Origin of the sequence: Ancylomarina euxina (genome assembly GCF_003863355.1) — a bacterium.
GTDB lineage: Bacteria > Bacteroidota > Bacteroidia > Bacteroidales > Marinifilaceae > Ancylomarina > Ancylomarina euxinus.
In genome coordinates, this window is the sequence record NZ_QQWG01000008.1 from 115,344 (window position 1) to 173,014 (window position 57,671).

General features: G+C 35.3%; 53 protein-coding genes and 1 tRNA gene (2 of these 54 cut by a window edge). 11 read left to right on the forward strand and 43 right to left on the reverse strand.

Annotation, left to right across the window (positions count from 1 at the left end; translation table 11 throughout):
• From DWB61_RS09735 to DWB61_RS09755, 5 genes are all read right to left on the reverse strand, one after another.
• Positions 1–881, reverse strand: partial view of a nucleotide exchange factor GrpE gene (locus tag DWB61_RS09735; RefSeq protein ID WP_125030718.1) — the 5' portion only. It extends 100 nt beyond the left edge of the window; 881 of the gene's 981 nt are visible here — the first part of the coding sequence; it begins with the start codon at positions 879–881; its stop codon lies beyond the left edge, outside the window.
• Between the two features lie 66 nt (positions 882–947).
• On the reverse strand, positions 948–2,150 hold the full coding sequence (locus tag DWB61_RS09740; protein WP_125030719.1) for a site-specific integrase: 1,203 nt from the start codon (positions 2,148–2,150) through the stop codon (positions 948–950).
• Positions 2,151–2,366: 216 nt separating this feature from the next.
• Entirely contained in the window at positions 2,367–3,113 is a 747-nt protein-coding gene (rnc, locus tag DWB61_RS09745) for a ribonuclease III (protein ID WP_125030720.1), read from the reverse strand.
• 3 nt (positions 3,114–3,116) lie between these two features.
• A complete protein-coding gene (fabF, locus tag DWB61_RS09750; protein ID WP_125030721.1) occupies positions 3,117–4,370 on the reverse strand; it encodes a beta-ketoacyl-ACP synthase II in 1,254 nt (417 codons plus the stop codon).
• A 22-nt stretch (positions 4,371–4,392) separates the two neighbouring features.
• Positions 4,393–4,629, reverse strand: coding sequence for an acyl carrier protein (locus DWB61_RS09755; RefSeq protein WP_125030722.1), 237 nt, complete (start codon positions 4,627–4,629; stop codon positions 4,393–4,395).
• A gap of 382 nt (positions 4,630–5,011) precedes the next feature.
• Between DWB61_RS09755 and purN the strand changes: the two genes are divergently transcribed.
• A complete protein-coding gene (gene purN / locus DWB61_RS09760; protein ID WP_125030723.1) occupies positions 5,012–5,587 on the forward strand; it encodes a phosphoribosylglycinamide formyltransferase in 576 nt (191 codons plus the stop codon).
• 79 nt (positions 5,588–5,666) lie between these two features.
• On the opposite strand, the gene DWB61_RS09765 is transcribed toward purN, so the two are convergent.
• The 4 genes from DWB61_RS09765 to leuS form a co-directional block, all read right to left on the reverse strand.
• A complete protein-coding gene (locus tag DWB61_RS09765) occupies positions 5,667–6,971 on the reverse strand; it encodes a M23 family metallopeptidase (RefSeq protein WP_125030724.1) in 1,305 nt (434 codons plus the stop codon).
• A gap of 211 nt (positions 6,972–7,182) precedes the next feature.
• Positions 7,183–8,043: a YitT family protein gene (locus DWB61_RS09770; RefSeq protein ID WP_125030725.1), complete on the reverse strand. Its 861-nt coding sequence runs from the start codon at positions 8,041–8,043 to the stop codon at positions 7,183–7,185.
• 69 nt (positions 8,044–8,112) lie between these two features.
• On the reverse strand, positions 8,113–8,973 hold the full coding sequence (locus DWB61_RS09775) for a YitT family protein (RefSeq protein ID WP_125030726.1): 861 nt from the start codon (positions 8,971–8,973) through the stop codon (positions 8,113–8,115).
• A 117-nt stretch (positions 8,974–9,090) separates the two neighbouring features.
• Positions 9,091–11,853: a leucine--tRNA ligase gene (gene leuS, locus DWB61_RS09780; protein WP_125030727.1), complete on the reverse strand. Its 2,763-nt coding sequence runs from the start codon at positions 11,851–11,853 to the stop codon at positions 9,091–9,093.
• Between the two features lie 349 nt (positions 11,854–12,202).
• Between leuS and DWB61_RS09785 the strand changes: the two genes are divergently transcribed.
• Positions 12,203–12,276, forward strand: a tRNA-Arg gene (locus tag DWB61_RS09785).
• Positions 12,277–12,394: 118 nt separating this feature from the next.
• On the opposite strand, the gene DWB61_RS09790 is transcribed toward DWB61_RS09785, so the two are convergent.
• The 10 genes from DWB61_RS09790 to DWB61_RS09835 all read right to left on the reverse strand — a co-directional run bounded on the left by DWB61_RS09790 (position 12,395) and on the right by DWB61_RS09835 (position 20,773).
• On the reverse strand, positions 12,395–12,862 hold the full coding sequence (locus tag DWB61_RS09790) for an ExbD/TolR family protein (RefSeq protein ID WP_125030728.1): 468 nt from the start codon (positions 12,860–12,862) through the stop codon (positions 12,395–12,397).
• Positions 12,862–13,437, reverse strand: a complete 576-nt coding sequence (locus tag DWB61_RS09795; protein WP_125030729.1) for an ExbD/TolR family protein — start codon at positions 13,435–13,437, stop codon at positions 12,862–12,864. The genes DWB61_RS09790 and DWB61_RS09795 overlap by 1 nt, the downstream gene beginning before the upstream one ends.
• 48 nt (positions 13,438–13,485) lie before the next feature.
• Complete coding sequence (locus DWB61_RS09800) at positions 13,486–13,890, reverse strand: hypothetical protein (protein ID WP_225423375.1); 405 nt, start codon at positions 13,888–13,890, stop codon at positions 13,486–13,488.
• Between the two features lie 54 nt (positions 13,891–13,944).
• On the reverse strand, positions 13,945–14,778 hold the full coding sequence (locus DWB61_RS09805) for a MotA/TolQ/ExbB proton channel family protein (protein WP_125030731.1): 834 nt from the start codon (positions 14,776–14,778) through the stop codon (positions 13,945–13,947).
• Between the two features lie 213 nt (positions 14,779–14,991).
• Positions 14,992–16,017, reverse strand: a complete 1,026-nt coding sequence (locus tag DWB61_RS09810) for an asparaginase (RefSeq protein WP_125030732.1) — start codon at positions 16,015–16,017, stop codon at positions 14,992–14,994.
• A gap of 132 nt (positions 16,018–16,149) precedes the next feature.
• Positions 16,150–16,917: a TatD family hydrolase gene (locus DWB61_RS09815; RefSeq protein ID WP_125030733.1), complete on the reverse strand. Its 768-nt coding sequence runs from the start codon at positions 16,915–16,917 to the stop codon at positions 16,150–16,152.
• Between the two features lie 104 nt (positions 16,918–17,021).
• Positions 17,022–18,356 carry an NADP-specific glutamate dehydrogenase gene (gdhA, locus tag DWB61_RS09820; protein ID WP_125030734.1) on the reverse strand — a complete coding sequence of 445 codons (1,335 nt, stop codon included), beginning with the start codon at positions 18,354–18,356 and terminating at the stop codon, positions 17,022–17,024.
• Positions 18,357–18,561: 205 nt separating this feature from the next.
• Positions 18,562–19,665, reverse strand: coding sequence for a DNA-processing protein DprA (gene dprA, locus DWB61_RS09825; RefSeq protein ID WP_125030735.1), 1,104 nt, complete (start codon positions 19,663–19,665; stop codon positions 18,562–18,564).
• 62 nt (positions 19,666–19,727) lie between these two features.
• Positions 19,728–20,294, reverse strand: coding sequence for an outer membrane beta-barrel protein (locus DWB61_RS09830; RefSeq protein ID WP_125030736.1), 567 nt, complete (start codon positions 20,292–20,294; stop codon positions 19,728–19,730).
• A gap of 20 nt (positions 20,295–20,314) precedes the next feature.
• Entirely contained in the window at positions 20,315–20,773 is a 459-nt protein-coding gene (locus DWB61_RS09835; RefSeq protein WP_125030737.1) for a hypothetical protein, read from the reverse strand.
• A gap of 140 nt (positions 20,774–20,913) precedes the next feature.
• Here DWB61_RS09835 and aroB point away from each other — a divergent pair, with 140 nt between their 5' ends.
• From aroB to aroA, 3 genes are all read left to right on the forward strand, one after another.
• Complete coding sequence (gene aroB, locus DWB61_RS09840) at positions 20,914–21,975, forward strand: 3-dehydroquinate synthase (protein ID WP_125030738.1); 1,062 nt, start codon at positions 20,914–20,916, stop codon at positions 21,973–21,975.
• Positions 21,959–22,507: an adenine phosphoribosyltransferase gene (locus DWB61_RS09845; protein WP_225423376.1), complete on the forward strand. Its 549-nt coding sequence runs from the start codon at positions 21,959–21,961 to the stop codon at positions 22,505–22,507. The genes aroB and DWB61_RS09845 overlap by 17 nt, the downstream gene beginning before the upstream one ends.
• Positions 22,508–22,701: 194 nt before the next feature.
• Positions 22,702–23,928, forward strand: coding sequence for a 3-phosphoshikimate 1-carboxyvinyltransferase (gene aroA / locus DWB61_RS09850; RefSeq protein WP_125030739.1), 1,227 nt, complete (start codon positions 22,702–22,704; stop codon positions 23,926–23,928).
• Positions 23,929–24,224: 296 nt separating this feature from the next.
• Here aroA and DWB61_RS09855 read toward each other — a convergent pair whose 3' ends face one another.
• From DWB61_RS09855 to DWB61_RS09905, 11 genes are all read right to left on the reverse strand, one after another.
• Positions 24,225–25,091, reverse strand: coding sequence for a protoheme IX farnesyltransferase (locus DWB61_RS09855; RefSeq protein WP_125030740.1), 867 nt, complete (start codon positions 25,089–25,091; stop codon positions 24,225–24,227).
• 966 nt (positions 25,092–26,057) lie between these two features.
• Positions 26,058–26,282, reverse strand: a complete 225-nt coding sequence (locus tag DWB61_RS09860; RefSeq protein WP_125030741.1) for a hypothetical protein — start codon at positions 26,280–26,282, stop codon at positions 26,058–26,060.
• A 13-nt stretch (positions 26,283–26,295) separates the two neighbouring features.
• Positions 26,296–27,309: an Ig-like domain-containing domain gene (locus DWB61_RS09865; RefSeq protein ID WP_125030742.1), complete on the reverse strand. Its 1,014-nt coding sequence runs from the start codon at positions 27,307–27,309 to the stop codon at positions 26,296–26,298.
• A gap of 75 nt (positions 27,310–27,384) precedes the next feature.
• Positions 27,385–27,630 (reverse strand): hypothetical protein, encoded by a 246-nt coding sequence (locus tag DWB61_RS09870; protein ID WP_125030743.1) that lies wholly within the window; start codon positions 27,628–27,630, stop codon positions 27,385–27,387.
• Between the two features lie 166 nt (positions 27,631–27,796).
• On the reverse strand, positions 27,797–29,104 hold the full coding sequence (locus tag DWB61_RS09875) for a DUF4302 domain-containing protein (protein ID WP_125030744.1): 1,308 nt from the start codon (positions 29,102–29,104) through the stop codon (positions 27,797–27,799).
• 131 nt (positions 29,105–29,235) lie between these two features.
• The gene (locus DWB61_RS09880; RefSeq protein WP_125030745.1) at positions 29,236–30,147 is read right to left on the reverse strand and encodes a zinc-binding metallopeptidase; all 912 of its coding nucleotides are present in this window, start codon (positions 30,145–30,147) and stop codon (positions 29,236–29,238) included.
• A gap of 105 nt (positions 30,148–30,252) precedes the next feature.
• Positions 30,253–31,761, reverse strand: coding sequence for a RagB/SusD family nutrient uptake outer membrane protein (locus DWB61_RS09885; RefSeq protein ID WP_125030746.1), 1,509 nt, complete (start codon positions 31,759–31,761; stop codon positions 30,253–30,255).
• A 116-nt stretch (positions 31,762–31,877) separates the two neighbouring features.
• On the reverse strand, positions 31,878–35,474 hold the full coding sequence (locus DWB61_RS09890) for a SusC/RagA family TonB-linked outer membrane protein (protein WP_125030747.1): 3,597 nt from the start codon (positions 35,472–35,474) through the stop codon (positions 31,878–31,880).
• Positions 35,475–35,621: 147 nt separating this feature from the next.
• Positions 35,622–36,815 (reverse strand): FecR family protein, encoded by a 1,194-nt coding sequence (locus DWB61_RS09895; RefSeq protein WP_158614391.1) that lies wholly within the window; start codon positions 36,813–36,815, stop codon positions 35,622–35,624.
• Positions 36,816–37,006: 191 nt separating this feature from the next.
• Positions 37,007–37,522: a sigma-70 family RNA polymerase sigma factor gene (locus DWB61_RS09900; RefSeq protein WP_156190212.1), complete on the reverse strand. Its 516-nt coding sequence runs from the start codon at positions 37,520–37,522 to the stop codon at positions 37,007–37,009.
• A 567-nt stretch (positions 37,523–38,089) separates the two neighbouring features.
• Positions 38,090–39,952 (reverse strand): tetratricopeptide repeat protein, encoded by a 1,863-nt coding sequence (locus tag DWB61_RS09905; RefSeq protein WP_125030750.1) that lies wholly within the window; start codon positions 39,950–39,952, stop codon positions 38,090–38,092.
• Positions 39,953–40,161: 209 nt separating this feature from the next.
• Between DWB61_RS09905 and DWB61_RS09910 the strand changes: the two genes are divergently transcribed.
• From DWB61_RS09910 to DWB61_RS09925, 4 genes are all read left to right on the forward strand, one after another.
• Positions 40,162–42,321 carry a TonB-dependent receptor gene (locus DWB61_RS09910; RefSeq protein ID WP_158614392.1) on the forward strand — a complete coding sequence of 720 codons (2,160 nt, stop codon included), beginning with the start codon at positions 40,162–40,164 and terminating at the stop codon, positions 42,319–42,321.
• A 157-nt stretch (positions 42,322–42,478) separates the two neighbouring features.
• Positions 42,479–43,111 (forward strand): tetratricopeptide repeat protein, encoded by a 633-nt coding sequence (locus tag DWB61_RS09915; protein WP_125030752.1) that lies wholly within the window; start codon positions 42,479–42,481, stop codon positions 43,109–43,111.
• An 82-nt stretch (positions 43,112–43,193) separates the two neighbouring features.
• Positions 43,194–44,141: a sensor histidine kinase gene (locus tag DWB61_RS09920; protein ID WP_158614393.1), complete on the forward strand. Its 948-nt coding sequence runs from the start codon at positions 43,194–43,196 to the stop codon at positions 44,139–44,141.
• A gap of 2 nt (positions 44,142–44,143) precedes the next feature.
• Complete coding sequence (locus DWB61_RS09925) at positions 44,144–44,902, forward strand: LytR/AlgR family response regulator transcription factor (protein WP_125030754.1); 759 nt, start codon at positions 44,144–44,146, stop codon at positions 44,900–44,902.
• Positions 44,903–44,979: 77 nt separating this feature from the next.
• Here the strand turns inward: DWB61_RS09925 and deoD are convergent, their stop codons facing one another.
• Positions 44,980–45,696 (reverse strand): purine-nucleoside phosphorylase, encoded by a 717-nt coding sequence (gene deoD, locus DWB61_RS09930; RefSeq protein ID WP_125030755.1) that lies wholly within the window; start codon positions 45,694–45,696, stop codon positions 44,980–44,982.
• A 279-nt stretch (positions 45,697–45,975) separates the two neighbouring features.
• A complete protein-coding gene (locus DWB61_RS09935; RefSeq protein WP_125030756.1) occupies positions 45,976–46,428 on the reverse strand; it encodes a nucleoside deaminase in 453 nt (150 codons plus the stop codon).
• A gap of 175 nt (positions 46,429–46,603) precedes the next feature.
• On the opposite strand from DWB61_RS09935, the gene aspS reads away from it, so the two are divergent.
• The gene (gene aspS / locus DWB61_RS09940) at positions 46,604–48,364 is read left to right on the forward strand and encodes an aspartate--tRNA ligase (protein WP_125030757.1); all 1,761 of its coding nucleotides are present in this window, start codon (positions 46,604–46,606) and stop codon (positions 48,362–48,364) included.
• 139 nt (positions 48,365–48,503) lie between these two features.
• On the opposite strand, the gene DWB61_RS09945 is transcribed toward aspS, so the two are convergent.
• From DWB61_RS09945 to DWB61_RS09960, 5 genes are all read right to left on the reverse strand, one after another.
• Positions 48,504–48,785, reverse strand: coding sequence for a hypothetical protein (locus DWB61_RS09945; protein ID WP_125030758.1), 282 nt, complete (start codon positions 48,783–48,785; stop codon positions 48,504–48,506).
• A gap of 36 nt (positions 48,786–48,821) precedes the next feature.
• Positions 48,822–48,998, reverse strand: a complete 177-nt coding sequence (locus DWB61_RS17675) for a hypothetical protein (RefSeq protein WP_156190213.1) — start codon at positions 48,996–48,998, stop codon at positions 48,822–48,824.
• A 68-nt stretch (positions 48,999–49,066) separates the two neighbouring features.
• Positions 49,067–50,233 carry a 1-acyl-sn-glycerol-3-phosphate acyltransferase gene (locus DWB61_RS09950; protein WP_125030759.1) on the reverse strand — a complete coding sequence of 389 codons (1,167 nt, stop codon included), beginning with the start codon at positions 50,231–50,233 and terminating at the stop codon, positions 49,067–49,069.
• A gap of 189 nt (positions 50,234–50,422) precedes the next feature.
• The gene (locus DWB61_RS09955; protein WP_125030760.1) at positions 50,423–51,769 is read right to left on the reverse strand and encodes a M23/M56 family metallopeptidase; all 1,347 of its coding nucleotides are present in this window, start codon (positions 51,767–51,769) and stop codon (positions 50,423–50,425) included.
• The gene (locus tag DWB61_RS09960; RefSeq protein WP_125030761.1) at positions 51,762–52,148 is read right to left on the reverse strand and encodes a BlaI/MecI/CopY family transcriptional regulator; all 387 of its coding nucleotides are present in this window, start codon (positions 52,146–52,148) and stop codon (positions 51,762–51,764) included. Before DWB61_RS09960 ends, DWB61_RS09955 begins: the two co-directional genes overlap by 8 nt.
• A gap of 133 nt (positions 52,149–52,281) precedes the next feature.
• Here DWB61_RS09960 and DWB61_RS09965 point away from each other — a divergent pair, with 133 nt between their 5' ends.
• Positions 52,282–52,923, forward strand: coding sequence for a hypothetical protein (locus tag DWB61_RS09965; RefSeq protein WP_125030762.1), 642 nt, complete (start codon positions 52,282–52,284; stop codon positions 52,921–52,923).
• A 63-nt stretch (positions 52,924–52,986) separates the two neighbouring features.
• Here DWB61_RS09965 and groL read toward each other — a convergent pair whose 3' ends face one another.
• The 6 genes from groL to DWB61_RS09995 form a co-directional block, all read right to left on the reverse strand.
• The gene (gene groL, locus DWB61_RS09970) at positions 52,987–54,618 is read right to left on the reverse strand and encodes a chaperonin GroEL (RefSeq protein WP_125030763.1); all 1,632 of its coding nucleotides are present in this window, start codon (positions 54,616–54,618) and stop codon (positions 52,987–52,989) included.
• 35 nt (positions 54,619–54,653) lie between these two features.
• Positions 54,654–54,935: a co-chaperone GroES gene (locus DWB61_RS09975; protein WP_125030764.1), complete on the reverse strand. Its 282-nt coding sequence runs from the start codon at positions 54,933–54,935 to the stop codon at positions 54,654–54,656.
• Between the two features lie 360 nt (positions 54,936–55,295).
• On the reverse strand, positions 55,296–55,643 hold the full coding sequence (gene secG / locus DWB61_RS09980; RefSeq protein WP_125030765.1) for a preprotein translocase subunit SecG: 348 nt from the start codon (positions 55,641–55,643) through the stop codon (positions 55,296–55,298).
• 2 nt (positions 55,644–55,645) lie between these two features.
• Positions 55,646–56,695, reverse strand: coding sequence for a hypothetical protein (locus DWB61_RS09985; RefSeq protein ID WP_125030766.1), 1,050 nt, complete (start codon positions 56,693–56,695; stop codon positions 55,646–55,648).
• 119 nt (positions 56,696–56,814) lie between these two features.
• Positions 56,815–57,327: an LptE family protein gene (locus tag DWB61_RS09990; protein WP_125030767.1), complete on the reverse strand. Its 513-nt coding sequence runs from the start codon at positions 57,325–57,327 to the stop codon at positions 56,815–56,817.
• A gap of 72 nt (positions 57,328–57,399) precedes the next feature.
• Positions 57,400–57,671, reverse strand: partial view of a sigma-54 interaction domain-containing protein gene (locus tag DWB61_RS09995; protein WP_125030768.1) — the 3' portion only. The gene runs 970 nt beyond the window's last position; only the last 272 of its 1,242 coding nucleotides appear in the window; its start codon lies off the right edge, out of view; it ends in the stop codon at positions 57,400–57,402.

The following is a 57,671-nucleotide window of genomic DNA, read 5'->3' on the forward strand; positions in this document are numbered from 1 at the left end:
TCTGTTTCGGAGATCTTCCCCATATTGAAAAATTGGGATAATTGATTGATAAACTCTTTTCTGGGCATTTCTTTACCGTCTAGCTTTTGAATGCTCCCGGACTGAGAAATAGCAAGAGCCATTTCTAGAAAATCAGTTACACTAGCCTTCCACTTTATATTTGAGTGGGTGTTTTCAGATATCAAGGGTGAGTGTAATAAATCTTTAAGACAATCCAATCGAGCTTCAAAATACAAGTTCAAAGGAGATCCGTAAAAATCCATATTTTTCTTACTGAATTCAGCAGCAATTTCTTTTCTGGACTTCTTCAGATATATAATTCTACCTTGTCTAGTATTAATATTACTCATTTCATCTTTAAAGCGCATGAAAAAAGGATAGAATTCACGAAGCTCATCTTTCCAGGAATCACTATAGAATTTTTCTCTTTTAGACCTATCTGTAAATTTATGTCGGCAACGTTTAATCAGTTTGATTGACTTCAGAATTGTATCCTTCTGATGATTGAAATAATTTATCAAATCAAAAATGTCGGAATTCTTAATCGTGATATATTTGGAATCAGAATCCTCTTTGGATTCTTCAAGGGGAAATGAATTAATAAAATTCGGATTCTCCCCTATCATTTCTTCTAATGCTACAAATATCTGAAGGACATACTCTAAATGAACTTCCCGATCATCAGTAGATTTCAACTTAGACAAAGTCAATCTCAAAGCATTAGAGAAGGCATCATACAAATTATCTAAGCTCTTTTTAAATTCATTTGAATCCGCATAATCATTAAAAAACAGTTTAGATAAACCATTCTTATTTTGAAAAGTAATATTAGCCTTAGACAATTCATTCTCCAAGGCCATTAAGCTTGAATCTTTGATCATATAAATGGTTGTTAGCTAATCAATTTAACAAAAATTTATACATTATCAAAAATACCAGACAGCCTATCAGAGTGTTATCAATCGATTGGCGGAGTCTAAGACTTCATTTTCGAAGCTATCCAGATAGATTTGAGTGGTTCTTTCAGTGGTGTGGCCTAAGCCTTCAGAAATAACTGCAGTAGGTATTCCTGATCGCTTTGCTATAGTTGCCCATGAATGCCTAGCGACATATGGCGTGAGTGTAATGGGTAAATCTAAGATCTTGCCAACCTGTTTCAGTTTTGTACGATTCCGAGTCGCTCTTTTTGCATATAGTTTATGCATTTCAGCATGATTGTGTGTCAATAAAGGAAAGACATATTCGTTATGATTTTTCAAATTAGAGTATTTTAGTATAATCTCTAAAGCAGGTTCCACTAATGCGATCGTGTATTTTTGAGAGGTTTTTTGTCTTGAATAGTTTATACGTTCATTTAGAATATTCTCAACCTTTAAATGAGCTATATCAACGAATGATATACCCATACAATAGAAACTAAACATGAACAGATCTCGAGCTTGTTCATGACCAGGATCCGAACTCAGATCTATATCTCTAATTTGTTTGATCTTATCTTTGGTGAGAGCTCGCTTTTGAGTTTTCTCATATTTGACTTTATAATGTAAGAATGGATAATTCTCTCTTTTTGCGAATCCCTCTTTTATGGCTCTATTGTAAATAGCTCGGATGGTACGCATATAACATGAGATTCCATTCGTTTTCATTCCGCTGGAAATCATGTGGGTTTCAAACTTTTTAATCAGAGCGAAGTCAATTTCTTCAAAGCTGATCGTTTTATTATCCATAAACCGAATAAGTGCCAAGGATGCACTTCGATAGGCACTGGCATTTCCCATCTTATTTATACTCTCAAGCTCTTGTATTAAATTTCCAGAATAAGCATTGAAGTCAAGTCCAATTCTGCCACTATATCGCTTTTCTATATCATCAATTGTATACAAATGATTCGAAGAATCTAAATCATTCACAATCCCCATTAGCTTGAGTTGGCATTTACGAATCTCGAAATTTTTACGTTTGTAGACTTGTGAAAAATTCTTGATTTTTACATTTAAGAGATCTTCCTTTTCATCCCAGTGATCTTTGGGAACTGAAATTTTCATTGAAAAATATTTCAATTTTCTCCTATGAGAAACTCGAATCATTACAGGATAAGTTTCGTCCTTATATTGCCTCGATGTGAAAAGTAATACTTTGATTCTTGCCATATCATTTCGCTTTAAATACACGAAAGTTTAAACATAGTTTAATCTTTTCACTCATAAAGCTACATTATTTTACTTTTATATGCAAGAACAATAAAGCAAGCAAAAGCACGGAACACCCAGTAATAAAGGGGCACAGGATCTATAAAACCCAAAAGAGGATGATAGCTAACTATCATCCTCTTTTGCTCTGCGAGCAGAATAAATTATTAACTACAATTATGCTGTAGCTACCAAAGGTTCCTCAAGCTGCATTAAAGCTTCTTTTGCAGCCATTTGTTGAGCCTCCTTCTTAGATGCACCAATACCTTTCCCCAGCATGCTTTTCTCAACTTCAACTTCTGAAATGAAAACTGGCAGTTTCATCACCTGATCCAAACCATCTTCACGAGTATCAAAAACAACATCTTTCTTATTTTTCTGAGCCCACTCAATGAGTTTACTCTTAAAATTTGTTTCCACATTAACAACTTCTTCAATATTAATGTAGTTACGGAAGATCTTGTCTTCGATAAAAGTTTTAGTTACAGAATATCCCTGATCAAGATAAATAGCTCCAATCAAAGCTTCGAAAGCATCACCATAAATATGTTTATTATTATTCAGGTTAACATTCGACATCACTTGCTTATCCAATCCAATCGCAAGAGCCAGTTTATTTAAAGATTCACGGCTAACAATTTTAGAACGGATTTGAGTGAGAAATCCCTCACTCTTATTGGGAAAGTATTTATAAAGAATATCAGCCGTTATAGATCCTAAAATAGCATCTCCTAAATATTCAAGACGCTCATTATTCATAGGAACTCCATCCTTACAAGGAATGGAAGCTGATTTATGCACAAGCGCTTGCTCGTACAAATCTAATTTATTAGGCGTAAAGCCTAAAAGATCAAAAGACAATCCATAAAACTCCCTCTTAGGTAAGAATCGAAGTTTTATGGATTGAATAATAGATTTAATCACAAATTATTCAGTAAAAGATTTGAAAATTACTGAAGCATTGTGTCCACCAAAACCAAACGTATTGCTTAAAGCTGCTCTGATAGGGCGCTCTTGAGCATTGTGAAGAGTAAGGTTTAATTTAGGATCAATTTCAGGATCTTGTTCTCTGTGATTGATAGTTGGCGGTACAGTAGAATTTTTAATTGCCAAAATACTAGCAATTGCTTCAACTGAACCGGCAGCTCCCAAAAGGTGACCTGTCATTGATTTTGTGGAACTAATGTTCACATTGTATGCATGCTCGCCTAAAACAGCTTTAACTGCTCTCAATTCCGGAATATCTCCTACTGGAGTCGATGTTCCATGAACGTTGATATAGTCTAAATCTTCAGGCTGCATATTAGCGTCGCTAATTGCCATTTTCATAGCATTAATCGCACCACGTCCTTCAGGATGTGTTGCCGTCAAGTGATAAGCATCACCAGACATCCCACCACCAACAATTTCAGCATAAATTTTAGCACCACGGGCTTTAGCGTGTTCATATTCCTCAAGAATAAGAGCGCCTGCGCCTTCTCCCATTACAAAACCATCACGGGTTTTACAAAATGGACGAGATGCTTCTTTGTACTCATCATTGTTAGTTGAAAGGGCCTGCATCGAGTTAAATCCTCCTAATCCCGCTTCATTAATAGAAGCTTCTGAACCACCTGATATAAAAATATCAGCTTTACCCAAACGGATATAGTTCATTGCATCAATCATAGCGTGCGTAGAAGAAGCACATGCAGATACTGTACCGTAGTTCGGTCCCTGGAAACCATATTTCATAGAAATATGACCGGCTGCAATATCAGAAATCATCTTAGGAATAAAGAAAGGAGAGAAACGAGGAGTTCCGTCCCCGTTTGCATATCCTGTTACTTCATCTAAGAAAGTCTTAATTCCGCCAATTCCAGAACCCCAAATTACTCCGGCTCTTGTTAAATCTTCAGCCTCCAAATCGAAACCTGCATCCTCGATTGCTTCATTTGCAGCAATTAAAGCATACTGTGCATAAAGATCGAGTTTACGAACTTCTTTGCGATCGAAATGCGCATTAGGGTCGAAGTTTTTAACCTCGCAAGCGAACTGTGTCTTGAATTTTGAAGCATCGAACTGGCGAATCTTATCAGATCCACTCACTCCGTTCTTCAAACTCTCCCAATACTCGGCAATATTATTACCGATAGGGTTAATGGTTCCAAGACCAGTTACTACTACTCTTTTAAGTTCCATAAAAAGGTTCTGGGTTAATTAATTACTTAGCGTTTTCTTCGATATAAGAAATAGCGGCACCAACAGTCCCGATGTTTTCAGCTTGATCGTCTGGAATAGCGATGTTAAATTCTTTTTCGAATTCCATGATTAACTCAACGGTATCCAATGAATCAGCTCCTAGGTCGTTAGTGAAGCTAGCTTCAATAGCAACTTCTGTTTCATCAACACCCAATTTGTCAACAATGATTGCTTTTACTCTAGATGCAATATCAGACATAACTTTAAATTTTAGATTAATATTTAAATAATTGTTTTTCAACTCTGCAAAGAAATAAATTTAGTGATTAAAATCAAACTTATTTCCACATAGTTGGTCGCAAAGATAATCCTTTTTCTCTCTCAAGTGAAAGAATTTTCTATTAAATTCAACCCACACAACGCTTTCTTCCTGATAATCTGACAAATACAAAACCAAACTAATCATCACAGTTGAAATTTGAGTTTATATTATTAAGGCTTAGATCAAAAACTCCTGAATAATAAAATAAAACAACTTGAAAATAAGATGATAACTCATAAAGTTAAAAATGATAATAATCAGAGGAGTATAAATTCATTTATTAATTAACTTTGCGGAGATTAAATATGAAAAAACAACCATGAAAAGAATTGCCATTTTTGCTTCTGGATCAGGAAGTAACGCTGAGAATATTGCTCATTATTTCAAATCAAATCCTGAGGTTGAAATCTCAATTATTCTTAGCAACAAAAAAGATGCTTTTGTTCTCGAAAGAGCAAACAAGCTCAATATCCCAAGCCAATCTTTCACTCGAAATGATTTTTACGAGTCAAACACTATCGTTGATTTATTAAAAAACAAGAAAATAGATCTAATTGTATTAGCAGGATTCCTATGGCTAGTGCCAGATTCTCTAATAAAAGCCTTTCCTAATGCCATTGTTAATATTCACCCTGCTCTTCTTCCTAACTATGGTGGTAAAGGCATGTATGGCATGAATGTTCACAATGCTGTTATTACCAATAAGGATAAAGAAAGTGGTATAACCATCCATATTGTGAATGAAAAATACGACGATGGAGAAACCATTCTTCAGGCAAAATGCCAAATCGAAGAGAATGATACAGCTGAAGATCTTGCCAATAAAATACATGATCTAGAATATGAGCATTTCCCACGTGCCGTTGAAACTTACTTGAACAAGATTAAAAAATAGACTTATTAAAGAATAGAAAAAATGGGAGATAGCTTAATAAGCTGTCTCCCATTTTTATTTAATGTCTTTTTAGATCTAATTATAAACTCATAATACTTGAATCAAGTGCGACCTCATTTTCAGCAATATTTTCCTCAACACCTAATTCAATCAAAAGCTGATTCTTAATCATATTATAAGCTACAACATTCTGTGCTGAGACAGGTGCTACAGGAGGCGATTTCATTTTAAGAGGATTAATTGCAGTTCCATTCTTATGAACTCTGAAATCTAAATGTGGGCCAGTAGCCAATCCACTTGCTCCAACGTAACCAATTACTTGACCTTGCTTAACCCGCGCACCAACTCCAACATTTTTGCCAAATCGAGAGAAGTGCATATAAGTTGTAGAGTAAATTGAGTTATGCTTTATCGTTAGGTAGCGTCCTCCTCCTTGGCTCTGATTTCCTTTTTTAACCACAATACCATCACCAATAGTCATAACAGGTGTTCCAGTTGGAGCGGCATAATCGATACCATGATGTGGACGATAACGCTTAAGTACAGGATGAAATCTATTATTTGAAAATTTAGAACTAATACGTGAGAAACGCAGAGGTGCTTTCAGAAAGGCTTTCTGTAAACTCTTACCCTCTTCATCGAAATAACCTTTTTTATCTCCATCATCAAATGCAAATGCATAATTGTTTGATTTATGATGAACAAAATTGGCAGCAATTACTTTAATCTGATGGATAGATTTTCCATCAATCATTTCTTCATCGTAGATAACATTGAATTCGTCTCCTTTACCAATACCAAAGAAATCAATCGTCCAAGCATAGATGTCAGACAATTCCATCGAAAGAACTGGATCTGCACCAACCTCAACCATTGCATTCCACAAGGAAGATTCTATTGTACCTTTAACTTGTTTACGAACTGTCGTAATCTCCTTTTGTCCTTTATAAACTTGAATAGTGTCCGTTAAATCAAAAACGATATATTCCTTAGGGGTATTCTCGTAAATAAAGTATTCAGCCGTCCTCAAGCTATCCTTAGTAAAAAGCATGGCATACTTCTTGCCCGATCGAATTTTGCGGACATTGAATACCTTCTTTGCTTTTTGAGCAATCTCATGAATAAGCTTCGAAGATACTCCTTGCTTATCAAGTATAACTGAAAGGGTTTGATTTCGCGTTACCTTATGCTCCTCAAGCTGAAAATTATCTATAGGAAAACCATATTTATAATTGATTTCCTGATTTTGGACAGAATCAATTAATACAGGTTTAGCTTTGTCGGCAGGTGTTAATTCTACATCCTTTCTATTTTTCAGGAAAAATAAGCCTGCAAGAATAAGAACTGGAATGATTAGGTATTGAACTTTAAGGAAACGTTTCATAAAATAATTAAATCTTCAAAATAGAACTTCGGTCGGATATCTTCACAAATCGGCTTCTTTCATCTTCACAAGTTTGTCATCTGGCCAACTTAGTCGCCGAAGTTAAGATATAAAAGATGTGGATACAAATTGCCGGGTATTAGAATAAGCTAATCCCGGCAATTTTAACATTATTAAACCTATCCAATCTGTTCTCTATAAACAGCTGATACTATTTTATTTTATCGAAACCTTGTCCATAAACTCCCATGACCGATCCCATTGATATAAACGCATCTGGATCTAGAACTTTAACCATTTTTAAAATGGCTTGTGAGTCTTTCTTCTTGGCTAAAAGCATTAAAACTTTTACATCTTCCTGAGAGTATCCTCCTTTTGCTTGCAGTTCGGTTAAACCTTGATCGAGATTTGTAATGAGTTCTATTCTAATTTCATCAAACTTTTTAGTAAAGATGAAAATTTGAACCGATTGCTTACTCCCTTCAATCACCATATCCACACAATAAGCACTCACTCCCATAGCTACAAAACCATATACAACTTGCTCAATAGAGTTCGAAAGAAAGTACGACGATGAAATGATTATTAAATCTAAAGTCAATAAAAGCTGGCCAGGACTATAATTTCGGTACTTATTAATCATCATAGCAATAATATCGGTACCACCAGTACTTCCACCTTGAGAAAGAATAATACCTGCACTAGCTCCAGCCATAATACCACCAATTATAGCACACATAAATCTATCACTGACCAAAGGTTCTGTGAAAATAGATTGCAAGAGCCATAAAAAGAAAGACAAAACAAAAGTTGCGAAAATGGTTTTGATACCAAATCCGAAACCTAACACTCTCATAGCTAGAACAAGCAGCAATCCATTAATAATAAGAACAGAATAACCTACTTTAAAACCTGTCGCGAAATAGATAATGGTTGCAATACCACTCACTCCACCACCAACGATCTCAGATGGAATTAAGAAACCTGTCCAGCCTACTGAACCGATAAAAAGTCCTAGTGCAATAATAAAATAGGACTTAAATTGCTTGGTGAAATTTACAACACTTGTCATTATCTAATTTTAAGATGATTTTCCCACATGGGATTTTTATTTTCGGGCACAAAGCTAGTAAGATTTTCCTTAAGCACGAATTTCATCAAAACCAAAACCATAAACTCCCATGACAGATCCCATGGAAACAAAGGCATTAGGATCGTGCTGTTTTACCAATTTGAAAACCTGTGGTGTTTCATGTTTACGCACAACAACCATCAGCATCTTTTTATTCTCTTTTGAGTACCATCCCATAGCATCGATAACAGAAATTCCTCTATTAATATTTAATCCAATCTCATCGGCTAACTTCTCATGATCCTTAGTAATAATAAACATTTGAGCCGATTGTTTACTTCCACTTATGACCATATCTATAGCATAAGAAGCAACCCCCATCGACACATAACCATAAACAATGGTTGGCACATCACCAAAAACAATATACGAAGATGCAATAATAAAGACATCAAAATATAGGATTACACGTCCAGGACTGATATTCTTATATTTATTAATAATCATGGCTATAATATCAGTACCACCACTACTTCCTCCCTGAGAAATAGTAATTCCAACACCTGCCCCTCCTAATATACCACCAATAATTGCAGCCATAAATTTATCATCAACTAAAGGCGCTGTGAAAAATTTTTGTTGAACACTAAGAAAAACTGAGCCCAATATAATAGCATAAATAGTCTTAGCTCCGAATTTTGGACCTAAAATTTTTAAAGCTATAATAATGAGAAAACAATTAATAATGAAGTAAGACACACCTACCGGGATGGTCTCTTTGGATCCATAAAAAATTAAAGTTCCAATACCACTAACGCCACCTCCTATGATTTCTGATGGAATTAAAAAGGCGGTCCAGCCAAAACTATAAATTGCCAATCCCAATGCAATGATTAAATAGGATTTTAACTCTGAGGTGTTAAATTTCATTTTATGAATTATTACTTTTTAAGATTAATTTATCAATTGTTATAAAAAAAGAAAAGCTTTAGTTTCATTGAGTAGTCAATGAAACTAAAGCTTTTCAAATATGAATTTAGCTTTCTTTTAGACTACTATATTTACAATTTTTTTAGGGACAATAATCACCTTTTTAGGTGTTTTACCATCTATCCATTTCTGGGCCTGTTCATTATTCATTACAGCCTCTTCAATTTCATCTTTAGTCAGGCTTAATGAAAGTTCAAGTATAAATCTCATTTTCCCATTAAATGACACCGGATATGAATAAACATCTTCTACTAAATAAGCTTCATTTAAGACAGGGAATTCAGCATCAGTAATACTATTAGTATGACCACAAAGCTTCCAAAGCTCCTCTGTAATATGAGGTGCAAAAGGTGCTAAAAGAGCAAGTAACTCTTCCAAAATAGCTTTCTTATTGCACTTAATCGTATTCAACTCATTTACACAAATCATAAATGCTGAAACAGAGGTGTTGAATGAAAATCGCTCAATATCCTCCTGAATTTTCTTAATTGATTTATGAAGAATTTTATATTCATCTTTTGTAGGCTCATCTGTTGAAATCACAAATTCATTCTGTTCATTATGGAATAAACGCCACAATTTCTTCAGGAATTTATGTACCCCATCAATGCCATTAGTATCCCATGGTTTTGATGCTTCCAATGGTCCTAAAAACATTTCATACAAACGAAGCGTATCAGCCCCATATTCATCAACAATCACATCTGGGTTAACGACATTAAACATCGACTTCGACATTTTCTCGACCGCCCAACCACAAATGTATTTACCTTCTTCTAATACAAATTCAGCATCTGCATACTCAGGCATCCATTTCTTGAAAGCTTCAGTATCTAAAACATCGTTTTTAACAATGTTTACATCAACATGAATTTGGGTTGTATCATACTCTTCTCTCAAACCATATGACACATATTTATTGGTATTCTTAATACGATAAACAAAGTTAGAACGACCTTGAATCATACCTTGATTTATCAATTTTTTGAAAGGTTCATCTTTACAAACTTTACCTATATCGTAAAGAAATTTATTCCAAAAACGTGAATAAATTAAGTGACCTGTTGCATGCTCGGTACCACCAATATACAAGTCAACATCCTGCCAATACTCATTAACATCCGCAGAAACCAACGCATCATTATTACGAGGGTCCATATAACGTAAATAGTAGGCAGATGAACCTGCAAAACCTGGCATGGTATTCAACTCAATAGGATGACCATCTTCGGTTGTCCAATTGGTTGCACGTCCCAATGGTGGTTCACCCGTTTCAGTAGGTAAATATTTATCAACCTCTGGTAATTCAAGAGGTAACTTATCAAGATCCATCATCTGTGGCATCCCATCCTTAAAGTAAACTGGGAAGGGTTCTCCCCAATAACGTTGACGAGAGAAAATCGCATCACGTAAACGAAAGTTAATTTTACGCTTACCTAATCCTCTTTCTTCAATTTCAGTATTTGCTTTTACAATGGCATCCTTAACGTCCAATCCGTTCATAAAGTCAGAATTGATCATTTCCCCTGACTTAGCATCATATGAACCTTCGCTTAAATCACCGCCTGATACAACAGGAACAATTGGCAAATCGAAATGCTTAGCGAAAGCATAATCACGACTATCATGAGCAGGAACAGCCATAATAGCTCCTGTTCCATATCCAGCCAAAACGTAATCACTCACCCAAACAGGAATAGCTTCTCCTGAAAATGGGTGTATCGCATATGAGCCTGTGAATTCACCGCTAACCGTTTTAACGTCGGCCATACGTTCTCTTTCAGTACGCTTTTTAGTCGCTGCAATATAAGCTGCAATTTTTTCTTTACATTCTGGAGTAGTTAATTGATCTACCAGCTCACTTTCTGGTGCCAAAACCATAAAGCTCACACCAAAAATAGTATCAGGTCTAGTTGTGAAAATAGTCATCTTCACATCAGAGTCCTTCACCATAAAATCCATCTCAGCTCCTTCGGAACGACCAATCCAGTTACGTTGAATTTCTTTTAATGAGTCTGTCCATTCAAGCTTCTCCATATCTTCAAGTAAACGCTTTGCGTAAGCAGAAACTCTTAAAGACCATTGACGCATTTTTTTCTGCTCAACTGGATGTCCTCCTCTAACAGATAAACCTTCTTTAATTTCATCATTGGCAAGAACTGTACCCAACTGAGGACACCAGTTCACCATTGTATTGGCCAAATATGCTAAACGATAATTCAAAAGAATTCCATCTTGTTCTTTTTCGGATAGAGCATTCCATTCTTCAGCAGTAAAGATATCTTCCTGAGAGGTTGAAGCATCAACCTCTGCATTTCCTTTAGTTTGAAATTCTAGAACCAAATCAGAAATTGCCTCAGCTTTTTGAGTCTTATTATTGAAATAATGTTTAAACATTTCAACAAAAGCCCATTGAGTCCACTTATAATACTCAGGATCAGAAGTGCGAATCTCTCTATCCCAATCGTATGAAAAGCCGATTTTATCTAATTGCTGACGGTATCTCTTAATATTAACATCCGTTGTTATTGCTGGATGCTGACCGGTCTGAATCGCATACTGCTCAGCAGGCAAACCATAAGCATCGTAGCCCATAGGATGCAATACATTAAATCCCTTTAAACGCTTATAGCGAGAATATATATCAGAAGCAATATAGCCAAGTGGGTGTCCTACGTGTAAACCAGCCCCTGATGGGTACGGAAACATGTCGAGAACATAAAATTTTGGTTTGCTTGTATCAACATCAACTTTATAAGTCTTGTTATCTACCCAAAACTTTTGCCACTTTTTTTCTATTTCTTTAAAATTGTATTCCATGTTCAATAGCTAATTAGATATGAATTCCGATTACATACGGGTTGAGTTAATCTAGAGACCTAGATAAATCTCACACTTTCAATCTGATTGATAATTAAATGATATAGATTTCGAATTTCACTATTATTAATAATTGCAAATTAAAATAACAAAACTGGAGCCTTCATTAAGGCGCAAAAGTAGCAAAAGTTTGAAATAAATGTGAACTTTATTTTAGTAAAGAGAAATTATTAAATTTTGTCTATTAGGACTTTAGCAAATTGCAAGAAAATTTCGAGGGGTGATCACAGAAGCAAGAAGCCAATTTCCATAAATAAATGAATTAATTTTCTAAATTTGTCTTTAAATTGGCTCCATAGTTCAGCTGAATAGAACGTCAGATTCCGGTTCTGGAGGTCATGGGTTTGAATCCCATTGGGGTCACAATAAAGCTCGAAGTGTTAACTTCGAGCTTTTTTCATTTCAATCGTGCATCAAAAATTACAGCACAAAAAAAAAGGAGTCCATCAGGACTCCTTTTAATTATATATCGAATAATAAATTATTCAGCAGTTTGTCTAGTTGAATAGTTCAATTTAAGAGAACTCGCTTTTCTAAGCTCCTGCTTAATATCAGTGATAATACCCATTTTAGTGTATTGATCAACTTTCAATGAAGTAGTCAACTTATTACGTAATTCTTCTTTTCTTGACTCACGCTCTGTACTAATAAAAGCCTGAATATCATCAACTGTTGCAAATTGGTCGTTCAACTGGATACGAGGCTCAGATCCGTAAGTCTTCGCAAATTTTCTCATAGGCACACCTACATAGATGTTACTAACAAGATCCTTCTTTTCCAATTTAGTTATCTCTTTCGCTTCTGGTACCATAATATCCACATTCAAATCTACTTCTCTCATGGTTGTTGCAACCATAAAGAAAAATAACAACATGAATACAATATCAGGAAGAGAAGCTGTTGATATGGCCGGTAATTCTTTTTTACCGTCTTTTCTAAACTTTGACATTATTTACCTCCTGTATTTCTTGGTTCTGCTTCAGAAATCTGTACTGGGATATATTTTCTAACCGCTTCTTGCTGATCTGCATCAAGCTGGTCATATTTCTTACCCCATTTTTGCATTGACTTCTCATCTTTTAACTCACGAGAAGCGGCTGCAAGTTCATCCTGAACGCGAATGTAAGTTGCGTATTGTGTTCCACGGTCATTCTGTAACGAGATCAATCCCTTAGAAACCATAACGTCACCAAAATAGGGTACGTTTTTCAAGGCTTTTTCTGGAAGTGTCTCAAGATTTGAAGGATTCATGAAGAACTCCTTAGTTTTTTCGCGTAAATCCGAAATCCTAAGAATTTCTCCGTTCACCAACAATTCGTTGTTACGATTCACCAAAATGGAAAAAACGTTACGTTTTTTAACCTTAACATCAACATCCTGTTGTTCCTTATCTGGAATCGGTGGCAACTTTTTGTAGATACCTGTATCTACATCCATTGTAGTTGTCACCAAGAAGAAAATAAGCAACAAGAAAGCGATATCGGCCATCGAACTCGAATTTATCTCTGGTGTTTTTCTTGCCATAATATTATTTATTAAGGTTTACGATTTGAATTTAATCAAATCATTGTCTTAGCGAAATTTTCTCAAAGTTTCTGTCACTACGATAGAAACGATAGCACCAACACCTAAAATATACATCGTATAAAGAATAGTATCAGCAAACTTTAATGCTCCAACATTATTGTCTTCTCCTGTGTAACCAGGAAGATTTAATAATGTACCGTCAGATAAAGAATATGCTACCAAGATAATTAATCCAAGACCAGCAAGTCCAGCTAATCCTAAAATTGCTCCTTTAGGATCAGATACGATCTGAAGTACAGGAAACAAGATTGATAAGCCAACAGTGATAATGAATAAAGCCTTTGCCCATTGAATCAACGAATCAGTATAAACTGGTGTTGTATAGGCTGCATTTGGCACTTCTCCACCAAAGTAAAACATGGCTACAAAAATAACTGTAAGACCAAGCATTACATAGGTAAGAATATTTAAATATTTACTCAATGTATTTGACATAGTCGGAAATTATTTTTTCAAGTTGTATTTTACTAAGATATCAAGAAGAGAAATAGATGCATCTTCCATGTTGTTAACAATACTATCAATTTTAGCAGTACAGTAGTTGTAGAATACCTGAAGGATCATAGCTACGATCAAACCAGATACAGTTGTAATCAAAGCAACTTTAATACCACCAGCTACAGCAGCAGGAGAAATAGTACCCATTGACTGAATAGAGTCAAATGCACCAATCATACCGATTACAGTACCCATGAAACCCAACATAGGAGCAAGACCAATCATCAAAGAAATCCAAGAAAGACCTTTCTCTAAAAGACCCATTTGAACTGAACCGTAAGCGATTACTGATTTCTCAACAACGTCTACACCTTCTTCGATACGATCAAGACCTTGATAGAAGATACTAGCGATAGGACCGCGAGTGTTTCTACAAACTTCTTTAGCAGCATCAACACCACCATTGTTCAACGCTTCCTCTAGGCTAGCGATCAACTTCTTAGTGTTTGTAGTTGACATGTTTAAGTAAATGATTCTTTCAATACAAAGAGCCAAACCTAAAATAAGAGTCAACAATACAAAACTCATAAACATCGCACCACCTTGGATGAATTGTTTTTTTACTACAGCGTGGAATGAAGTACTTTCTACTTCTTCCTCCATAACTGGAGCTACTTCTTCTACAGCAGTTTCTTGAGCTGCAACTTCCTCAGTTGTTTCATCCTGAGTATCTACGGTAGCTTCGGTAGTTTCAGCTGTCTCATCTTGAGCAACTGCATTAAATGATGCTCCAAAATTCAGCATCCCGATAACTGCTATAAATGCAAATAACTTTTTCATAGTCTGTTTTTCAAATTTTAATTAACGAAATTATTTTTTACAAAATTAAACGGTTACAATCAAAAAATTGATTAACAATAATCAATTAAATTTTCTTTTTAAAGAACAAGCTTAAACCTCTTATATTACCTATATCTCACTCCTTTTCTTATGTAATACAAGATGATTTTAACAGTGCACCAAATTACAAAAAAAAAGTGAAAAACAAATTTTCTATTGGCATAATTCACCTTTAATAGACTTATTTAAAAAGAATTTTATCTTATCTGAATCAAGCTGCTGTCCAAGCAAAAACATTAGCTTGGTGATAGCTGCTTCAGTTGTGATGTCATGACCACTCACAACCCCTATCTTTAATAACTCAACACTTGTTTCGTACAAGCCCATATCCACACTACCTGCTGGGCACTGAGTCACATTATATACAATAATACCTTTATCGATTGCATCCTTAAGGGAAGCTACAAACCATTCATCTGTTGGTGCATTTCCTGCCCCATAGGTTTCAATCACAACGGCTCGTAAACCCTCGATATTCAAAATAGCATCTACCGTTTTTTTATTAATGCCTGGGAATATTTTAAGAATAGCAATATTGGTATCTAAATCCGTCGCAATTGCAAACTCATTCTCTGTCGAAACTTTTTGAATAACGGCATGGTTGTAATGAATATTAATACCCACTTTTGCCAAATCCGGATAGTTGTATGAATAAAAAGCATTGAAATATTCCGCATTATGCTTTGTCGTGCGATTCCCCCTAAATAATTTATTCTCGAAAAGCACACAAACTTCTGGAACAATCGCTTTACCATCTTTATAATCGGCGGCAATTTCAATGGCAGTAATCAGGTTTTCCTTACCATCAGTACGTAACATCCCAATTGGCAACTGCGAACCCGTCAACACAACTGGTTTTTCAAGGTTATCAAGCATGAAACTTAAAGCTGATGCAGAATATGACATCGTATCGGTACCATGAAGAACAACAAAACCATCAAATTTCTCATAGTTTTCTTTAATCATATTCGCAATCTTAACCCAAACTTCTGGATTCAGATTAGAAGAATCGATAAGTGGTTCAAAAGCTACTGAAGTTAAATCGAAACCAAATCCATTGAGTTCTGGCACCTGCTTTAGAATATGATCAAAATCGAATGGTTTTAAAGAACCATTTTTTGGATCTTTTACCATCCCAATAGTTCCTCCAGTATAAATTATCAAAATTGAAGTCTTCATTTACTTATAAATTTCATGTTTTAACATTCCGATTAAAATCGGGAAATAATCACTTTAGCAAAACTACTCTTTGACCTTGTCTATTCAAGACAGAAGATTTTCGCAAATCTAACATCCCTGTCTAAAACTTGTTTAAATTTTAAATAGATTTTGAGCATTTCGACTTGTTATCTTAGTCACCTCATCAAGACTCAAATTGTGAATCTCAGCTAATTTTTCAGCAATAAAAGCAACATAAGCCGACTCATTCCTTTTCCCACGTTTGGGAGTTGGTGCCAAATAAGGGGAATCAGTTTCTAAAATTAAATATTTTGTATCGATTTCTTTAACGACTCGATCTAATCCAGAATTTTTAAAAGTAAGGATTCCATTTAAACCTAATAAAAACCCCATAGAAATTGCTTTATTGGCCTGCTCTAAATTTCCAGTAAAAGAATGAAACACACCAGTAAGATTTTTAGATTTGAAAGGTTCCAAAACTTCAAAGATTTCTGAAAAAGATTCACGCGCATGAATAACAACTGGCAATTCTCTTTCAACAGCCCAATTCAATTGTTTTTCGAAAACCAATTGCTGTTCCTTCAAAAAGGTTTTATCCCAATACAAATCGATTCCAATCTCACCAATTGCAATAAAACTTTCCTTTTTCAACCATTTCTCACAGATAGCCAATTCTTCCTCATAATTCTCTTTCACAGAAGTTGGGTGCAAGCCCATCATTGGCAAACAATAATCTGGGTAGTTTTTCACCAATTTAAACATGGGTTCGATTGACTCGGAATCAATATTTGGCAAAAAAATTTGGCCCACATTAGCATCTTTTGCTCGTTGAATTGCTTCAGCGATATCCTCGTCAAAAGCTTCAGAATAAATATGAGAGTGGGTATCGATTAACTTCATAAAAAATTGTATTGACTATGAAATTGGCTTTCAAAATTAATTTTCACACTTATAAAAAAAGCCGGCTAAAGCCGGCTCTTTTTTATATTTGAATCGCTAGGAGATTATACACATCCTTGAGCCACCATCGCTTCAGCAACTTTTACGAAGCCTCCAATGTTTGCACCATTTACGTAATTAATCTTACCTTCTTTTGTACCGAAACGTACACAAGTATCGTGAATATCTTTCATGATACGAGATAATTTAGCGTCAACTTCTTCAGCTGTCCAGTTGAAACGAAGCGAGTTTTGTGACATTTCAAGACCTGAAACAGCAACACCACCAGCATTAGCTGCTTTACCAGGAGCAAATGAACTGTTCTCACATAAGTAAAGCATAGCTTCTGCAGTACAACCCATGTTAGAAGTCTCAACAACATACTTACATCCGTTTGCAACAAGAAGTTTAGCATCTTCTTCGTTCAATTCGTTCTGAATTGCACAAGGGAAAGCCATATCAACTTTTACACCCCAAGGCTTTTGTCCAGCGAAGAACTCAGCACCAAATTTCTCAGCGTAAGGAGCTACAACATCATTGTTAGAAGCACGAAGATCCAATAAGTAATCAATCTTCTCTGCATCTAAACCTTCTTTATCGTAAATGTATCCATCAGGACCAGAAACAGTAACAACTTTAGCACCAAGCTCAACTAATTTAAGAGCAGCACCCCAAGTTACATTACCGAAACCTGAAAGAGCAACAATTTTGCCTTCTAATGTCTCATTGTTTTCAGCAACCATATGCTGAGCAAAGTAAACAGAACCAAAACCAGTCGCTTCAGGACGGATTAAAGAGCCACCAAACTCAAGTGGCTTACCAGTTAATACACCAGTAAATTCGTTACGAATTCTCTTATATTGTCCGAAAAGGTATCCGATCTCGCGACCACCTACTCCGATATCACCTGCAGGAACGTCAGTGTTAGGACCAATATGCTTACACAACTCAGTCATGAAACTTTGGCAAAAACGCATAATTTCGTTATCTGATCTTCCTTTTGGGTTGAAGTCAGAACCACCTTTACCACCACCCATAGGTAGAGTAGTCAAAGAGTTCTTGAAAGTTTGTTCGAAACCTAAGAATTTAAGAGCACTTAGAGTTACAGAAGGGTGAAAACGTAAACCACCTTTGTAAGGTCCAATTGCAGAGTTAAACTCAACACGGTATCCACGGTTAATCTCTACTTCGCCATTATCGTTGAACCAAGGCACTCGGAACATGATAGTACGTTCTGGCTCACACATTTTCTCAAGAATTTTAGCATTCTTGTATTTAGGGTTAGAATCGTAAGTTTCCCATACAGATTCTACTACTTCTTGTGCAGCCTGGTGAAATTCTGCTTCACCTGGAGTTCTACCCTTAAGGGCTTCCATGAATTCATTAATCTTCGCTTCCATGTCCAAAATATGTTATGAAATTAAAATAAGATTGTTGTGATACAATTGTTAATATTTTGGTTCAAATGTATATAAATTTTAAGAACCTCAATTTTTTTTAGTAAAAAAATTCAAACGTTTTAAAAAACACTTAACCTTTAATTGCCAGACAATTACATATTTGAAAATCCTGCTCTACAACATCAGCTAAAAAAAAGTAGATTTTTCAGGAAGTCAAAGAGTAGATTTTACCTGGAAGTGCTCTAATAAGTCCTTCAAATTCCATTTTTAGCAACAAACTTGAAACCCTACTCATGGGCAAATTCAAATTGATGGAAAGCATATCAATTCCTAATTTGCCTTCATTATTTAATAGGTCCACAATTAGTTCTTCCTCTGATGAGAGTTCAACAAACATTCTTGATTGAACCGCATCCTTCTTTCCCAAATCATTCTCCCAGCCCAGAATATATTCAATATCAGAAATCGATTCTATTAAATGTGCCTGATTGGTTTTAATTAAATGATTACATCCTTTAGAGTAGATATCACCTGACCTACCAGGAAATGCAAATACATCTCTATGATATGAATTCGCAATTTCAGCAGTTGTCAATGAGCCCCCCTTTCTAGCAGATTCAATCACCAAAGTAGCATCAGACATGCCGGCAATAATTCTATTGCGACGAACAAAGTGTCTAGGATCAATAACACTTTTCGAAGTAAACTCTGTAATAATCGCTCCACTTTGTATAATCTCTTCTGCATATTTACGATGCTGAGCTGGATACATCAGATGAAAACCATGTCCCACAACTGCTACTGTAGGTAAATTATATTTCATTGCTGCCTTATGAGCACAAATGTCAATACCATAAGCTAAACCACTCACGATGATAGTTTTCTCAGCATGTGAAGCAAGTGCCTTAATAAGCTTATTACAATTCCCCCGCCCATATTCTGTGGCATTACGAGTTCCAACTACACTTAAAATGCGAGAAGCATTAAAATCAATCTCACCTTTATAATATAAGGTACTTGGAGAATCAGCGCAGTTCAATAACCGCTGTGGGTAATTTTCATCGAGATAAAAAGCGACTTTAATAGCATTTTCATCAATAAATTTAAGTTCTGCTTCAGCATCTCGTAGAGCAGAATTCCGATCAAGCTTCTGTATTATATTTTTTCCAATACCTGGAACTTTCAGTAGGTTTTGTTTCTTCTCCTTAAAAAATGCCTCAGCACCACCCGAATAAGCAATCACTTTCCGTGCATTAATACTGCCCAGGCCAGTTAAAAAACTAAAGGCGACTTTATAAAGTGTTTCCATGGTTTGGATTTAGATCATCCAAATTAGGAAATTGCATTGTCAAATCAAAAAAAGAGTAGTTCTTACATATCAAATGCAAAACCTATTGTCACAAAACCAGCATTACCATAACCCAATTCTGTAAAAATGTCGATATTCTCACTTATATTGTATCGACCTCCAATCAGAATTCCTAAATCGAATAAAAAGTTATTCTCTTTATTATTAATCCCTTTTTCAGCTATAATATGCTCCAAAGAGAAACCTGTTTTTAATGAGGCATATAAGTCTACTCCAAACTCAGGAGATAGATGTATCGCATCCAAGAGGTCATTCAAATCATAAGAGACCACTCCTCCAAAACGATAATAGTTATGAGTAATCTCAGTAAAGTCATTAAACAATGATTCATTCTTCTGTCCAGCAAAACCAATATAAGCACCTAAACGGAACCCATCACGCCAAGGCTTATCAGCCTGAATCAAAAATGATGGGTATTGTATTTCATTTCCATTTTTAAAATTGTGATCAAACTTCCCGTATTTAGCAAATGGCAATCCTACCTGAATTCTTAAACCCTCCTCTACTTTCTGTGAAAATAAAGACAAAGATAAAAAAGACAGAACGGCTAAAACGACATATTTCTTCATGTGAATATTATAATAGGTGATTATTTTTTTGAATACTTTGAAAGAGATCCTAATAACTCAGCTCTTTGTTCCTTTGATAAGGCTGATAAGCTAATCCCTTGATATTTGGCCAAACCTTTAGCACTCATCTGAAAAAGATATAAATCCTCTCTTAATCCCAGATTACGCTTTTCTAACTCAAAATGCGAAAATGTTTGTTTACTTATCTCAATCGATTTAAACTTATCGTGGAATGGATGTAAAGGGTAATAACGCATAATCAACTTATCATCAGTCTCCTTATAAATAATAAAATTATACTCACGTGCTAAATTAAGCACTATAAGCAACACATAAATTACAAACACCCCTGCAATAATAAAATTCATATGTACAGGATCTTGATATACCGTAAGAACCGTTAAACTCAGATATACAAAAGTTACAATATAATAAAATAGCTTAATATGTGCCGCTCGGTTCTGATTGCTTAGTGTCATATGAGTATCAATATAAAATTTTGGTATATGATCGATTAATCTAAATAGCCTTAGTCCTTATTTTTGAAATCAGCAAGTTTGACATCACTCGCTAAAATACTATATTTGACCAAAGTTAGAAACTATAAATAAGTTAGCAAATGAGTCCTCAATCTTACGATTTAATTTTTACTGAAAGCATTGAAAAAGAGCTTGGCAAAATTTTGGAAACTTATTCCAAGTCAAAAATTTTTATCCTTATGGATTCAGGTGCGCAAGAGCATTGTTGGCATCTTCTATCAGAAAACAAAAAATTACAAAGTTTCCCTAAGCTTATAATTGAGTGTGGGGAGCAAAATAAATCATTAGAGTCAGTTGTTAAAGCCTGGGAATTTCTAGGTGAAAATGGAGCTAATCGACACAGTCTGGTCATCAATATTGGTGGTGGCATGATGTCTGATTTAGGTGGTTTTGTTGCATCTACATTTAAGCGTGGCTGTCATTTTATTAATATACCAACAACCTTACTCTCACAAATTGATGCTTCTGTTGGCGGAAAAACAGGATTCAATTTTAATGGGCTTAAAAACGAAATTGGTGTTATCAATCAACCGGACATGGTTGTTATTAGCCCTGAATTCCTAAAAACATTACCAATGAAGGAATTCAAATCTGGCTTTGCTGAAATGTTGAAACATGCAATCATTTATAGTCAGAACTATTTAGATGAGCTTATTTCCTTTAATTTCGATGATATAAACTATTCCAGATTACTAAATCTGATTAGAAAATCGGTAGCAGTAAAACAAGAGTTTGTGATGAAAGATCCGATGGAGAGAGATGTGAGAAAAGTTCTAAACTTTGGTCACACTATAGGTCATGCTTTCGAAAGCTATGCCCATCGTCATAAGCTTGATTTATACCATGGTGAGGCTGTAGCGCTTGGTATGATAGGGGAACTTTACTTATCGGTAAAGAAAAAAGCATTCCCTCAAGATAAATTTGAAGAGATAGTGAAATATATAACAGATATTTACTCAGACTTTTCTATTTTTGCGAAGGATTACCCCGAATTATATCAATTGATGTTACACGATAAGAAAAATAGTGACGAAGGAGTCAATTTTACTCTTCTTCCAAATGTTGGTGCTTATACAATAAATAACATCTGCACAGAAGAAGAAATATTTGAAGCTCTCAATCAGTATGGAAAAAGAAATTAAGATGGACGTTAAACTTCAAGAAGCAAAAAACTCAATTAGAGATATCGTTGATTTTCCTAAAGAAGGTATTGTATTTAAAGATATCACTACCATGTTGAAGGATCAAAAACACCTAAACACTTTGGTTGAATCTCTTTATGAGCAATATAAGAACAGAGGTATTACAAAAGTTGTAGGACTCGAAAGCCGCGGTTTTATTCTAGGTACTGTTTTAGCCTATAAATTAGGAGCTGGATTTGTACCTGTACGTAAACCAGGAAAATTACCTGCACCTACTTATTCCGAAAAATATTCTCTTGAGTATGGAGAAGATGAAATGTTCATTCACCAAGATGCTTTGAATTCTGAGGATGTCATTTTAGTACACGATGATTTATTAGCAACTGGAGGAACAGCCAAAGCATCGATAAATCTAATCAGCAAATTCAATGTTAAGGATGTTTATATTAACTTCCTTGTTGAGTTAGACTTCTTAAACGGACGTGAAAAATTAGATACTCATTATCAAGTTGATTCTCTTTTCCATTTCTAAACAATAGAAATTAAGGAATTACACCATACAGCCGTTGGGAAATTCAATTTTCTAACGGCTGATTTTTTGTACAGTTATTTTTAAGGATAAAGGTTAAAGGGATAAGGATAAAAGTTATTTCCACTTTTGTACTTTCCCACACGTTTACTCTTTACTCATTCACTTTTTAACTCTTTCACTCATAACCAGAAGCCATGCATTACACTATATCAAAACCAGAAAAAAACATTGAAGGGAAAATTACTGTTCCCTCATCGAAAAGCATTTCGAATCGTGTACAAATCATTAATGCTTTAAGTTATAGTTTTGAACCCATTAAGAATCTATCTACTTGTGATGATTCTAAGGTTATGCAAGAGGTTTTATTTTCTAACACTAATGTTTTTGATATTGGCCATGCAGGTACAAGTATGCGATTTTTAACAGCTTACTTATCAAAAATATTAGGTGAATGGACCCTTACTGGTTCTGATCGAATGAAAGAGAGACCTATATCTGTATTAGTAGATGCACTGAATTCATTGGGAGCCCAAATCACCTATCTGGAAAAAGAAGGCTATCCTCCTTTAAAAATAATGGGATCGAATATCACGGGTAAAGACGTTGAATTAGCTGGTAACACCAGCTCTCAATACATCTCAGCCATCCTACTTATTGCTCCTACTCTTGAAAATGGTCTTCGCATCAAACTACAGGGAAAAATTGTATCTCGTTCATATATCGAGATGACTCTGGCTATCATGGAAGAGTTTGGAATCCAGTCGGAGTTTAAAAACAATGAGATTTACATCGCGAATCAAACCTATAAGGTTATGCCTTACACTGTAGAAGGTGATTGGTCGGGAGCCTCTTATTGGTATGCCTTTATGGCCCTGGCTCCCAAAGGGAAACTCTTTCTGGATGGGCTCAGAAAAAACAGTTTTCAGGGAGATTCAGGTTTAATTAATGTGTTTGAGAAACTTGGTGTTAAAACCAATTTCACTAAAAAAGGGATGTATATCGAACAAACTAATGAGGTTTGTAAAAAACTGGTTTTCGATTTTATCGAAATGCCAGACTTGGCACAAACATTTGCAGTGGTTTCTGCCTTAAAGAATATCCCTTTCCATTTTAAAGGCCTTGAAACGCTTAAAATAAAGGAAACCAATCGTATTGCAGCGCTTATCGATGAATTGGCGAAATTGGGCTATGTTCTTTATGAACCTCAGGAAGGAGAGTTAGCTTGGGATGGCGAAATGAAAGCTGAAAACGAAGAGATTATCATTAAAACCTATCACGATCACAGAATGGCCATGGCTTTTGCTCCAATTGCAATGGTTCGTCCAGAAATTAAAATTGATGATCCAATGGTTGTCAACAAATCTTACCCAAACTTCTGGGAACAACTTAAAGAAACTGGATTCCAGATTAATCAAGGGTAATGATTTGGAGATGTGGTGATATGTTGATTTGAAAATAAACCACGAATTCACGAATGAATTTCTAAAAAATAGCATTCGCGAATTCGTGTGATTTTAATGAATTCCAAGACTCAACTAAAGGTTTTCCAAATTCCCCTGATGGTTTTCAGAATTCCTCTGAGCTATTCCCGGATTCCCATGGTCATTTTCCACATTATCCTCTGCAATATCTATCAAGTGTTTTACTCTTATCGAGAATCAGTGGCTCATATTAAACCATTAACAAAATCCCAGCATTGCATTCAATGGAATATCAATCATAAATAAAGCCTATCAATACTGATCATGATCATGATGAGTAAAAAATACAAGTTCAGTTGAAGGAATAATTTTTGAACAGAAAGTCTATCGTAGTTTTTCAGAATAGGAAAACTGTAAACAATAATCCACAAAGACAGGATCAATAAGCCCCATATGGCAAACTGAGAGCTGATCACATCGTACATCGGTAATAGAAGAGCAACCATAATGGTTGCCAGCATCCAAATAAGTGTGATGAAATGGATCTGCTTTACTGAAAAGACATCCGTCAGCACTTTAAAACCGCCCCGTTTATAATCTTCACCATAAAGCAATAACAATAGCCAGAAATGAGGAATTTGGCCTATAAAGAAGAAGAATGCCAAGGCCAGTATTGGAGGTGCCAGAATATCACCCCCAGCAGCCACATAGCCAATTAATGGGGGAAAAGCGCCACTCAAAGCTCCGGGAACAACAGCAAAGGCAGAAATTTGTTTTAAGGGTGTGTAAAGTAGATTATACCACAGAATAGAAAAAAGAGCAATATAAAAACTCAACATCGTTCCACCCCAAACTAGCAAGCCACAACCAACTAGTAAGAATAATAGGCTCCAAACAAACGCCTCATTAACACTCAACTTTCCTGCTGGAATCGGCCGAAACATTGTTCTATTCATCAAGGCATCTTTCTTATGCTCCTGAATGTGATTAATGGCTGAAGCGCCAGCAACAATGAATAAAATCCCAAAAATCACGGCAGCCATATCCAATGAAAGATCAGTAGACTGCAATAAATAGCCCGTGAAACAAGAAACGGCTATAGGAATAGCAATCTTTATTTTTCCCAATTCAAGTAGGCTGCGAAGTTTTAAAGATATGGACATAGAATAAAGTATAGAGTACAATTTTCAGTATTATAAAGACACAGGTGACTCTTACTAAAAATATGAAATTATTCTGATGGTGTTTAATGTGAAAAGTTTTTTTTTAATGACTTAGCTTATTTAGACTAGCTTAGAATCGATACAAATAAGTTGAAATTCAGGCTATATAATGTTTACGAAAGGATCTTGCTTTCTAAAACATGAGATTAAAGCGTCACATATAAAAATAAGAGCATAATAACCTGACAGGAAACAATAAGACATAAAAAAGGAGAAGCTACCCAAAGCTTCTCCTTTTAAAATGCAATCTATTTCGATCTAAATTTTAAACCAATAAATCATCCTCTCCACAACCATTCTCAGTTTGCAAAAAAAGGTGAAACAACCGAAAAGATGTGTTTCAATGACTGTGAAGAGAATGCAACAGGCAAGTCTAGATTAAAAAAAAGAGCAAAACCCAAAACCTATTTTCAATTCCATTAAATCAGATCCGACCAAAGATGATTTAATAAAGTTTGTACTGGAGTACCAAACAGAGTTTACTGAGGGTTCTGCTCTATTCACCGACTAACTAAATCCGTTATAGTAAAAACAACTCAAATTCAAAACAGGGTGGGTGTTGGCCTGAATTATTTTCAAATTACGATAAAATGAAAAGGCCAATTCCCCTTTGATAATCTGATATAGAAGCCTGCTGTAATGGGATAAATAATGAACAGGACGCCCGACCGACAACCCCAAAACCGTTCTAAGAAACTGCTGACTGTTCGCATTTCGTACTTAATTCTCTTTTAATATTGTATTAAGTTCCTAAAAACAATATTATGTCTTTCTGTAAAAAATAATAAAAAATTAAACCACTAAGCACACTAAGTACACAAAGGGGAAACGTGATAAAATTAAACTTTGTGTTCGTTGTGCTCTTTGCGGTTAATAAAACGAATATCCCATAGGATATTATTTATTCTACTTCCTGAGATTTTTTCGTCTTGTTTTTTTCTTTAATCCTCTATACCCAAATAAAAACCCAGCGACTAAAGCAATGAGTAATCCAACAAAATGATTTTCATCAAAGAAGTACCAAATTATCAAAGCTACAACTTGACTTACTACAACCATAATTAATAATGAATAGATAAATGCTTTTCGTTCTACTTTATCTTTAAAATTTACGTTGCTATATATCTTCATGATTATTCTTTTATTAATTATCTTTTGCGCCTTGTTTTATCCACTCCAAAATCAGATTCTCCTCTTTTTGTGTAATAAACCCAGCGTGTCTACCCTTCAATTGCTTGATAATTCGACTGTCGTTAGGTGAAGCAATATTCACGTAATTCCCATCAACTAAAGAAGCATAAGCATAAGCTTCTCGCAAGTCAGGGTTTTGAGTACCTCCATGACAAGAAATACAAGACTGATCTGTAAAAATTGGTTGAATCATTTCACTAAACTTAAGCTCGCCAGGAATCGTTGTAAAACGCCATTCGAAATCTTCCGCTAATGCGTTTCCAGCTAAATCTTTAACATCGCTTGTTACAATACAAGTGTACACAAGTCCTGTATTCAATTCTGCATCTGGGGTAAATATTACTGTTTTATCAGCATACGTTAATGAGCCAGCAACTTCAGTATCTCCATTTTTAACAACAAACGAGCTGCTGGTGATGCTCTCAGCATCCATTGCCTCATCAAAAGAAACTTGAATTTTACTATCTGTAAACACCCAGATCTCAGAATCTGCTGGTATGTTTTCGTTTACTGTTGGCGCAATTAAATCGGGTTCCACTCCCGAGGTAAAACTCCAGTGGTAATCCTGCGCAATTGATTGACCACTTTTACTCTTTACGGCAACAGTAAGCGTACAGTTGTATTGTTTTTCGTCGGCAAGTTGCTTTGCAGGTTTAAAAATGGCCGTACTCCCCGAACAAGTCAGTTTCCCATAAACAGAGTATTGTCCCTTATTCACAACAAAACTATTTTCATCGACTGAGGAAGCATCAATATCCTCGCTAAAAAGAACTGTGATCTCTGAAAAAACATCCACCTGAGCGGCACCATCAGTAATATTAGTAGAAACAACACTGAAAGGTGCACTTGTATCTTCTTCCTTTTGACAGCCAAAGACAAGTAAAAGGATAGCCATTACGAATAGCTTGGATAAGCTTTTAAAAATTTGAATCCCCTTATTCAGGGACTTATGATAAATGTCAGACATGTTGTTTTTTTAATTTTTATTTAATTATTGACCTTATACTATAAAACAAGCTTCTCAATAAGTTTTCTCTCCAATTTATCTTTCGTTTTTTCCCTTTTTAGTTATCCATTTATGCAGAAAGTATTGCATCACTAAGCCAATGATTAACCAAATAGGAAGGGTATACAATTTTTCTCCTGTAAGTAGTGTATACACTTTTCCCCAGGTAATAATCTCGCCATCCATTACAGGCAAAATTAAGGTCAGCCCAAGAAACATGAAGACTCCCCAAAACAAACCTGGATAAATCCATGTTTTTAAACCAAAACTCGTATCAAACATTTTTTTACTTTAAAATTCAGAATATTAAAAAGCCCTCCTGCCTTCAGTACTGAGAAATACACAGGTAGGAGGGCTATTAAACCACTAGCAAGAATTTGCAATAAAATTCGCAGAATACATGCTAGAAAAATCAAGTATGCTAAATGATTAATTTTAGAATCAATAATTATTCAAAAAACACATACATTTCAGGATCTTCATTGCTTACTAAGTAATAATCCGTACCAAATTCTTTAATTTCCACAGGCACGATAGTCCAACCTTTAACACTAGTTATCAAAGCCCTTATCGCAACGCCTTTCTCTGTATTCATAACAGCATCAATCCCTTCTTGATTATCAAAAGGTGGAGACCATTCAAAAACATATTCCGTAGATTTTATAACAACAATATCTTCCGATACTTGTTCAAAATCATCAATTGCAAATTTAATGGCTGTCCAATCGTCAAAAAATATCTCAAAAGTTTTTGGTGCCCAGGATTTCAAATATGGATCTACGTCAAATGACTTAAATGATGCTCCATCAATTCTCAAACCACTCATCAAAGACAACAGTTTAGGACTAATATACTTTCCTGATGAATCAAATGATTTAGGTCCAAAGAGTTTTGTCACCATTCCATCAAGCTCTGCCGTATATATCGTTTCGTATTTAAAAGCACCTGTAACATCTACGTCTGTAATATCAAACTGATTCTTGCTAGCATCATATTTAAAAGAACGAACGCCAATGCCGTTAAGAACAAGGGGATGATGAAATTCAAAACCTTCATGTGTGAAATTTACGGGCATTAACTCACGTTTTGATTCACCAGCAAGCATATAGCTCAAAAAAGCAATACTCCTATTCTCATCAAATACCATATTTACAGAAGAATCCCAACCATCAACTGATAAATTGAAATAAAAGGGAACAACTGACTCATTTCTTCTGGTCAAATGTTCTGCATGCTTCGCATATTCTCTAAGCTGAGCAGATGTTTCAGCCGTAGCCTTAACTAGCACCATAGGATCTTCATTCACTCTCTCTGCGAGATACAAAGTGTCACCATCAGCTGATTGTCTAACGAAAGAAAACTCGAGCTCACCACCATATCCTTTACCTAGCTCTCCAATTTCCGGATCAGTCATCTTGGAAAATTTACTATAGGTATCAAAAATCAAGATTGGCTCTTCGATCATCTTTACAGAATACTCCGCTTGATCAGGATAGTCATACAGATCCCAATTCATACTTACAGTACCTGTCTCACCAAAATTAAGAATATAAGTATATCCTCCAAATTTATTAGGATTAGGATAATAATGGGTTAACCATCCATATTCCGAGGAGGTTAAGACTTCTTTAAACTCCTTAACAGCCTCACTGGCTCTTTCGTCCGGAGAAAGATCGAACTCACTTTCAAAATCATTATTACATGCTGTAAAGGCAAGTAAAATGAGAGAAGTGATATATAAATTTATTTTTTTCATTTGATTCTAATTTTAGATTAAGGTCATATGAAAGTCGCCCAACGCTGATCGAACTCATGCTGATAGATCGTCGATTTTGTGTGAAATCGAATAGCTTGCGGCTCCTTTCATAAACATCCTATTTTTATCTTTTATTCACCTTTTATCTCTGCTAAAATTCCTTCAATCTCAGCTTGAAGTTCATAGATATTTACATTCCAAACCTGCAACATATAGTCAGCCATAATTTTCTCTTTCTGGCGAATTTTAGCTTTAGCTATATTTTCGGCTGCTGTATCATATTTCCAATTCTCATCGTAAATATAGATATCATCAATAAGCTTATTCCAGCCCTCATTACCCGACATTATGAAGGTTGACAACATCTCAACAAAATCCTCATCCGGATTAAGCATCGAATAGCCTGTAATAAAGCCCAATCTTTTAGCATCCATATCACTGAAATTCATCCAGTTTGAAGTATAGCCCGTACAAATTTTCTTATATTCGATAGGGTAAGCTACAGTTTGGTGCAAAATATGACCAAACTCATGATGCATGGTTTTGAAAACTTGCACTATTGCCTCCATAGCTTTCCTCTTGTGATAAGAATCCATTTCCGACAAATCAAACGTAATATAATTTAAATCGAAAAGAGTAACTTTACGTCCACCCTCAGCCTGACCTAATACGATGGATCCATTGTCATTGTAATTATGACTCCCAACAAGAACCATTTGTTTAGGAATAAACCTTTTCATGAAATCAATACCACCAGCATTCACATAGGGATCTATCCATATATTCTTCATTTTATCAAGAAAAGGAATCACATCTGCTTTTGCAGGAGGGGTTAAGATCTTGGAATTATCAACCTCTGAATTATCCCATCTATATTTAACTTCAACATTGAATGGATAAGTATAATTTTCTCTGATCCACTCATCAACATCATTCAACTCCGGTGTGGAGGTATCTATTAATGACTTTCCTAAATCATCTTCCTTGGTACACGAGGTAAAAAGGATAGCAATAGAAAAGAATAGAAATAATATCTTTTTCATCTGTTTATTATTTTAGAATTATTGCCATATAGGAGTCGCCAAAAAACCTTCTTTCAATATCCCATCTTATCTGCATGGCTCCTCTCATATCTTATATGTTTATAATTATCGTGGATTTGCCTGTAATCCAATTGCAACCGCCTGAGCAGGTATCTGAATGGCTCTTCTCAAATCATCTTTGGGTAAAGTAACCGTAGAACCATCTACAAGCGTGTGAACAACTTCAATATTATATCTTTTAAGATCAAACCATCTTAAACCTTCGTGAACAAACTCTCTACGACGCAAATCAAGAAGATACGACACATAGAATTTCTGATCGGCATTAACCGCGTAGAAAGGAGCCATATCGGGTGCAGCAACCATCTCATAGGCCGCTTTAATTTGATTAAGATCGATTTTATTATCCGGATTATAGGTTTGACTTCTCTTTGAATAATATGCATCCAAATCAGAAAGAGCAGATGTATAATCAGTCGTCATCGCGTAAGCTTCTGCACGATTAAACAGAACTTCTTCGGCCGTAAATATGGGTACGATTGAATTTGGGTATCCAATATCAGCATTACCACCATGAGATTCAGTACGATTTTGAAATTTAGGGATAAATCCTAACTGCAATTCTCCGGCAGCATAAAGTAATTTACTACCAATAATCAAATCAAAATTTGCCTCACCGGCATCAGACTCACCAAATAATTCGGTTGCTTTTGAAGATGCTAGTGAATATCTGAATACAACAAGACCGCCTCCCCAATTGGTGTATTGTCTATTCAACATTAAGTTTGCCTGCTCTTCAGATTTTGTGTACTGTGCCCATAATTCCATAGCCTCATAAGTCATATACTTACCAGTCCAATCTCTCAATTTAGAAGCGGCATTGGCACCTAATACATAATTAGAATGCTCAATCACTTTATCCCACTCGCCTTTATATAAATAAAAACGTGAAGCAAAGGCATGTAAGGCCGTTTTAGTCATATGATATTTAGGAACCGAATAGGCTTCATCTTTAATCAGTTCAAAAGCTAAATTAATATCTCTTTCGATATTATCGTAAACTTCCTGAACCGTTGCTCTTTCATACTGTTCAAAAACGACTTTTTCCGACTTTTCAACAAAAGGAACACCTAAATCTGTTTTAGCCGTTTCTGGATTGTAATGTTTAGCAAAAAGATTCACAAGCATAAAGTGAGAATAGGCTCTTGTTGCAAGAGCTTCACCTTTTTGTGCTGTATAATTCTCCTTATCGGAAGCCAATTCGATAGCATTTAGAGCTTCATTAGCTGCAGCAATAGCCGTATAACAGGCATTCCAGTAGAACACAGGCGTATCGTAATCTTCAGCCCCACTATCCTTCCAAAAGAAAGCATCTTCATTAGCTTGATATTCTGCAATATAACCACCTATCCCTTTATCAGCCACATTATCCGACATTACTTCAGTAAATGCCAAACAACCTGCTTCCGGGTAAGAAGAAACCAACAATTCACTCACCGCTTCCGGCGAATCTAATCTAGTCCGGTTATCTGGTGTTTCATCTAAAAAGTCGTTACATGACGATAGCAAAGCTATCCCCATTAAGACCAAGACTTTATTCTTTATATTTTTCATTTTTTTTTGATTTAGATATAAGTACAGAAATGATTTAAACTTCAGTCATTATCTCAAGTTCTTGATAAGCGAACTCATCTATTAGCACTCTGTTGTTTTATTACATCATCTTTTTTCTAAAAGCTCGCTTTTAGTGTGAAAGTATATTGTTTTGGCACTGGCATAGCCACACCTCCTGAACCTAAAAACTCAGGGTCCTGACCATTAAGCTTCTTATCAGAATAGATCAGGAATAAATTCGACCCCTGAACTTTTAATGACAGATCACTAAGGCCAATATTAGTCGCAAAAGTTTTAGGCAATTGGTAGGCTAATGAAATTTCTTTCATTCTGGCAAAAGAACCATCAGCAACCCTGGCTGTTGACATATTATAGGCATTATAGGCTTTTCGGTCATTAACATTATGCTTAAGTTCAGATAAAATGGTAGGAATATCAGTGATATTCTCATCACCTGCTAACATCCAACGATCGAAAAATTCCTTAGGCATGGCATCCAGGTCAGAATATTGTGACTTAAATTCAGGATACAATCTCACCTTATTGCCGTACTGATAAGTCATAAATACATTAAGCTTCCAATTCTTGTAAGAGAATGTATTACCTAAACCTCCTGTAATTGATGGATCAATAGAGCCTTCATACTTTAAGTGATCAATATCATTCGATTGGAAATCAAAATCATTAATCGTTAAGTCACCTTCTTCATTAATAAAAGTTGGTAAACCTTCACTATTTAATCCTTTGTAGTCGATTGAGTAAAGCCCCCTTACAGGACCACCTTCCAATGGACCTCCGGTATCTCTAAGCAAAGAGATCATTTTAGGGAACGACTTCAAATTTGTAATCTCGTTATGATTATAGGCAAAAGTGAAGTTGGTATTCCATTTAAAATCGTCAGACTTAATATTTTTAGTCAATAAGGTAAACTCAATACCATGAGATTTCATATCAGCGTAATTGGCAAACTTCCAGAATTCTCCACCAATACCCGAAGTCTTCACAAAACCAATTAAATCGAAACCTTTACGTTGATAAGCATCCATACTGATATTAACTCGATTATTAAACAAACCTAGATCCATACCAATGTTGGTCTCGTATTGCTTTTCCCAAGTCAGTTCAGAATTCTCCAAAGCATCAATATACATTTGTGATTCCTGCTCAGATAGATAAGGTCTATCTGTCACTTTGTTCATCAGCACTAAGGTCGAATTTTGAGCATTACCCATACTGGCTGTTAAACCATAAGTTCCTCTAAAAGACAAAAACGAAATCGTTTCATTATCTTTCAAGAAATCTTCTTCTTTTGCATTCCATTGTCCACTCACGTTCCATGTAGGTAACCAACGAGCAGAAGTGGATGCACCTAATTTATTAGATCCATCATATCTGAAGGTTCCGTTCAGCGTGTATTTACCCGCATAAGAATAACTCGCTGTAGCAAAAAAGGCAGCATATCGATCACGATACTCTTCCATTCCATAGTAAGAATATCCATTTTGCAATTGTTGCTTTACAAAATCAGGATTGATAAAAGGAATCCCTCCCCTTTCATACTGATAACCAATCCCATCAAATGAACTATTTTTACGATCGGCAGATTTCACTTCCATACCCGCAAAAGCATTGACAATATGTATTTCATCAAATATTTTATTCCAGTTCGCAGTTCCTCTAAAATAGTAGTTCAATAAGGTATTGTCGCTTCGGTTATAAAATCCCCCCTTAGGCAAAACAACTTGAGGCAACGAATTCGGCACTTCATAATCCTTGAATAAAAACTTATTATTCTTAGCGATTTCGTAAGTATCAGCGGCACGATAAGCAGAAGCCATATTCGAATTTTCCAACACTTTATGCTCCTGAGTAGACTTCACATATCTAATAGAGGCAACAGCACTTAAATCCAAACCTTTTATAGGTGTATAATCTAAATTAGACTGAAGTTTAAGATCAAGTACATCCAGATCGAGATAATTGTTTTTCATCTCGTCAAGAATATTGAACTCGGCATAATTCATACGGTAATATTCCAAATTTCCATTGTCGTCGTAAGGACGCATAGCTCTACTGGTATTCAAAGCATAAGAAAATGGATTGATGTCAAAATCACGGCTATATTCACCGTTGATAGGATCCTCTGTACGATTTACTGATCCTGGTGCTTTTTGTTGTCTGAAAGATCCAGCTGTAAGAAAACCAAGTTTTAATTTATCATTGATTTTTACATTACCGTTTGCATTGATTGTATATCGATCTACTTTATCTGCAATAGACCAACCTTTGTCACCATAATAACTGGTTGAGAAATAGAAGTTAGACTTATCAGTACCACCGGAAAGACTTACAGAATGATTTTGAGTGATTGTATTTTTAAACAACACATCAAACCAATCGGTATTGGCCATTTCATATTTCTGTAAAAATTTAGCCCGTGCTTCAGGCGTATTCTCCAAACCAAAACCTGTGGTTGGATCATAACTGTTAATCATGTCATACATCTTCTTGTAAATACCACCATCTTTCTGACGGGATATTTCAGCATGATTTAACCATCCTTTAGCCTCAAGTTCTCTATAAACAGACATCTGTTCACGAGAATTCATGATATTATAACTCGAATAAGAAGGCTTCATTCTAAAGGTATATTCACCCGAATAAGAAACTTTCGTCACACCTGTTTTACCTCTCTTTGTTGTAATAACAATCACTCCATTCATGGCACGAGCACCATAAATAGCCGTAGCCGAAGCATCTTTTAGAATCTCAAATTTCTCAATATCGTCAGAGTTCAAACCAGCTACTGCTGAACTAATCAAAGTTGTCGCATCACCCGAAGATAAATCATCAGGAGAAACATCCACAACATCTTCAAGCACAACACCGTCGACTACCCATAAAGGTTTCGAATCTCCATAAATTGAAGAAGCTCCACGAACTCTAATCTTAGGCGCAGTACCAAAGGTACCTGATACCGTTTGAACAGATACACCAGCTGCCTTACCTTCAAGCATCTGTGCAACATTAACAATACCATCGACTTTAGCATCCTCAGACTTGATAGAAGTGGCCGAACCCGTAAATAATCGACGATCTGTTTTTCTAAAACCATCTGAAACGACAGTAACTTCTGACAATTGTTCTGCATCAGATAATAATACGATCTTCAACTCCTTCTGATCCTTCACCAAAATCTCCTGAGATTTCATTCCAATAAAAGAGAAAACCAAAACGGTATTGGCAGGAACTTCTATAGTAAATTTCCCATCAAAATCGGTAGAAACTCCATTCGTGGTTCCCTTCTCCAAAACAGAAACACCAGGCAATGAAATTCCCTGATCATCCAAAACAACACCAGATATTTTTTGTTTCTGTTGTTGTTGCGTATTTGCAGGTGAATCCTCAGACTTAGAGATTTTTCGCAAGGTTACAGCCTTACTTTTGAACTCATATTCCAATTCACTGTCTTTTAAACAGCGATTCAAAACCGATTTTACGGTTTCTTCCTTAGCATCAACACTAAGTTCTTTTACATCTTTCACATCGGAAGAACTGTATAGAAATACCAAACCAGTCTGTTCATGGATCTCCCACAACACCTGTTCCAATTCCGCACCTTCCATGTTTAATGTCACTTTTGCATCCTGAGCTAATGTATTTGCCGAAGCACTTAACACACTAAGGAACAGGAAAACGGCGAGCATTTTCATAACTAGTAGTAGTTTAAACAGCCTCCTGGATCGGAAGCCATTATTCAAACATTTTTTCATAACTTTGTAAAGATTTAGTTTACACTTAAATTCAATTTCTGTTTCTGCAGAAATATTTAGACAGGAAATGTGACAGCATTTCCTGTTTTATTTTTCACCAATTACAATGGTTCCACCATTGATATTAGCATCTACTTTATGGGTCAATTCAAACATCTCCATAATAGAACTGATGTCACTATTCCGATTAAAGTGTCCTCCAAAACGGAATTCCTTTACCGATGGATTCGTATAAAAAACCTTTAGATCGTACCATCTGGACAATTCGATCATAATATCCTCCATTCGCTGATTTTTAAATAAGAAAACGCCCTCTCTCCACGAAGTAAACAAAACCACATTCACTTCCCTCATATCGATACTTCCCATTTTATCGTTCGTAACAGCCTGCTGACCTGGCTCCAATAAGATAGGTTCAGTCATAAAACCTGAAGATTGTACCTTTACGCTCCCTTCCACCAAGGTTGTCTCAATATTCTCGTCCTCCTCATAAGCCTTTACATTAAAAGAAGTTCCAAGCACTTCAACTTTTGTTCCTAAAACATTCACTATAAAGGGATGTTTAGCATCTTTCTTAACCTCGAAATAGGCTTCCCCAGTCAATTTAACTTCTCTTGTCTTTCCTGAAAACTGAACAGGAAACTTCAAGGAGCTCATGGCATTTAAATGAACCTTCGTACCATCAGACAGAACTAACTTATAATCACTGCCCCTTGGAATATCCACTGTATTATACAAAGGCTTTCCCTTTATCTTTTCCTCACCTGCCTGATACTTTAAGTTCCCTTCTCCTTTTTCAATTTGGGTCCCATCCTTCTCTTTTAAGGCTGCGACCTTATAATCCTCAAGGCTCACCTTTCGTCCATCTGCTAAAGTCAACTGAGCTTGCGGTGCTTGCGGCTCATATTTTGCAAACTGCTCTTGCTGTTGTTGAGACAGATTAATTAAATCGTTGTATAAATAATAACCAACTCCTGCCAAAAACAGGGGGATAAATATCACTGCGGCATAGCGGAGGATAGTTTGGAATACAAACACCATTCTATTGGGATTTACTGCCTCATCAAAACGCTTCCACCCTTCCTCAACATTCACCTGATGAAAATCTTCATCCCAATTCAGAAAGCTCTTCTTATTCATTATTCTTGAATAAGCTTGACTATTCTCTGCGCTTTCATTCATCCAAGTATTCAATTCCTTCTTCTCATTATCATCCAGACCAAAATTCACTTCTTTGGCGATCAGCTGAGATATTCTTATATGATGGTCAATTCTATTCACTAGAAAATTTATTTTATTTGAATTGGACTTTTGTTCTCCATACGAACCCTTCGCTCCAAACATTATACAACTAAAACAACTCAGAAATAAAAGGGGGTGGGATGCAATTTATTTTTTTCAAAAAAAAATGTCAGAGCCCACATGAACTCCGACATCAGTTTGTGATTTAGATCTAAAAACAGGCGTTCTCATCAAAAAAAACCAGTTAGGATCAACAAAAAAACAACAACATTTTTCAATTGTAAACGAAGTAAGCGATAAGCATTCGCTTTAACCGACTTTACTGTATTGATAGATATCTTTAGCCGAAGGGCAATCTCAGGATTTTTAAGACCTTTCATACTCATTTGAACCACACGTTTTCCTTGGGATGGTAAAACTTCGATGGCTTTATGAATTTCATAATAGGTTTCTTCCTCGAGAATAGTATCTCTAAAGAATAACTCAGTATTCATAGCTTGGATTCCATAATCCAATACTTTTTTGTGATGCTTGATATAGTTCAAACAAGAGTTTCGAGTCACCATATATAGAAAACCCTTTATGGCATTTTCATTATCAAATGCCTCCTTTCCCTTCCATAATTTAATAAAAGCCTCCTGAGCCATGTCTGCAGCGATATCTCTATCATCAACATACTTGTTGGCAAACAGACATAAACTGGAATAGAAGCTTTCAAAAAATGGTTTAAATTCCTTTCTCTTCACTTGGCTATCGTTTTGGGTTAAAAACTCTATGAGTACATGGAAGAATTAGGGACTTCCCAAATACTGTACTCCAAAACTATCAACCGCGAACAGGATAAGCTAATTTACAGGCTAGACAAAAGGGGTCACGACACTTTTTATCGCATAGACAAAAGGGGTCGCAAATCAGAATCATTAGATTTCATGGGGCTTTTCAGCTATTGGCTAGAACAAAAAGAATATGATTTATTGAGAAGATAAATTGAAAATAATTCAACCATCAGCTATTTAAATTCCACTCACACATCTTATATTTTTTAAAGGTTCTAGTCATCTTAAATGATTCAAACTATTCTTGTCTCTAGTTAATACAATCACCGTAACAAGTTTGAATCAGTACTGGGTTTTTCCAGACTTATTCCAAACATGATCCAGACTTGTTCCGATCTTGATATAGACTTAAGTAGATTCTAGCTTTAAATGATGTCATTTCAGTGATCACAAAAAATCACAGAAGAATATAGTATAAAACAAATGTGCTCACTATGAATGGGAAAAGACTAGCATCATCTCTCAGAAGATTTGATTTTAAAAATTACTAAGGAATTCAAAGAGATTATCAGTGGAGCTCAATTCTAATTTTTTCCTTAATCGATATCGACGTTTTTCAATCGCATTAACTGAAAGATTTAGAATTCTTGCAATTTCTTTAGCATCTAAATTCAACCTCAGGTAAGCACAGAATCTCAAATCATTTGCATTTAAATCGGTAAATTTATCAACCAAGCGCTTAAAGAAATCCTGATGAACTTCCTCGAAGTGCATTTTAAACATCTCCCAATCCTGATCCAAATTAATGTTACCCTCTATCTCCTTAATCAATCTTTTTAATGAAGCTTTCACATTATCTTTATCAGATGCTAAGACAGCTTCAACAGATTTTTTGAGACTATCAAGCGTTTCATTTTTACTGACAACATGCAAGGCATTTGCTGCTAATTCTCGTTCTTTATGCTTTAAATCTTCTTTATATTTCAATTGCTTTAAACGATTTATCTCTTGATTAGCCAACATTTCATCCTGCAATCTTAAATTCTCAAGGTCTTTTTCCCTTTTCTCCGAATCCATTTTTTCAAGAGCCAATTTATCCATTAAATTAACCTGTTCAAGCAATAAATTTTTCCTTTTAAGATTAAGCTGTTTTAAATGCAAAACCCTAAGAATCAAAAAAGAAATAATCAACAAGCCAAGAATCAGAATGATCTGATTTCTTTTCTGAATTCTCATCTTTAATTGCAATAATTCGATCTCTTCCTCTTTCTTCTCCGTTTCGTATTTTATCTGAAGTTCATTGATTTGCTTTTGAGTTTGTTCATTGTAGATTTCATCTCTATAGGCCATAAACTGCTTCGTATTTTCAAGAGCCTTCTGATAATTCCCCTGTAGAGTATAAACCTTGGCTATTCCAGCATAACAATCTTTAAGGCTAGTCTTATTCAGATCTTTCAAAGCAATCTTTTGTGCTTTTTCAAAAAAGAACAAAGCCTTTTCCAATTTATTTTCATTTACAAAATACTCCCCAATATTAATAGATGAAGATATGATTCCACTCGCGTAATTATTTTGTTCAGAAATTTCAAGTGCTTTATTGTAGTCAGCAAGAGCTTCTTTTCTTTTATTCAACTTAAGATAAATCACACCTCTATTATTCAAGGTAGAGGTAAGCATCAAATTATTACCAGACTCTATGAAAAAGGGTATCGCCTTATCCAAATACTGAAATCCTTTTTCGTACTCACCAATCTCATCATAAATATTAGCAATATTTACCGAGGTTAGCGCAAAATGAAACGAATCCTGCTCTTTTTCATAGATTTCCAGAAGCTTATAAAATAATTCCAAAGCCTTTTCGTGATTCTTATAAATGGAATAGATAATGGCAATATTGTTCTTCATTCCAATTACCCGCTTCTTATAGTCAATTTCTTCAGCTTTTTTTAAGGCTTTAAAATAAAAGGACTGAGCCTCTTCGTAGCTACTCATATTGAAATAGGTAATGCCAATTTCGTTCCAGGAATCAACCAAACCTTTCCCATCATTTTCACGATCAGCAATTCCTGCGGCCTCTTTGAAATGTTGCAAGCCTTCAAAATAGTTGCCTAAATTTGAATCCTCTCTACCTAGAAAAATCAATGCTTTAACCTGAGATCGGGGACGATTTAACTTTTGAGATAGCTTTAAAGCTTCCTCTGCATAAGCCATACACTTCTCAGAATCTTTCTCAACCAGTTCCTCACAAAGTTTTAATAAGAGTTCCAGCTTCTCATCACCATCAACAATCATTAACCGATTTTCCAGGCTATCGACTTTCCCCTCATCAATAAGAATCACATTTTCAGTGAAAGATGATACAGATAAAAAAACAAGTAAAAAGGTCAGTAGAATTCTCATAGGGGACTAGGTTTATGAACATCCCAAATATAGAACTTTAATTTACTTTTTAAAAAAGAAGAAAGTCCAGCAGGATAACAGGACTTTAAAAGGCCTTGATTTTCATATGACAATTCAGTAACAGAATTCAACAAGTCGGAAACTATTCTTTTTTAATGAGCCCTGCGAAAGGCAATTTTGTAAGTGTTAATCATCAATACTTATATCGCATGTTACGAACCACTTTAGTATTCTTCATTCTGCTTACAACTCAATTTCTATCTGCACAAGGCCAAATCAGTGGCAGGGTTTGCGATAAAAAAGGAAATCCAGTTCCCGGTGCCAATGTTTACATCGACAAAAGCTACGATGGAGCTTCAACAGATGCAAATGGTACCTTTAATTTCAAAAGCAATACATCTGGTAAGCAGACATTGGTGGTATCCTGCATTGGATTTGTCACAACCAAACTAAGCAAGGATGTAAAGGAAATGCAAAATCTGCAAATCCGCCTTAAAGAATCGGTGAATTCTTTAAATGCAGTGATGATTACCGCAGGAACATTTAGCGCTGGGGATAATACAAAGATATCGGTACTTAAACCTCTCGATGTTGTCACAACAGCCGGTGCTGCGGGCAATTATATTGCTGCGTTTAAAACCTTACCCGGCACAGCAACCGTAGGCGAAAGCGGCGAATTATTTATACGTGGGGGCAACAGTTACGAATCGCAAACCTTTATAGATGGGATGAGAGTATTTAAACCTTATACAGCCTCGGCCAAGAACAATCCTTCAAGGGCTCGCTACTCCCCCATGCTTTTTAAAGGCACGACTTTTAGCACGGGTGGCTATTCGGCAGAGTACGGGCAGGCTCTTTCGGGGGTACTCCTATTAGACACTAAGGACACTCCTATTGAAGAGAGCAGCGAAATATCTATCATGTCTGTTGGTGCTGGTTTTGGGCAGGTGATTAAAAAGGAAAAAGATGCCTTAACGGTAAACGCCTCATACACTAATCTTGCTCCTTACAACAAACTAAATGCTTCGAAGCAAGAGTGGGAAAAATTGCCAGAAAAAATATCAGGCGAAGCCGTTTATCGTCACCAATTTAACAAGGGCCTTTTAAAATTCTATACGGCTTACCATCATACTCAATTCCACATCCTACAAAAGGACATTGATTATCTTGAAAAGCTGAGCTATAATACAAAAGAGAAGGATCTTTATTTTAACACATCGTATAATGGCTCGATATCAGAAACTTGCTTGCTAAAAGCTGGTGCCAGTTACTCTAACAATCACAATAAAGAAAAGATAGACTCTATCAGCATCAGTAATAAAGAAAAAAACGGACACGTCAAGTTTAAGTTGAAACACATTCCTAATGAGAATATAAAATTGAGCATGGGTGCTGAGTATTTTTTTACTGTTGCCAATAAGACGATCAGCCTATCGAATTCTGCCTGGGAACAAAATTACAATCTGAAAAATCAGCTCGCGGCTATATTTACTGAGTCAAATATTCTTTTTACAAAAAATACGGCACTTACAGTTGGCTTGAGAGGAGAATACGCCGATTATAGCGAATCGTTTCATTTATCACCGAGAATCTCTGTCGGTCAAAAAGTAAGTGAGCATGGTCAGCTGTCGTTTGCTTGGGGAGAATTCTATCAATTGCCTCAGAACAGGAATCTACAGCTTAGCCAAAGCCTAAAGGAAGAGAAGAGTCAACACTATCTCTTTAATTACCATTACAATAATGATAAACGAATTTTGAGAGCTGAGTTGTATTATAAAAAATATGCCGACTTGATGAAATACGAGATGATCGATAACAGCTCCCCATCGAATTTTAACAATACAGGATCTGGCTATGCCCGAGGTTTGGACTTATATTGGAAAGACGAAAAGACTTTTAAAAACTTTGAATACTGGATTTCGTACTCCTACCTCGATACTGAGAGAGATGACAAGGATTTTCCAGAAAAAGCAGCAAGTAATTTTAGCAACAAGCACAACTTATCGATAGTCGGTAAGTATTGGGTAGAGAAGTTGCGCTCGCTAATTGGGATAAGCTACAACTTTGCTAGTGGCAGACCCTATAACGACCCTAACTCGGACAAGTTTATGAGTAAGAAGACCAAAAGCTACACTAACTTAAGCCTTAACTGGTCGTGGCTGATTTCGCAACAAACCATTTTTTATTGCTCGGCCACCAATATACTCGGTCATAATAATATTTACAATTACGATTATAGCAATAAGCCCAATTCTGAAGGACAATACAACCGACAAGCCATTCCCCCCGATACCAAACATTTCTTTTTTGCGGGCTTATTCATTACCATCAGTAAGAACAAAAATAAGAATCAACTGAAGAATCTATAATAAACAGGACTCCCGCTTAAGAATAAAAAAGATTGGTACAAATAGTATCTAGTCCCAATATACCATTCAGCAGTATAAATCAACAGTTGGGTCAATTTCTTTTTGAACTCCATTTTGCATTCAACAATTTTACTCTCTCAAACTAAAAAAGAATATCATGAAAAAAATCGTACTTTTTATTTTGCTAATAAGCAGTCAAATTTTAATCAGTTCAGCACAAAACAGCTATGAAAAAGGAATGAGTCAAGCTCTGCAGTTATGGGGCAACACTAAACCCATGGAGGCTATAGCTCTATTCGAACGAATTGCTTCCAACGAGAAAGAAAACTGGCTTCCCAATTATTATATCGGATTGATATCTGCAACACAGGTGCTTTCAGGAAGAGAAAAAGAGCAAGCCTCTGCCTTACTTGAACAAGCTCAAGAAAGTCTGAATAAGGCAAAGAAACAATCAAGTAATAACTCAGAACTTTTCTGTTTACAAGCACTAATCAATACGGCATGGGTTACTTTAGATCAGATGAATAATGGACAAAAATTATCGGCCTCAATCATGAAAGATTACCGAACAGCCATACAATTAGACACCAATAATCCACGTCCACTTTATTTATTAGCCGAATATCAAATCAATATGGCGAAACTCTTCGGACAAGACACTAAACCCTTTTATGAGATGATTCAATCATCATTAAAAAAGTTTGATAACTTTAAAGCACCTTCAGCATTTTATCCAAGGTGGGGGAGAAATAGAGCTGAACAATTATTAATTGGAAAAAATGCAAACTAGCGAATTAAAAATTAGATTAAAAAAGGACATTAAGTTGTCATTACGACTCACACTCATATCTATCGTAATAACACTTTTAATCATGTTCAACAGACTCAATTGGAATATTTTCTATTCTTCCATTATTGTTTCCGCAATGTATTGTTTTGGATTAGCTATGGGCTGCAGTGTGATTTCCACATTGTTAGACTGGAAATTCAACTGGCATTTGCAAGGGAAAAAGCGTCTAGTGTGGGGCATTATTATCACAATCATTTATGTTGTAACAGTTGTTCTACTTATCGATTACTACTTATTAGTGAAACTTCAAAAGTTACCTTACGAGCAATTTTTTAAAGGTCGATTTTTGTGGATGCATCTTTTCTATATCGTATTGTCATTGGGTATTGCCACTTTTTTTCATGCAAAAGGCTCCATGCAGGCATTGAAAGTCGCTTTAACACAAAAAGCATTATTGGAGAATCAAAATATTGCCTCTCAATACGAAGCCTTAAAAAATCAGGTCGATCCGCATTTTTTATTCAACAGTTTGAATGTGCTTTCTTCATTGGTGGATGAAAATCCAGAAATGGCACAAAAATTTATTAGTAAATTATCACACATCTATCGCTATATTTTAGATCAAAAAAATCAAGAATTGGTAAACTTAGAAGAAGAATTGAGTTTTGCTGATAAATACATTTTTCTGCAACAGATAAGATTCGAGGGAGGAGTCAACTATAGTACCGATATTGCTTTTAGTGATATGAATAAAACAACTATTCCTTTGGCTCTGCAAATTTTGATAGAAAATATATTTAAGCACAATATCGTATCAGACGAAAAACCGATTAATATTAAGATTGAAACTGATAATCATTACCTAATTGTAAGCAATAATATCAATCCAAAAAGTACCAAACAAACCTCCCACAAAATGGGATTGGAAAATATTAAAGCTCGCTACAATTATTTTACCGATGAGCGTATTATAATAGAAGAAACCGCAGATTTATTTAAGATTAAACTCCCATTGATAAACAGCCAATAAAAATGAATATAGTTATAGTTGAAGATGAAAAGCCAGCGGCACGTAGACTAGAACGGATGTTGAACGATCTAGGAGAAAAAGTCAATAAAACACTACATTCAGTAGCCACATCTGTTAAATGGTTCGAAGAAAATAATCATCCCGATTTAATTTTCTTAGACATTCAGCTTTCTGATGGCTTAAGTTTTGAGATATTCGAAAAAACAAAAATCACATGCCAGGTGATTTTCACGACTGCTTACGATGAGTATGCCTTAAAAGCCTTTAAACTAAACAGCATAGACTATTTATTAAAGCCAATTGATGATGAAGATTTAAAAAAGGCTATGAACAAATACCATCATTTTAACTCTCAAAAAAACGGAGCGAATGAAACATTTAATTTAGAGCAAATAAAGCAACTGTTAAGTACACCTCAAAAAACTTATAAGGATAGATTTACAGTGAAAGTTGGCCAACATATCCGAAGTATAAAAACCGAAGACGTAGAATGTTTTTACAGTGAGAATAAAGCCAGTTTTATATTCACCAATACCGAAAGAAATTATCCTGTCGATTTTTCATTAGAACAATTAGAAGAATTACTAGACCCTAGTATATTTTTTAGAGTCAGCCGTAAGTTTTTTGTCAACATCAATTCTATAAAAGACATATTGGCCTACTCAAATAGCCGCCTGAAAATTAAAATGACCAACTATCAGCAGGATGAAATTATCGTAAGCCGGGAAAGAGTGAAAGAATTTAAAACCTGGTTAGGCTAAGTAGTTCAGTTCAAGGCATAAAAAAAGGAGAAACCCCCAAGTTTCTCCTTTTGTAATGCAATCTATTTAGATCTAAATTATTGCTTGATTGCAGTTTCCAAACCGATTGTAATCATTGTATTCAATGAGGTCTGACGCTCTTCAGCGGTTGTTTCTTCTCCTGTTAAAATATGATCGCTAACGGTTAAAATAGCCAATGCTTTTGCCTTATGACGAGCTGCGATGGTATATAAAGCTGTGGCTTCCATTTCTACAGCTAGAACGCCATAGTCAGCCCAAATTTTAAATGGCTCTGGATTATTATCCAAGTCGTGATAAAAAATATCAGACGTTAAGGTTGATCCTACTTTAATATTAACACCTTGTTCTTTGGCTGACTGGTGCGCATCGGTCAACAAACCAAAATCAGCACATGGAGCATAATCCATCCCTCTGAAAAGGTTTTTGTTCATTGCTGAATCTGTACAAGAAGTCATAGCAAGAATCACATCAAAAACTTTTACATCGTGATTAAACGAGCCACAAGTTCCAATGCGAATCACATTCTTCACACCATATTGAGTAATTAATTCGTGAGTATAAATACCAATTGAAGGCACACCCATACCTGTTCCCTGTACAGAAATACGCTTTCCTTTATAGGTACCTGTAAAACCCAACATGTTTCTCACTTTGTTATAACAAACAACATCTTCAAGAAAATTGTCTGCAATATATTTTGCTCTTAGTGGATCTCCAGGTAAAAGAATCGTTTCTGCAATATCACCCATTTTAGCCTCGTTATGCGCGCTCATAATATCTATTTTTTAATGTTTTATTATTAAAAATGTAGTTCCAAGAACAATCTATAACAACATAAATTGCACAAGGATACACAAATCTACAAAAGATTATAAACACTTTCAACGAAAAGAGATGGATGATATAAATGGTTGGATTGTAGTGATCCTAAATTGGTAAAAGGTTAAATTACCCCTAATAAAACCCCTGTTTACTTCTTTTAGGATTTTCAGCTTGCTAAAATAATGCTTTTGATTGGTGTTTCAAAATTAGGGATCATAAAATAACACAACTTACCTTTTCTTCTGAAAAAAACACTTTACCAAACTAGCGCACTCTTCCTCTAAAACCCCCTTTACAAGCTCGGTTCTTGGATGTAATGGTGAAGGTGAAAATGCTGTATAACCTCTTTTCTTATCGCCTGCACCATAAACAATTCGACTTATTTGCGACCATGCTAAGGCACCAGCACACATATTACAAGGCTCTAAGGTCACATATAGAGAGCAATCCTTTAAATACTTTCCTCCTAAATAATTTGCAGCAGCAGTGATAGCCTGCATCTCAGCATGAGCAGTGACATCGTTTAAGCGTTCGGTTAAATTGTGAGCTCTTGCAATAATTCTATTATTACATACGACAATAGCTCCCACAGGAATTTCATCCTCATCAAAAGCCTTATGCGCTTCTTCCAAAGCTTGCCTCATAAAATATTCATCAGAAAATGGATTAATCGTATCTCCCATAAGAGTTATAAATAAAGAATTATTATCGTTGAATGTTACTAATCAAATTAGAATAAGGAGCTACAGTTTTGTAGCTAAACAAGATAAAATGCAAAAGCCTGCCCTATTTCAAAAAAAATCTATTCTAATTCACAAAAACTTAGTATTTTCGCAAAGTTAATAAAATAGGAATAAGATGTATAGAACTCATACTTGTGGTGAATTAAGAATTCAGAATATAAAAGAAACTGTAACCCTTAGTGGTTGGGTACAAAAAGCTCGTGACCTAGGAGGAATGACCTTTGTCGATCTTCGTGATCGTTATGGTATTACTCAATTTGTTTTCGATATGGAAACCAATCCAGAGCTTTGTGCTCAGGCTAGAAAATTAGGTCGTGAATTTGTTGTTGCAATTACAGGAACCATTCATGAACGTCAAAGTAAAAACTCAAAAATACCAACTGGTGATATTGAGATTATTGCTGAGAAGATTGAAGTATTGAGTAAATCAGTTACGCCTCCTTTTACTATTGAAGATAATACGGATGGCGGAGACGAGCTAAGAATGAAGTATCGTTACCTTGACCTACGTCGTAGCTGTGTTCGTGAGAATTTAGTATTGCGTCACAAAATGGGTATCGAGATTCGTAATTTCCTTGATCAATTAGATTTTATTGAAACCGAAACACCTGTATTGATTAAGTCGACTCCAGAAGGAGCTCGTGACTTTATCGTACCATCACGTATGAATCCAGGTGAGTTTTATGCTTTGCCACAGTCGCCTCAGGTATTCAAACAACTGTTAATGATTTCTGGTTTCGACCGTTATTACCAAATTGTAAAATGTTTCCGCGACGAAGACCTTCGTGCTGACCGTCAGCCTGAATTTACTCAGATTGATTGCGAGATGGCATTTGTTGAACAAGACGATATCTTAAATACTTTCGAAAACTTAACGAAGCATTTATTCAAAAAATTGAAGAATGTTGAGTTGAACTTCGATTTCCCTAAGTTAGACTATGCGGATGCCATGACTTACTATGGTAACGACAAACCAGATACACGTTTCGAAATGAAATTTGTAGACTTAAGCGTTATTGCTAAGGGGAACGATTTCAAAGTATTTGATGAAGCTGAATATATTGGTGCAATCTGTGCGACAGGTTGTGCAAACTACACGCGTAAGCAATTGGATCAGTTAACTGATTTTGTGAAAAAACCACAAATTGGTGCTAAAGGATTGGTTTACGTAAAATATAACGAAGATGGTTCATTCAAATCATCTGTAGATAAATTCTACTCTACCGAACACTTACAAAAGTGGGCTGAAGCTTGTAACGCCAAGCCAGGCGACCTATTATTAGTTCTTGTTGGTGATCGTAACACAACGCTTCCTCAACTTTCTGAGTTGCGTCTTGAAATGGGTTCTCAACTTGGACTTAGAGATAATGAGAAGTTCTCTCCACTTTGGGTTGTAGATTTCCCTCTATTGGAGTGGGATGGCGACAATAAGCGTTTCCATGCGATGCACCATCCATTTACATCGCCTAAGAAAGATGATCTTCACTTATTGAATACCGATCCAGGTGCTGTTCGTGCTAATGCATACGACTTGGTTATTAATGGTGTTGAGATTGGTGGTGGTTCTATCCGAATTCACGATACTGAACTTCAAGCTCAAATGTTCAAACATTTAGGTTTTACCGATGAAGAAGCTCAAGAACAATTTGGTTTCCTTATGAATGCATTTAAATATGGTGCACCTCCTCATGGCGGTATTGCTTTCGGATTTGACCGTTTAGCTTCACTATTTGCAGGCATAGAATCTATTCGTGACGTCATTGCTTTCCCGAAAAACAATTCGGGTCGCGATGTTATGATCGATTCTCCATCTACAGTATCAGATGCACAACTGGTTGAGTTAAACCTAGCATTACGAGAGATTAAAAAGAAGTAATTCTTAAACTCATTGGATATAACAAAGGCCGTCTCTCATGAGATGGCCTTTGTATTTTCGGCTAATAGCTATATCTATTGCATAAAAAAACCATCGAATAAAATCCGATGGTTTTGAAATATCTAACAGATTGGAAATACTATTCCATATCTTCTTCCTCTTTTTGATTAACAAGGCCTTGTTCGCGCTTTATCATATCTTTATACATGCCACGCATAAACAAACAACCATGCTTTACTGCTTCATCCTTACTTTGGAAATTAGCTTTAATTAGATGATGCTCGCTCATTTCAAGCTCTGGATCGTCAGTATAGAAATAAATACTAACATTGGGTCTTCCACCCTTTTTCTTAATATCTAGTCCTAACCAGGTTTCAAAAACCTCACCATCAACCTTTATATGTCGTTTAAACTTTATCATTTCAATTCTATTACTTGATAACACAAAATTAGAGCTTTACTTTTCTTGCTCCAAATCCTTTATTTTCTTTTCCATATTATTTACAAGAACCATAGTTAGTGTTAAGATAAACATCACAAACACTTCAATGTAAATACCTGTTTTATCCCCAGCTTCTCCTGTTGAATGTAGAAGGTTTAAAACACTTGCTACCATAATTAGAAAGGTAGACATTATCAAAAGAAATTTAATCAGTTTCATCCTTATTAATATTGGTATGAGTAATTGATATCAATTAAATCTTATAAGTTATCATGTATAAAATCAGGTTTTGTTAACTCGATCTGATTTTTCACTGGATTCGCATATATTTCAAAGAAAATTTCCTTAAGCCTTTCATGATCAACATCAACAGTTCCCAATTTTTTATCCATATGTTTCAGGAACAATTCCTTTTCCTCATCCGTATATTTATCTTGATATTCGTCAGTCTTATTCAAAATATCAAAAGCAATATAGTTGTCCGGCCAAAGTTTGAAATTCTTATGAATCTTATAGTCAATCAAATCAGCCAAAGCTTTAAGCTTATCACGGCTATCATCCATTTCTTCTATCACATCAAGCATCTCCGAAATTGGCTTCCCAACTCGAAAATGAACGCGTCCCTTTTCATTAATTAGCCCCTTAAGCATGCTTAATAAATCATCCTTTGGAGTTTTCTTATAGCCCTCTTCCGTTTCTTTCAAGAAGCGTTCACGTGACTTTAAAGCATCACATGGCTCATACTCATACGAAATAGCAACAGGAACAATTCTTAAAGATTTAAAATGCTCAGAGAAGCTTTTATTACCACTCATCTGTAACATTTTTAATAAACTTTGTTGAGTTCTATCGTCACCATCCTTTGTTCTTCCCTCGCGCTGTGCTATCCAAACCGAAGATTTCTTCGTATTTATAGCATGGTCGATATATGATGAAAGATGATTTGAGTTTACCAACATATCACGCACCGACGAATTTCGCTTGACAACAAAACTTTTATTAAGCTTTACCAAGTCGCTAATCCAGGGTTTGATCAATAAATTAGATCCGATCGCAATTTCAGTTGTCGAAAAATTATTTCGATATAACAGAATATTCAGAAGAGCAGAATCTAGAATAATATCTCGGTGATCGGATATAAAAAGGTAACTCTCGTTATTATCCAATTTATCTAATCCTTCGATACTTATTCCTTTTGTCGTATTTTTTATAATATTATTCGCCAAGGGGACAATGAACATCGACTGAAAATCGTCAACCGTTTTGACCTGTGACAAACTACCTTCAATTTTTTCTCGAGATAAATCGGGAAATAATTGTAAAGCAAATTTTAAAAAATCGTCATTATTAATTAATCGTTCTATTACTTCCGGTACTTCGGAGTCGCAATAAGGACGTATATCATCATATTCTGATTCAGAAATCATTATCTAATCGGATTGGTTTTAAGGAACTGCAAAAATAAGTAAATAAAATGGATTATCTAAATAGTGATGCATGATACAAACTCATTTCTCTCTATATCAAACACTAAAATACAAAAGCAGTTGCTAAAACTTTTCATTTAGCAACTGCTTTCGAATATTTTAAGTGTTTAAACACTTATTGACTGTTCATTACTTCCTTTTAAGGCTGGTTAAATCAATCAGGTCAGCAGGATTAATATTCGCGCCATTCTTCTTAATTTCAAAGTGCAAGTGTGGACCAGTAGAAATTCCTGATGTGCCTACAAAACCAATAACATCACCTTTTTTCACTTGCTCTCCTAACTCAACAGAATAAGCATCCAACTGAGAATAAAGGCTCGCAATATCCCCATCATGCTGGATAATGATAAAACGCCCATAGGCTTTACCTTCCACATGATTTGCCTGAAGCTTCTTTATTAATCCATCGGCAACGGCATAAATTGGAGTTCCTTTTGGAGCTGCAATATCAAGGCCCGCATGAAACAACTTTTTTTTCTTAATTGGATGCATTCTTTCTCCATATGGCGACGAAATCCACACCTTTTCAGCTGGCTTTATTGGAGACGAAAAACTCTCCCTATTTGATGAAATATTCATCTCAGGATCATCTGCTTTAATTTCAGAATAATCAAAGCTCAACATCGAGATTATGAGAACTGGAAGTATAAGTATCAGCTTCAAATGAGCCCATACTGATGTATTTGATTTTTTAATCATTTTTATACGTTTTAGAGTTAATGAAGATTTAAATGCACTTGTCAAGTTGAAGTTCATTCGACTTTCAATATGCTGAACCAAACACTTTTGGTAACTAATCTTGTTTGTATCATTGATGACACAGGCTTGATCAGCACAGTATTCGTGTACTTCGACTAAAGCATTTTTTACTAGATAGATAATAGGATTAAACCAGAAAAAGGCCTTGAGTAATTCTATTATAAGCAAATCGATACTATGCAACTGTTTTGAATGAATTGACTCGTGCAAAAGAATCTGCTTATTTTCTGTCTTCGAAAGAATTGACGGATTCCAAAAGACATAATTAAAGAAAGAATAAGGTGAGTGTGCTTGCTCTAAATAAATCAAGTTCAAATCACCTTCTTTTTTTATTTCATTGGCTCGAATGATTTTAAAAATTGAAACTAAATTTAAAATGAATCGACCTAAAATTGTTAAAACACCAAGGCTATACAAAAGTGTCATCCAAAAACCAGAGTCAAAAATAATCTTCTGTGAAGAATCAGACTCTCCGATAATAAGTTGATCTTCGATAGAATTTTCAAATTCCCAAACAACCTGATTCACTTTAGCCAATTCCTCATGTTCAATCGTAAAACTAATTGAGGGTAGAACTAATGAAAACAGAATGGCCGTGAGTAAATAAACGCGATTCCTCTTGACGTGTGTTTCCTTTGCTAATACAAGTTGATAAAAACCATAGAATATGGCAAGGTACAGGCCTGATTTGATCGAATATAGAATAAAATCAATCATCAGGATTGGCTTTTTTGTTTTGAATTTGCTCTTCAATTAAAGCTTTCATTTCTTCCAATTCACTTAAAGATAAATCTTGTTCTTTGGTGAAAAATGAAGCAAAACCTTTGGCTGAGTTATTAAAGAAACTTTTAATCATTCCTGACATAAACTCACGGGCGTAAACTTTTTTAGGCACAATAGGGAAATACTGATTGGTTTTACCAAAGGTCTCAAATCCAATAAATCCCTTTTTAACCAGAATCCTAATCACAGTAGCAACCGTTGTATTAGCTGGTCGTGGTTCTGGGAATTCTGATACAATATCCTTAAGGAAAGCTTTTTCCAACTTCCATAGGTATTGCATAATTTGTTCTTCTGCTTTTGTCAATTCTTTCATAAGTCAAACATACGACTAAATATTTAGTCGTACAACTATTTTTATAGTCAACTCATATTAAAATTTGTTAAAGCTCTTTTAATTCTATACAATAAATACGATATTGATAACTCAAAAATCAAACACACATCCAATGAAAAACTTAAGCCTCTCAATTATCCTTGCATTCCTAGTGAGTAGCTGTGCTAGCTCATATGTCTCTGATCAGAGTATCTCTCAACCCGAAAAAGCATATCATCATATTTTAGTCATGAGCTTATTCAACGATATCAACTTAAAAAAGTTTGATGAAGAAACCTATTATTCTTCTATTAAGGACTACTTCTATGATCTGAATAGAATTGATAATCACCCTCTACTCCAAAATTGCATAAAAGAATTCATGGCAAGTAACCGAACAATTGTTGTCCCCAACCACACATTATTCAAAGTAAATCAAGACATTAGTTATGAAGACTTTCTAGAAACAATCGATAAAAAAGATATTGATGCCATCTTGATAATCAACCAACAAAATTACTTCTACGAAAAAAAAGAGCGCATATTGGAAGATGGTGAAATTCGTGTTGATGAATCTCCAAATGCAGTTTTTAACACCTATCTGGTCGATAGAAAAAATTTAGAAGCTGTATGGGTGAGTCGAATCTATTCAAGCGGTACATCCTGGGATTCACATGGCAGTATGTATAACAGCATGGGGCGCAAACTAACTAAAAAGCTGATTAAATCGGGCTATATTAGGCCTCCATTTTATTCTCGTAATGTCAGTAGATAATATAAAAAAAGGGCTGTCGATTTGAATATCGACAGCCCTTTTAAAATTTATATGAATTCAGATTTACATCATACCTGGCATACCACCACCCATTGGAGGCATAGCAGGAGCTTGTTCTTCTTTCTCTTCAATTAAAACACACTCAGTAGTTAAGAACATACCTGCAATAGAAGCAGCATTCTCCAGAGCAACACGAGATACTTTAGCAGGATCAATTACACCAGCTTCAATCATATTTTGATACTCACCAATACGTGCATTATATCCAAAGTCAGCTTCACCAGCTTTAACTTTGTCAACGACAACAGCACCTTCGCCACCAGCATTAGTTACAATCTGACGTAATGGCTCTTCGATGGCACGTTTTACAATTTCGATACCTATGGTTTCGTCTTCATTATCTCCTTTAAGGCCTTCTAAAGCCGCGATAGAGCGAATATATGCAACGCCACCACCAGCAACAATACCTTCTTCAACAGCTGCACGAGTCGCACTTAATGCATCATCAACACGGTCTTTCTTCTCTTTCATTTCGATTTCAGAAGCAGCACCCACATATAATACAGCAACACCACCAGCTAACTTAGCTAAACGCTCTTGTAGCTTTTCTTTATCGTAATCAGAAGTAGAATTTTCAATAGATGTTCTAATTTGTTCCACTCGGGTATCGATATTTTCTTTAGCTCCAATACCATTTACAATTGTTGTATTTTCTTTGTCAATCGTAATTTTCTCACACTGACCTAACATCTCAAGTGTTGCTTGTTCAAGTAATAATCCACTCTCTTTTGAAATAACTTTACCTCCTGTTAGGATAGCTAAATCTTCAAGCATCTCTTTTCTTCTATCACCAAAACCCGGAGCTTTAACAGCAGCAACTTTCAATGATCCTCTCAAACGGTTTACAACCAAAGTAGCCAAAGCTTCACCTTCAACATCCTCAGCAATAATCATTAATGGACGACCAGCTTGTGCAGCAGGCTCAAGAAGTGGCATCAACTCTTTCATTGTTGAAATCTTCTTATCACATAATAAGATAAAAGGATTCTCAAGCTCAGCCTCCATCTTATCACCATTAGTAATGAAATATGGAGAGATATAACCACGGTCGAATTGCATACCTTCAACTACTTTCACGTAAGTTTCAGTTCCTTTTGCTTCTTCAACAGTAATAACACCTTCTTTTTTCACTTTCTCCATTGCCTCTGCAATCAAAGAACCAATCGTTTCGTCGTTATTTGCAGAGATTTTAGCAACTTGCTTAATCTTTTCGTAGTTGTCTCCAACTTCAATAGATTGCGCTTTAATATTTGCGACAACAGCCTCAACAGCCTTATCAATACCACGCTTCAAATCCATTGGGTTAGCACCTGCAGTCACATTTTTCAAACCTACATTTACAATAGATTGAGCCAATACAGTAGCCGTTGTTGTTCCATCTCCAGCATCATCAGCCGTTTTAGAAGCAACCTCTTTTACCATTTGAGCACCCATATTTGCACCAGGATCTGATAATTCGATTTCCTTAGCAACAGTCACACCATCTTTAGTAATTTGTGGAGCACCAAACTTACGATCGATTACCACATTTCTTCCTTTAGGTCCTAATGTTACTTTTACTGCATTGGCTAAAGCATCAACACCTACTTTTAATAGATTGCGAGCTTCTATATTGAATTTAATTTCTTTAGACATTTTATATATTTTTTAAAATTTATGCTAGAAGTTTCTTATAAAATATAAAGGATATTCTCTTGATCCATTAAAAAATAATCGACACCTTCAATTCGGATTTCTTCAATACCATATTTTTCACAATAGTAGACAGAATCACCTACTGCAACTTCCATTTCTGCTTTAACCATAGATTTACCAACTAATACTACTTCTCCTCTTAGTGTTTTAGTTTCCGCAGTAATAGGAATAATAATTCCTCCTCTAGTTTCTTCTTCTTTTTGCTGTTTCTTTACTAATACTTTTCCAGCAAGTATGCGACCATTTAATTCTGCCATTTTTCTCAATATTTAAATTTATCTTTTTCTATTTAATTATATATATCAATATACATCCAAGATCATGTTGTTTAAAAAAAACAACATGATTTGCTTTCATAATCCATGCCAAACAGAAAGTCTTGTCATTTTTGCAGTACAAAGATTTATTCAAATTTGAATTTACATCTAAACAATCAATTTAGCAAAATCAAAAACTCACTCACAAAACACATCTCCCACAAGATCAATAGAATACACATAAAACAAATTTAATATCACTTGAGATTCTTTAAAAATTCATTTTAATCAGGGTATAAAAAAAGTGTCAGCATGAATGACATACTGACACTTAAATATCTTAGAAGATGTAATTTGAAATTACTCTGCCTTTTCTGTTTCTTCCTCTTTAGCAGGAGCTTCAGTTGGGAAAACTGGTACTTCAGGAGCTGTTTCAGTTTCCTGTAATTGCTGCTCAATAGCCGACTTAGGAGCACCGTTGTTGCTACGATCGATAGTAGCAGCAGCACCCATACAAAGTATAAAAAGACTTAATGCAAGCACCCAAGTTGCTTTTTCAAGAAAATCTGTTGTTTTCTTAACGCCCATAATCTGGTTAGAAGATGAGAAGTTAGAAGCTAATCCGCCTCCTTTTGAGTTTTGTACCAAAACGATTAAAACCATTAGTACACAAACAATAAGGATCAATACTGAAATAAAGGTAAACATACTTATCTATTTTTTAATTTTTCTATTCTTTCCAATTGACTCGCAAAGTAAATATTTTTTTCGGGATTTTTCAACATTAATTTCTCATAAACGGCTTCTGCCTTTTCAAAAAGCTTTTGTTTAATATAAATTCCTGCTAAAGTCTCACTCATACAACCGACATCTTCTTTCAAACTCTCCTTTGAAACATCAATCTGATTTTCAGTCTTTTCATCAGGTTTTGGTATGCGAGGTTTATTTTCTATAAAGTTGGAAATCAAGTCGGAATTCTTGTTTGATTTTTGTTTTTTAGGCGACTTTTTTTCTTCTGTTTCATTTACAATTTGTACTGATTTTACATCCGAAGAAGCCAATTTAGTCATCCAATCCGAGAAAGAATGATTTTCCTCTGGCTCAGGCTGATCATCAACTGGCTTATCAACTGGCTTATCAACTGAATTTAAAACATATAAATTACCTCCAAAATCCATATCATAGATCTCAAATTCTAAGTTTAATAAATTTGAATTTGGTGATTTCTTTACACTAGATTCAGATGTTAGATAGGTCTTATTTCCAAAGAGCGTTTCTTCTTGATTTTCGATAGAAAAACCCGTTTCCAAATCTACAAAATCAATAATTTCACCTTCTATTTCACCGAAAACTTCATTTTTCAGATTCGATTCAGGCAGGCCATTATGCAGAGAAGAAGTAATTAAAGCATCCGTCTCATTATCATCCAAAGTAAATACCTCATCCTCCTTTTTTGACTCAACAATTGGAGTCTCATTTATAGGCGAATTAATTTCAGTTTGATCAAGTTTATAAATCGGAAATTCCAACTTATCGTTTAAGTATAAATACAAACGACGACGATCTGGAATAAGTAGAGCTGAATTCTTTAGTTCTTGATTAAAACGAATACTCTTTTGTTGATTTAATGTTTTAAGCAACAACAAATAGGGCGCTTGGTAAAATGGATATTCATCAATAAGAGCTTTCAACTCTTTATGACTATTCCCATCCATTTTGTGTGGATCTCTTAACCAAGTTTGCAACAATTCCTTGTTCATTCTTTAATCATTTATTACTGCTCACCAATTGGGGATAATACAACATTAAAATCCCCATTTATTTTGTTTTTTTGTTCAATGTTAAACTTAAGGAAAAATGAATTAATAATCCTCAACAACTACCAGTTAACAACCGATTGGTTGTAGATATCATCAATAATTTTTTCCAGAATTTTCTCCACAAGTTCATTTTCAACATCACTCAATTGACTATTACTATCAAAGTCCTCGAATGCAGAAAAGCTCTTGTCAAAATCATTATCAGGATCAATATCATTAGTAAACTTCACACGAATGGTAACTGTCAAACGGTTTGTTGCAGAAATATCATTACTGGTAACATCCATTGCTCTGGTTTGGTAACCTGTAATCTCACCCGAGAAATTCAAGTGTCCTTCACCATCAACAATCTCATCAAGAGAGGTACGGCTACGGAATTTCTCTTTTAGATCTTCGGTAAATTTATCACTCAAATTAGGATTTACAAGCGGGGCTCTATTCTGGAAAAACTGCACCGAAAAAGTTTTCACGTCTGGAGATAAAGTTCCTCCAGTAAATGAATAACTCACCTTACATGCTGTAAAGGCTAAACCGATAATGATAATGAGTAATGCTGATTTGATCCAATTCATAATTCTAATTCTTACATATTCTATTTAAAATCTGCCTCGGTAAATATACTTAAAAGCAGTCTTCCATTCGATTTAATTAATGTCGTATTCCTTAATTTTTCGATAAAGGGTTCTTTCCGATATCCCTAAATCCTGAGCCGCATGCTTTCTCTTTCCATTATGTCTGGCCAGAGCCTTACTAATCAGTTCTATTTCTTTATCTACGAGAGATAGAGATTCTTCAACAAACTCTTCGGTATCCTGAATATGAGGGATATCAGAATGCGAAACACTGGCTTTGCTTGGAGAGTAGCTCTGATGTGCAACAACATCCATCTCCTGATCTTCATGAAGCTTACGAATCA

Coding starts and splice junctions, on each gene's coding strand:
- leuS (WP_125030727.1), bottom strand. CDS start 11,853: ATGGAATACAATTTTAAAGAAATAGAAAAAAAGTGGCAAAAGTTTTGG.
- DWB61_RS09920 (WP_158614393.1), top strand. CDS start 43,194: ATGTTCAACAGACTCAATTGGAATATTTTCTATTCTTCCATTATTGTT.
- DWB61_RS09945 (WP_125030758.1), bottom strand. CDS start 48,785: ATGATAAAGTTTAAACGACATATAAAGGTTGATGGTGAGGTTTTTGAA.
- aroA (WP_125030739.1), top strand. CDS start 22,702: ATGCATTACACTATATCAAAACCAGAAAAAAACATTGAAGGGAAAATT.
- DWB61_RS09885 (WP_125030746.1), bottom strand. CDS start 31,761: ATGAAAAATATAAAGAATAAAGTCTTGGTCTTAATGGGGATAGCTTTG.
- DWB61_RS09975 (WP_125030764.1), bottom strand. CDS start 54,935: ATGGCAGAATTAAATGGTCGCATACTTGCTGGAAAAGTATTAGTAAAG.
- DWB61_RS09950 (WP_125030759.1), bottom strand. CDS start 50,233: ATGATTTCTGAATCAGAATATGATGATATACGTCCTTATTGCGACTCC.
- DWB61_RS09905 (WP_125030750.1), bottom strand. CDS start 39,952: ATGAGAATTCTACTGACCTTTTTACTTGTTTTTTTATCTGTATCATCT.
- DWB61_RS09890 (WP_125030747.1), bottom strand. CDS start 35,474: ATGAAAATGCTCGCCGTTTTCCTGTTCCTTAGTGTGTTAAGTGCTTCG.
- DWB61_RS09765 (WP_125030724.1), bottom strand. CDS start 6,971: ATGAAACGTTTCCTTAAAGTTCAATACCTAATCATTCCAGTTCTTATT.
- dprA (WP_125030735.1), bottom strand. CDS start 19,665: ATGGAAACACTTTATAAAGTCGCCTTTAGTTTTTTAACTGGCCTGGGC.
- DWB61_RS09795 (WP_125030729.1), bottom strand. CDS start 13,437: ATGGCAAGAAAAACACCAGAGATAAATTCGAGTTCGATGGCCGATATC.
- DWB61_RS09875 (WP_125030744.1), bottom strand. CDS start 29,104: ATGAAAAAAATAAATTTATATATCACTTCTCTCATTTTACTTGCCTTT.
- gdhA (WP_125030734.1), bottom strand. CDS start 18,356: ATGGAAGCGAAGATTAATGAATTCATGGAAGCCCTTAAGGGTAGAACT.
- DWB61_RS09775 (WP_125030726.1), bottom strand. CDS start 8,973: ATGAAATTTAACACCTCAGAGTTAAAATCCTATTTAATCATTGCATTG.
- DWB61_RS09955 (WP_125030760.1), bottom strand. CDS start 51,769: ATGATTGATTTTATTCTATATTCGATCAAATCAGGCCTGTACCTTGCC.
- DWB61_RS09865 (WP_125030742.1), bottom strand. CDS start 27,309: ATGTCTGACATTTATCATAAGTCCCTGAATAAGGGGATTCAAATTTTT.
- DWB61_RS09740 (WP_125030719.1), bottom strand. CDS start 2,150: ATGGCAAGAATCAAAGTATTACTTTTCACATCGAGGCAATATAAGGAC.
- DWB61_RS09800 (WP_225423375.1), bottom strand. CDS start 13,890: ATGCTTGGTCTTACAGTTATTTTTGTAGCCATGTTTTACTTTGGTGGA.
- DWB61_RS09815 (WP_125030733.1), bottom strand. CDS start 16,917: ATGAAGTTAATCGATACCCACTCTCATATTTATTCTGAAGCTTTTGAC.
- DWB61_RS09805 (WP_125030731.1), bottom strand. CDS start 14,778: ATGAAAAAGTTATTTGCATTTATAGCAGTTATCGGGATGCTGAATTTT.
- DWB61_RS17675 (WP_156190213.1), bottom strand. CDS start 48,998: ATGTCTACCTTTCTAATTATGGTAGCAAGTGTTTTAAACCTTCTACAT.
- DWB61_RS09870 (WP_125030743.1), bottom strand. CDS start 27,630: ATGTTTGATACGAGTTTTGGTTTAAAAACATGGATTTATCCAGGTTTG.
- DWB61_RS09965 (WP_125030762.1), top strand. CDS start 52,282: ATGAAAAACTTAAGCCTCTCAATTATCCTTGCATTCCTAGTGAGTAGC.
- DWB61_RS09755 (WP_125030722.1), bottom strand. CDS start 4,629: ATGTCTGATATTGCATCTAGAGTAAAAGCAATCATTGTTGACAAATTG.
- groL (WP_125030763.1), bottom strand. CDS start 54,618: ATGTCTAAAGAAATTAAATTCAATATAGAAGCTCGCAATCTATTAAAA.
- fabF (WP_125030721.1), bottom strand. CDS start 4,370: ATGGAACTTAAAAGAGTAGTAGTAACTGGTCTTGGAACCATTAACCCT.
- aspS (WP_125030757.1), top strand. CDS start 46,604: ATGTATAGAACTCATACTTGTGGTGAATTAAGAATTCAGAATATAAAA.
- secG (WP_125030765.1), bottom strand. CDS start 55,643: ATGTTTACCTTTATTTCAGTATTGATCCTTATTGTTTGTGTACTAATG.
- DWB61_RS09985 (WP_125030766.1), bottom strand. CDS start 56,695: ATGAACAAGGAATTGTTGCAAACTTGGTTAAGAGATCCACACAAAATG.
- DWB61_RS09925 (WP_125030754.1), top strand. CDS start 44,144: ATGAATATAGTTATAGTTGAAGATGAAAAGCCAGCGGCACGTAGACTA.
- DWB61_RS09910 (WP_158614392.1), top strand. CDS start 40,162: ATGTTACGAACCACTTTAGTATTCTTCATTCTGCTTACAACTCAATTT.
- DWB61_RS09935 (WP_125030756.1), bottom strand. CDS start 46,428: ATGGGAGATACGATTAATCCATTTTCTGATGAATATTTTATGAGGCAA.
- DWB61_RS09770 (WP_125030725.1), bottom strand. CDS start 8,043: ATGACAAGTGTTGTAAATTTCACCAAGCAATTTAAGTCCTATTTTATT.
- DWB61_RS09860 (WP_125030741.1), bottom strand. CDS start 26,282: ATGAAGATATATAGCAACGTAAATTTTAAAGATAAAGTAGAACGAAAA.
- DWB61_RS09960 (WP_125030761.1), bottom strand. CDS start 52,148: ATGAAAGAATTGACAAAAGCAGAAGAACAAATTATGCAATACCTATGG.
- DWB61_RS09790 (WP_125030728.1), bottom strand. CDS start 12,862: ATGTCAAAGTTTAGAAAAGACGGTAAAAAAGAATTACCGGCCATATCA.
- DWB61_RS09990 (WP_125030767.1), bottom strand. CDS start 57,327: ATGAATTGGATCAAATCAGCATTACTCATTATCATTATCGGTTTAGCC.
- DWB61_RS09855 (WP_125030740.1), bottom strand. CDS start 25,091: ATGTCCATATCTTTAAAACTTCGCAGCCTACTTGAATTGGGAAAAATA.
- deoD (WP_125030755.1), bottom strand. CDS start 45,696: ATGAGCGCGCATAACGAGGCTAAAATGGGTGATATTGCAGAAACGATT.
- DWB61_RS09915 (WP_125030752.1), top strand. CDS start 42,479: ATGAAAAAAATCGTACTTTTTATTTTGCTAATAAGCAGTCAAATTTTA.
- DWB61_RS09880 (WP_125030745.1), bottom strand. CDS start 30,147: ATGAAAAAGATATTATTTCTATTCTTTTCTATTGCTATCCTTTTTACC.
- DWB61_RS09845 (WP_225423376.1), top strand. CDS start 21,959: ATGGAAAAAGAAATTAAGATGGACGTTAAACTTCAAGAAGCAAAAAAC.
- DWB61_RS09810 (WP_125030732.1), bottom strand. CDS start 16,017: ATGAAGACTTCAATTTTGATAATTTATACTGGAGGAACTATTGGGATG.
- aroB (WP_125030738.1), top strand. CDS start 20,914: ATGAGTCCTCAATCTTACGATTTAATTTTTACTGAAAGCATTGAAAAA.
- DWB61_RS09835 (WP_125030737.1), bottom strand. CDS start 20,773: ATGACACTAAGCAATCAGAACCGAGCGGCACATATTAAGCTATTTTAT.
- purN (WP_125030723.1), top strand. CDS start 5,012: ATGAAAAGAATTGCCATTTTTGCTTCTGGATCAGGAAGTAACGCTGAG.
- DWB61_RS09830 (WP_125030736.1), bottom strand. CDS start 20,294: ATGAAGAAATATGTCGTTTTAGCCGTTCTGTCTTTTTTATCTTTGTCT.